This is a genomic window from Salinibacterium sp. ZJ450 (assembly GCF_011751885.2).
Classification (GTDB): Bacteria; Actinomycetota; Actinomycetes; order Actinomycetales; family Microbacteriaceae; genus Ruicaihuangia.
In genome coordinates this window covers 2,906,041-2,961,682 of sequence record NZ_CP061771.1, presented here as the reverse complement: position 1 = coordinate 2,961,682, position 55,642 = coordinate 2,906,041, and the positions used below count along the sequence as shown (strand labels likewise).

The 55,642-nt window shown below is 67.2% G+C and carries 59 protein-coding genes, 1 tRNA gene and 1 riboswitch (2 of these 61 running past the window's edge); of the genes, 25 read left to right on the top strand and 35 right to left on the bottom strand.

All coding sequences use genetic code 11. The annotated features are described in order from the left end of the window. Positions 1–395, top strand: partial view of a bifunctional phosphoribosylaminoimidazolecarboxamide formyltransferase/IMP cyclohydrolase gene (purH, locus tag HCT51_RS14380; RefSeq protein ID WP_166877298.1) — the 3' end only. Its footprint begins 1,249 nt before the window's first position; only the last 395 of its 1,644 coding nucleotides appear in the window; its start codon lies beyond the left edge, outside the window; its stop codon occupies positions 393–395. Between the two features lie 61 nt (positions 396–456). Here the strand turns inward: purH and HCT51_RS14375 are convergent, their stop codons facing one another. The 10 genes from HCT51_RS14375 to HCT51_RS14330 all read right to left on the bottom strand — a co-directional run bounded on the left by HCT51_RS14375 (position 457) and on the right by HCT51_RS14330 (position 8,572). After that, the gene (locus HCT51_RS14375; protein ID WP_166877301.1) at positions 457–1,845 is read right to left on the bottom strand and encodes an HNH endonuclease; all 1,389 of its coding nucleotides are present in this window, start codon (positions 1,843–1,845) and stop codon (positions 457–459) included. A 177-nt stretch (positions 1,846–2,022) separates the two neighbouring features. Then, positions 2,023–2,469 (bottom strand): hypothetical protein, encoded by a 447-nt coding sequence (locus HCT51_RS14370; protein ID WP_191413642.1) that lies wholly within the window; start codon positions 2,467–2,469, stop codon positions 2,023–2,025. A gap of 117 nt (positions 2,470–2,586) precedes the next feature. Further along, on the bottom strand, positions 2,587–3,135 hold the full coding sequence (locus HCT51_RS14365; RefSeq protein ID WP_166877304.1) for a PadR family transcriptional regulator: 549 nt from the start codon (positions 3,133–3,135) through the stop codon (positions 2,587–2,589). Between the two features lie 39 nt (positions 3,136–3,174). After that, a complete protein-coding gene (locus tag HCT51_RS14360) occupies positions 3,175–4,485 on the bottom strand; it encodes an ABC transporter permease (protein WP_224760518.1) in 1,311 nt (436 codons plus the stop codon). Continuing rightward, positions 4,482–5,186 carry an ABC transporter ATP-binding protein gene (locus HCT51_RS14355; RefSeq protein WP_166877307.1) on the bottom strand — a complete coding sequence of 235 codons (705 nt, stop codon included), beginning with the start codon at positions 5,184–5,186 and terminating at the stop codon, positions 4,482–4,484. Before HCT51_RS14355 ends, HCT51_RS14360 begins: the two co-directional genes overlap by 4 nt. Continuing rightward, positions 5,183–6,166, bottom strand: coding sequence for an NAD(P)-dependent alcohol dehydrogenase (locus tag HCT51_RS14350; RefSeq protein ID WP_166877310.1), 984 nt, complete (start codon positions 6,164–6,166; stop codon positions 5,183–5,185). The genes HCT51_RS14355 and HCT51_RS14350 overlap by 4 nt, the downstream gene beginning before the upstream one ends. 15 nt (positions 6,167–6,181) lie before the next feature. Beyond that, positions 6,182–6,403: a helix-turn-helix transcriptional regulator gene (locus HCT51_RS14345; protein WP_166877314.1), complete on the bottom strand. Its 222-nt coding sequence runs from the start codon at positions 6,401–6,403 to the stop codon at positions 6,182–6,184. Next, positions 6,403–6,822, bottom strand: a complete 420-nt coding sequence (locus HCT51_RS14340) for a hypothetical protein (RefSeq protein ID WP_166877317.1) — start codon at positions 6,820–6,822, stop codon at positions 6,403–6,405. The genes HCT51_RS14345 and HCT51_RS14340 overlap by 1 nt, the downstream gene beginning before the upstream one ends. Before the next feature lie 107 nt (positions 6,823–6,929). Further along, positions 6,930–7,964, bottom strand: a complete 1,035-nt coding sequence (locus HCT51_RS14335; RefSeq protein ID WP_166877320.1) for an SDR family oxidoreductase — start codon at positions 7,962–7,964, stop codon at positions 6,930–6,932. Continuing rightward, positions 7,961–8,572, bottom strand: coding sequence for a TetR/AcrR family transcriptional regulator (locus tag HCT51_RS14330; RefSeq protein ID WP_224760517.1), 612 nt, complete (start codon positions 8,570–8,572; stop codon positions 7,961–7,963). Before HCT51_RS14330 ends, HCT51_RS14335 begins: the two co-directional genes overlap by 4 nt. 257 nt (positions 8,573–8,829) lie before the next feature. Between HCT51_RS14330 and HCT51_RS14325 the strand changes: the two genes are divergently transcribed. Further along, positions 8,830–10,131: an MFS transporter gene (locus tag HCT51_RS14325; RefSeq protein WP_166877926.1), complete on the top strand. Its 1,302-nt coding sequence runs from the start codon at positions 8,830–8,832 to the stop codon at positions 10,129–10,131. Positions 10,132–10,200: 69 nt separating this feature from the next. Here HCT51_RS14325 and HCT51_RS14320 read toward each other — a convergent pair whose 3' ends face one another. Next, a complete protein-coding gene (locus HCT51_RS14320) occupies positions 10,201–11,106 on the bottom strand; it encodes a LysR family transcriptional regulator (protein WP_224760516.1) in 906 nt (301 codons plus the stop codon). A 140-nt stretch (positions 11,107–11,246) separates the two neighbouring features. Between HCT51_RS14320 and mmsB the strand changes: the two genes are divergently transcribed. The 4 genes from mmsB to HCT51_RS14300 all read left to right on the top strand — a co-directional run bounded on the left by mmsB (position 11,247) and on the right by HCT51_RS14300 (position 17,608). Continuing rightward, positions 11,247–12,161, top strand: a complete 915-nt coding sequence (gene mmsB, locus HCT51_RS14315; RefSeq protein WP_166877326.1) for a 3-hydroxyisobutyrate dehydrogenase — start codon at positions 11,247–11,249, stop codon at positions 12,159–12,161. Between the two features lie 3 nt (positions 12,162–12,164). Then, entirely contained in the window at positions 12,165–13,682 is a 1,518-nt protein-coding gene (locus HCT51_RS14310; RefSeq protein WP_166877329.1) for a CoA-acylating methylmalonate-semialdehyde dehydrogenase, read from the top strand. Between the two features lie 342 nt (positions 13,683–14,024). Next, a complete protein-coding gene (locus HCT51_RS14305) occupies positions 14,025–15,806 on the top strand; it encodes an ABC transporter ATP-binding protein (RefSeq protein ID WP_166877332.1) in 1,782 nt (593 codons plus the stop codon). Next, a complete protein-coding gene (locus HCT51_RS14300; protein ID WP_166877334.1) occupies positions 15,803–17,608 on the top strand; it encodes an ABC transporter ATP-binding protein in 1,806 nt (601 codons plus the stop codon). The genes HCT51_RS14305 and HCT51_RS14300 overlap by 4 nt, the downstream gene beginning before the upstream one ends. A gap of 715 nt (positions 17,609–18,323) precedes the next feature. Here the strand turns inward: HCT51_RS14300 and HCT51_RS14295 are convergent. The 3 genes from HCT51_RS14295 to HCT51_RS14285 are packed head-to-tail and all read right to left on the bottom strand — an operon-like array spanning position 18,324 to position 19,651. Continuing rightward, the gene (locus tag HCT51_RS14295) at positions 18,324–18,632 is read right to left on the bottom strand and encodes an MGMT family protein (protein ID WP_166877337.1); all 309 of its coding nucleotides are present in this window, start codon (positions 18,630–18,632) and stop codon (positions 18,324–18,326) included. Continuing rightward, positions 18,629–19,189, bottom strand: a complete 561-nt coding sequence (locus tag HCT51_RS14290; protein WP_166877340.1) for an MGMT family protein — start codon at positions 19,187–19,189, stop codon at positions 18,629–18,631. Before HCT51_RS14290 ends, HCT51_RS14295 begins: the two co-directional genes overlap by 4 nt. A gap of 9 nt (positions 19,190–19,198) precedes the next feature. Further along, a complete protein-coding gene (locus HCT51_RS14285) occupies positions 19,199–19,651 on the bottom strand; it encodes a GNAT family N-acetyltransferase (RefSeq protein ID WP_166877342.1) in 453 nt (150 codons plus the stop codon). A 125-nt stretch (positions 19,652–19,776) separates the two neighbouring features. On the opposite strand from HCT51_RS14285, the gene HCT51_RS14280 reads away from it, so the two are divergent. Together HCT51_RS14280 and HCT51_RS14275 are read left to right on the top strand one after the other, a co-directional pair. Continuing rightward, positions 19,777–20,991 (top strand): NADP-dependent isocitrate dehydrogenase, encoded by a 1,215-nt coding sequence (locus HCT51_RS14280; RefSeq protein ID WP_166877345.1) that lies wholly within the window; start codon positions 19,777–19,779, stop codon positions 20,989–20,991. Positions 20,992–21,126: 135 nt separating this feature from the next. After that, the gene (locus HCT51_RS14275) at positions 21,127–23,073 is read left to right on the top strand and encodes a heavy metal translocating P-type ATPase (protein WP_166877350.1); all 1,947 of its coding nucleotides are present in this window, start codon (positions 21,127–21,129) and stop codon (positions 23,071–23,073) included. Here the strand turns inward: HCT51_RS14275 and HCT51_RS14270 are convergent. The 7 genes from HCT51_RS14270 to HCT51_RS14240 all read right to left on the bottom strand — a co-directional run bounded on the left by HCT51_RS14270 (position 23,051) and on the right by HCT51_RS14240 (position 29,815). After that, on the bottom strand, positions 23,051–23,488 hold the full coding sequence (locus HCT51_RS14270; RefSeq protein ID WP_166877353.1) for an Hsp20/alpha crystallin family protein: 438 nt from the start codon (positions 23,486–23,488) through the stop codon (positions 23,051–23,053). The two genes, HCT51_RS14275 and HCT51_RS14270, sit on opposite strands and share 23 nt — an antisense overlap. 123 nt (positions 23,489–23,611) lie before the next feature. Then, entirely contained in the window at positions 23,612–25,114 is a 1,503-nt protein-coding gene (locus tag HCT51_RS14265; RefSeq protein WP_166877356.1) for an FAD-dependent oxidoreductase, read from the bottom strand. Further along, positions 25,111–25,971 (bottom strand): FAD:protein FMN transferase, encoded by an 861-nt coding sequence (locus HCT51_RS14260; RefSeq protein WP_166877359.1) that lies wholly within the window; start codon positions 25,969–25,971, stop codon positions 25,111–25,113. Before HCT51_RS14260 ends, HCT51_RS14265 begins: the two co-directional genes overlap by 4 nt. After that, positions 25,958–26,368: an FMN-binding protein gene (locus tag HCT51_RS14255; RefSeq protein WP_166877362.1), complete on the bottom strand. Its 411-nt coding sequence runs from the start codon at positions 26,366–26,368 to the stop codon at positions 25,958–25,960. The genes HCT51_RS14260 and HCT51_RS14255 overlap by 14 nt, the downstream gene beginning before the upstream one ends. Positions 26,369–26,428: 60 nt before the next feature. After that, complete coding sequence (gene nagA, locus HCT51_RS14250; RefSeq protein ID WP_166877364.1) at positions 26,429–27,568, bottom strand: N-acetylglucosamine-6-phosphate deacetylase; 1,140 nt, start codon at positions 27,566–27,568, stop codon at positions 26,429–26,431. 55 nt (positions 27,569–27,623) lie between these two features. Continuing rightward, positions 27,624–28,484 carry a formyltetrahydrofolate deformylase gene (gene purU, locus HCT51_RS14245; RefSeq protein ID WP_166877367.1) on the bottom strand — a complete coding sequence of 287 codons (861 nt, stop codon included), beginning with the start codon at positions 28,482–28,484 and terminating at the stop codon, positions 27,624–27,626. Then, positions 28,481–29,815, bottom strand: a complete 1,335-nt coding sequence (locus HCT51_RS14240; protein ID WP_224760515.1) for an MFS transporter — start codon at positions 29,813–29,815, stop codon at positions 28,481–28,483. The genes purU and HCT51_RS14240 overlap by 4 nt, the downstream gene beginning before the upstream one ends. A gap of 127 nt (positions 29,816–29,942) precedes the next feature. On the opposite strand from HCT51_RS14240, the gene HCT51_RS14235 reads away from it, so the two are divergent. From HCT51_RS14235 to HCT51_RS14210, 6 genes are all read left to right on the top strand, one after another. After that, the gene (locus HCT51_RS14235; RefSeq protein WP_166877370.1) at positions 29,943–30,632 is read left to right on the top strand and encodes a DUF4397 domain-containing protein; all 690 of its coding nucleotides are present in this window, start codon (positions 29,943–29,945) and stop codon (positions 30,630–30,632) included. A gap of 114 nt (positions 30,633–30,746) precedes the next feature. After that, positions 30,747–31,373, top strand: a complete 627-nt coding sequence (locus HCT51_RS14230) for an RNA polymerase sigma factor (protein WP_224760514.1) — start codon at positions 30,747–30,749, stop codon at positions 31,371–31,373. Beyond that, positions 31,360–32,112 (top strand): anti-sigma factor, encoded by a 753-nt coding sequence (locus HCT51_RS14225; RefSeq protein WP_166877373.1) that lies wholly within the window; start codon positions 31,360–31,362, stop codon positions 32,110–32,112. Before HCT51_RS14230 ends, HCT51_RS14225 begins: the two co-directional genes overlap by 14 nt. Positions 32,113–32,301: 189 nt before the next feature. Continuing rightward, entirely contained in the window at positions 32,302–34,326 is a 2,025-nt protein-coding gene (locus HCT51_RS14220; RefSeq protein ID WP_224760513.1) for a PhoX family protein, read from the top strand. Positions 34,327–34,433: 107 nt separating this feature from the next. Further along, positions 34,434–35,633, top strand: a complete 1,200-nt coding sequence (locus HCT51_RS14215) for an MFS transporter (protein ID WP_166877379.1) — start codon at positions 34,434–34,436, stop codon at positions 35,631–35,633. Between the two features lie 132 nt (positions 35,634–35,765). Further along, positions 35,766–36,602 carry a class II glutamine amidotransferase gene (locus HCT51_RS14210; RefSeq protein WP_166877382.1) on the top strand — a complete coding sequence of 279 codons (837 nt, stop codon included), beginning with the start codon at positions 35,766–35,768 and terminating at the stop codon, positions 36,600–36,602. A 168-nt stretch (positions 36,603–36,770) separates the two neighbouring features. Here the strand turns inward: HCT51_RS14210 and HCT51_RS14205 are convergent, their stop codons facing one another. After that, complete coding sequence (locus HCT51_RS14205; protein ID WP_166877384.1) at positions 36,771–37,604, bottom strand: endonuclease domain-containing protein; 834 nt, start codon at positions 37,602–37,604, stop codon at positions 36,771–36,773. 218 nt (positions 37,605–37,822) lie between these two features. After that, positions 37,823–37,905, top strand: a riboswitch (ZMP/ZTP riboswitch). A 56-nt stretch (positions 37,906–37,961) separates the two neighbouring features. Between HCT51_RS14205 and glyA the strand changes: the two genes are divergently transcribed. Further along, positions 37,962–39,239, top strand: coding sequence for a serine hydroxymethyltransferase (glyA, locus tag HCT51_RS14200; RefSeq protein WP_166877389.1), 1,278 nt, complete (start codon positions 37,962–37,964; stop codon positions 39,237–39,239). 169 nt (positions 39,240–39,408) lie between these two features. After that, positions 39,409–40,287 (top strand): bifunctional methylenetetrahydrofolate dehydrogenase/methenyltetrahydrofolate cyclohydrolase, encoded by an 879-nt coding sequence (locus HCT51_RS14195; protein WP_166877392.1) that lies wholly within the window; start codon positions 39,409–39,411, stop codon positions 40,285–40,287. Between the two features lie 19 nt (positions 40,288–40,306). Here the strand turns inward: HCT51_RS14195 and HCT51_RS14190 are convergent, their stop codons facing one another. Beyond that, positions 40,307–40,672, bottom strand: coding sequence for a VOC family protein (locus tag HCT51_RS14190; protein ID WP_166877395.1), 366 nt, complete (start codon positions 40,670–40,672; stop codon positions 40,307–40,309). A gap of 90 nt (positions 40,673–40,762) precedes the next feature. Here HCT51_RS14190 and HCT51_RS14185 point away from each other — a divergent pair, with 90 nt between their 5' ends. Genes HCT51_RS14185 through HCT51_RS14170 form a run of 4 tightly spaced genes read left to right on the top strand, consistent with a single transcriptional unit; the run spans position 40,763 to position 43,549 of the window. Next, on the top strand, positions 40,763–41,668 hold the full coding sequence (locus tag HCT51_RS14185; protein WP_166877398.1) for an aldose 1-epimerase family protein: 906 nt from the start codon (positions 40,763–40,765) through the stop codon (positions 41,666–41,668). 37 nt (positions 41,669–41,705) lie between these two features. Beyond that, a complete protein-coding gene (locus HCT51_RS14180; RefSeq protein WP_166877401.1) occupies positions 41,706–42,050 on the top strand; it encodes an A1S_2505 family phage non-structural protein in 345 nt (114 codons plus the stop codon). Between the two features lie 15 nt (positions 42,051–42,065). Beyond that, entirely contained in the window at positions 42,066–42,674 is a 609-nt protein-coding gene (locus HCT51_RS14175) for a putative glycolipid-binding domain-containing protein (protein WP_166877404.1), read from the top strand. 38 nt (positions 42,675–42,712) lie between these two features. Further along, positions 42,713–43,549 carry a hypothetical protein gene (locus tag HCT51_RS14170; RefSeq protein WP_166877409.1) on the top strand — a complete coding sequence of 279 codons (837 nt, stop codon included), beginning with the start codon at positions 42,713–42,715 and terminating at the stop codon, positions 43,547–43,549. Between the two features lie 36 nt (positions 43,550–43,585). Here the strand turns inward: HCT51_RS14170 and HCT51_RS14165 are convergent, their stop codons facing one another. Genes HCT51_RS14165 through HCT51_RS14150 form a run of 4 tightly spaced genes read right to left on the bottom strand, consistent with a single transcriptional unit; the run spans position 43,586 to position 45,994 of the window. Continuing rightward, on the bottom strand, positions 43,586–44,215 hold the full coding sequence (locus HCT51_RS14165; protein ID WP_166877416.1) for a LysE family translocator: 630 nt from the start codon (positions 44,213–44,215) through the stop codon (positions 43,586–43,588). A 59-nt stretch (positions 44,216–44,274) separates the two neighbouring features. Beyond that, on the bottom strand, positions 44,275–44,868 hold the full coding sequence (locus tag HCT51_RS14160) for a DNA-3-methyladenine glycosylase I (RefSeq protein ID WP_166877419.1): 594 nt from the start codon (positions 44,866–44,868) through the stop codon (positions 44,275–44,277). Then, complete coding sequence (locus HCT51_RS14155; protein ID WP_166877422.1) at positions 44,865–45,491, bottom strand: methylated-DNA--[protein]-cysteine S-methyltransferase; 627 nt, start codon at positions 45,489–45,491, stop codon at positions 44,865–44,867. The genes HCT51_RS14160 and HCT51_RS14155 overlap by 4 nt, the downstream gene beginning before the upstream one ends. Continuing rightward, entirely contained in the window at positions 45,488–45,994 is a 507-nt protein-coding gene (locus tag HCT51_RS14150; RefSeq protein ID WP_166877940.1) for an RNA polymerase sigma factor, read from the bottom strand. The genes HCT51_RS14155 and HCT51_RS14150 overlap by 4 nt, the downstream gene beginning before the upstream one ends. 99 nt (positions 45,995–46,093) lie before the next feature. Here HCT51_RS14150 and HCT51_RS14145 point away from each other — a divergent pair, with 99 nt between their 5' ends. Then, positions 46,094–46,513, top strand: coding sequence for a hypothetical protein (locus tag HCT51_RS14145; RefSeq protein ID WP_166877425.1), 420 nt, complete (start codon positions 46,094–46,096; stop codon positions 46,511–46,513). A 1-nt stretch (position 46,514) separates the two neighbouring features. Here HCT51_RS14145 and HCT51_RS14140 read toward each other — a convergent pair whose 3' ends face one another. Beyond that, positions 46,515–47,480, bottom strand: a complete 966-nt coding sequence (locus HCT51_RS14140; protein WP_166877428.1) for a hypothetical protein — start codon at positions 47,478–47,480, stop codon at positions 46,515–46,517. Further along, entirely contained in the window at positions 47,477–48,124 is a 648-nt protein-coding gene (locus HCT51_RS14135) for a MerR family transcriptional regulator (protein WP_166877431.1), read from the bottom strand. The genes HCT51_RS14140 and HCT51_RS14135 overlap by 4 nt, the downstream gene beginning before the upstream one ends. 120 nt (positions 48,125–48,244) lie before the next feature. Here HCT51_RS14135 and lipB point away from each other — a divergent pair, with 120 nt between their 5' ends. Together lipB and lipA are read left to right on the top strand one after the other, a co-directional pair. Beyond that, complete coding sequence (gene lipB / locus HCT51_RS14130; protein WP_166877434.1) at positions 48,245–48,880, top strand: lipoyl(octanoyl) transferase LipB; 636 nt, start codon at positions 48,245–48,247, stop codon at positions 48,878–48,880. After that, the gene (lipA, locus tag HCT51_RS14125) at positions 48,877–49,863 is read left to right on the top strand and encodes a lipoyl synthase (protein ID WP_191413639.1); all 987 of its coding nucleotides are present in this window, start codon (positions 48,877–48,879) and stop codon (positions 49,861–49,863) included. Before lipB ends, lipA begins: the two co-directional genes overlap by 4 nt. A 22-nt stretch (positions 49,864–49,885) precedes the next feature. On the opposite strand, the gene HCT51_RS14120 is transcribed toward lipA, so the two are convergent. Further along, a tRNA-Lys gene (locus HCT51_RS14120) sits at positions 49,886–49,958 on the bottom strand. Between the two features lie 58 nt (positions 49,959–50,016). Between HCT51_RS14120 and HCT51_RS14115 the strand changes: the two genes are divergently transcribed. Then, on the top strand, positions 50,017–50,646 hold the full coding sequence (locus HCT51_RS14115; protein WP_166877439.1) for a DNA-directed RNA polymerase subunit beta: 630 nt from the start codon (positions 50,017–50,019) through the stop codon (positions 50,644–50,646). Between the two features lie 325 nt (positions 50,647–50,971). Continuing rightward, on the top strand, positions 50,972–51,292 hold the full coding sequence (locus tag HCT51_RS14110; RefSeq protein ID WP_166877442.1) for a GYD domain-containing protein: 321 nt from the start codon (positions 50,972–50,974) through the stop codon (positions 51,290–51,292). Positions 51,293–51,369: 77 nt separating this feature from the next. On the opposite strand, the gene pstB is transcribed toward HCT51_RS14110, so the two are convergent. From pstB to HCT51_RS14085, 5 genes are all read right to left on the bottom strand, one after another. After that, a complete protein-coding gene (gene pstB, locus HCT51_RS14105; RefSeq protein ID WP_166877445.1) occupies positions 51,370–52,149 on the bottom strand; it encodes a phosphate ABC transporter ATP-binding protein PstB in 780 nt (259 codons plus the stop codon). Positions 52,150–52,163: 14 nt separating this feature from the next. After that, positions 52,164–53,246, bottom strand: a complete 1,083-nt coding sequence (gene pstA, locus HCT51_RS14100) for a phosphate ABC transporter permease PstA (RefSeq protein WP_166877449.1) — start codon at positions 53,244–53,246, stop codon at positions 52,164–52,166. After that, on the bottom strand, positions 53,246–54,202 hold the full coding sequence (pstC, locus tag HCT51_RS14095) for a phosphate ABC transporter permease subunit PstC (protein ID WP_166877452.1): 957 nt from the start codon (positions 54,200–54,202) through the stop codon (positions 53,246–53,248). Before pstC ends, pstA begins: the two co-directional genes overlap by 1 nt. Positions 54,203–54,338: 136 nt before the next feature. Next, positions 54,339–55,430, bottom strand: coding sequence for a phosphate ABC transporter substrate-binding protein PstS (locus HCT51_RS14090; RefSeq protein WP_370626839.1), 1,092 nt, complete (start codon positions 55,428–55,430; stop codon positions 54,339–54,341). A 202-nt stretch (positions 55,431–55,632) separates the two neighbouring features. Beyond that, positions 55,633–55,642, bottom strand: partial view of an NUDIX hydrolase gene (locus tag HCT51_RS14085; RefSeq protein ID WP_224760512.1) — the end only. 896 nt of this gene lie beyond the right edge of the window; only the last 10 of its 906 coding nucleotides appear in the window; the start codon falls outside the window, past its right edge — the gene reads right to left on this strand; it ends in the stop codon at positions 55,633–55,635.

The window sequence follows — 55,642 nt, the reverse complement described above, 5'->3', positions numbered from 1 at the left end:
CGCCCGCCAGCGAGTGGACGCTTGCCGCCGGGAAGCCAGCGGATGACGCAACGCTCGCCGACCTCGAATTCGCCTGGCGCGCGGTGCGCGCCGTGAAGTCCAACGCCATCCTGCTCGCCTCCGGCGGTGCGTCGGTGGGCGTCGGAATGGGTCAGGTGAACCGGGTGGACTCCTGCCACCTCGCGGTGAACCGCGCCGGTGAGCGCGCGGCCGGAAGCGTCGCGGCATCCGACGCCTTCTTCCCCTTCGCCGACGGCCTGCAGGTCCTGCTCGACGCCGGAGTGGCGGCGGTCGTGCAGCCCGGCGGCTCGGTGCGTGACCCCGAGGTCATCGCCGCGGCGGAAGCGGCCGGCGTGACCATGTACTTCACGGGCGAGCGCCACTTCTTCCACTAGGAGCGGTGGCCCGCGTGGCCGGTAGGGGTGGAAGCGAGGACTCGCTTCCACCCCTACCGTTTTATGCGGCCGGGTTGATCTGATTGCGGTTGCCGCCGGCTCGGCGCCACCGGCGTTGAGGGTCGATCTCGGCGGGTGCCCGCAGGTACGGGAGGCCGTCGACCATCTTCACTTCGAAGCCGAGCTGGTGCAGGAGCACGTGGTGCGCTCGACAGAGCAGACAGCCGTTGTCGATGTCGGTGGGGCCGTCGCGGTCGTGTTCGAGGGCGTGGTGAGCTTCGGTCCAGCTGGGTGGGGCGGGACAGCCCCACCAGATGCAGCCGCCGTCCCGGGCAGCCAGCGCCGTCTTCTGCGCCGGGGTGAACTTGCGTTTCGAGCGGCCGAGCCACAGCGCTTCTCCGTCGCTGCCCTCGACGAGTAGGCGGGTGCTGCCGGTGCAGAGTTCGGCGGTCACGGTGGGGATGGAGGCCGGTTCCAGTACGTCGTCGAGCCAGCCTGTGCCGATTCCGCTGTGCAAGTCTTCGGCCTTGACGGTGATCACCACGGTGCCGCCTGGGCCGGGGCGTTGCTGGTCGGCGGTGGCGCCGGCGCGAAGCAGGCCGAGCAGGATGTCGAAGTTGCATTGGTCGCGGGTTCGGTCATCGGCCAGCGGTTCGGCTGTTCCCGCGTCGTCGCTGCCACCATCACCCTCACCGTCGCATCCGCTGGCGGCGCGCTCGTCGAGGAACGCGGGCAGGGTGCGTGGGTTGGTGTATCGAGCGAGGATGGCGCGCAGCTCGGCCAGTTCGATGCCGCCGCAGGCGCCGGAGAACCGGGCGATGCCGTCGATCTCCCGGCCGATCCGGAAACCGCGTTTCGCGCGGATCTCAGCATCCCTGGGTGGCACCCCGTCGGGATCGAGGGCGTCGCGCCAGAGTCGGGCCTGCACCGCGACCAGGTCGACCGAATACTCGCCGGCGTTCTGCACCAGCGCCGCCTCGGCCTTCGCCAGGTGGTCGGGCGGGCAGCGGTCGGCGGCCTGCGTGAGGATTCGGCAGATGAGGTCAGCTGCCTCGACCCCGATTGCCCCTGCCGTCAGGGCAGCGCCGACAATCGGAAAGGCGGCCGGCAGTTCCGAACCGTCGAGGGCGTACTGCGGGGTGAGCTGCCCGCCGAGCCGCAGCCGGGCGTTCACCTCCTTGCCGGATGCCCGGGTGACCTGCTCGAGTAGGTGCGCCGTGCGCAGGTGCCCGAACCGTTTCGCCAGGCCCTCCGCGCCGAGCTCGTAACGGGAGCGGTGGTCAATCTCGGCCGCCGCGCCCACCCGCAGCCCGTCAATCAGCCGGCCGGCGTCTTCGACCAACCGGGCGGTATCGACCAGTTCGGCGTCGGACAGGAGCGACAGCGGCCGCGCCGCGACGGAGGCCAGCGACGTCCGTGCCGCTTCGAGAACCTCCGTCGTTCCGTCCATACTCAACACATTGCCAGTCACCACCGACATTCTGTTTTCCCTGATCAAACCGGGAATTGTCCTGTGGATGAGTGTCCACCGTTGAGCCTGTGGAGGACTGGACCGCAGAGATTTATGACGATGAGCGGCCATCGGGAGCTATCCCAGGCGAGTTCCCTGCAAACGCCAGCGTGATCGCTACGCGCCCTGCGCGGCAGCCCTACTCAGCCGTGAAGCGGGCGCCAGCGACTCGTGGCGCGCAGCATGCCACAGCGCAACCACGAGCGCCACGGTGACGGGTGCCCAGATAATTCGCTCGATGAACGACGGGGACGCGATGTTCGCCAGCGATCCAGCCACCATGAGGACGGCGGTTCCGTAGAGCACGCGCCGACGAAAATTCGCGCCGGTCCAGCTCGTGCCAGCGACAGCGGCAAGAAGGAGGTACACAACCAGTGCCACCGCACTGCTGACCCGGAGCGAGTCAGGAAGGACTCCGGGGTTTGCTCCGCCGAAGGCTGCCTCGCCCCAGGGCGCGCCCAAAGCCAGTGCGCCTTGGAACAGTGTCACAGCCAACAGGAGCGCGGCCGCGACCTTTCCGGCGGCGCTCGGGGAGGTTCGATGGGTGCGCGATTGCCTGGTCATTGTGCTCCTTCGTTGTTCGTGTGTATCTAACAGATATGCTACGGGAATCGCGACAATATATCTACTAGATATGGAACGCAATGCAAGTGCGGGGCCAACGGAAATCCGCTGGGAGGGTCAGGCCGTGGAGCCCAATTCGGCCAACTCTGCCAGCGCCTCATTCGCCCAGGCGATGGTGGCGCGAGCGGAGTGCTCGCCGGCCGAGATGGTGAGGGCGATGTACGGAGCGGCCTCCGCGAGCGCGGCATCTGTGATCAGGTCCTGACGCGTGGCTTCCAGCTCGGCAAGTTGTGCCTCCGCCTGCTCGAGGGCGTCGAGCACAAGATCCCTGCACGCGTCAGGGCCAAGCTGAGCGCCAAAGAAGAGTCGAAGCATGAGACCGTTCCGAGGTTTGGGCTCTTGCGGGGGCTCAGCAAGGAGTTCACGGAGGCGAGTGATGCCGGCGGCTGTAATGCCGAACGTGGTCGAGCGGGACCCATCGGATGGTTGACGCTCCACCAGGTTCTGCTGTTCCAGTTGCGCAAGCGTCGGGTAGATCTGTCCGAAGCTCTCGTTCCAGAAGTGGCCCAGAGTGTCGCGTATCTGCTCCCGCAGGGCATACCCCGTCATCGGCATGATGCTGAGGGCTCCCAGAATGGCAGTTTGGGACTGATCAGAACGCGGCACGTGCCCTCCTAATATCTGCTAGATACTAGGCTACCGCGGTCACTCGTACCGGAGGGCGTCGATCGAGTTCTGTCGCGCAGCCCGCCTGGCCGGGAGCGTGCCGGCGAGGAACGCAATGAGCATGACCACGGCGATGATGCCTCCAACGGATGCCGGCGTGAACTGCATCACCTGCAGTCCTTCCAGATCGGCAAGCACCGTGCTGGAAAGCGCGTTGCTGATGAGGACCCCGGTCACGATGGCAACGAGCGCCCCGATTGCGCTGCCGAGCATCCCGATAAAGATCGCCTCCACGCTGAACAGCGCGTAGACCTTGCCGCCGCTCATCCCCATTGCCTTCATGAGTCCGATTTCGCGGGTTCGCTCCTGCACGCTCATGACAAGCGTATTGATGATGCCGAAACCGGCGGCAATGAGCGCGATAACGGCAAACCCGTTCAACACACCGACAATGCCGGTCAGGATGCTCTGATAGACGCCGATGAGATCGGCCACGGTCTGCGCGGTGTAGCCCTGATCTGCCAGGTCGGCCTTGATCGCGCTGATCTGCTCCTGGCTCGCGCTCTCGTCAAAATGGGCAGTGGCGAGCAGGTACCCCCGGTCGGAACCGGCGGGCATGCCGCTGTTCTGCACGAGGTCTAACCCATAGGTCAACGCCTGGTTGAACCGGCCACCGACGCCGAGCAGCGTCAGGTTCTGCACCCCGACGACCGTGGCTACCACCTCATGCATCGTCCCGTCATGGTCGGTGATGCCGATCATGACCGATTCGCCGATCGCGCTCGCCGCGTCCTCGAATCCGAGGTTGTCCAGATACGCCGCGGGAAGGAGAATCTGGTTTTCGTCGTTCGTGTCGCTCAGCTGTTCTCCGGCGGCGAGGTCTGCGCGCGTCATCGCGGTGGCGGTGCCCTCGCTCACGACCAGCTGGTATTTCCCGTTGTTGTCGTACTCGATGTATCGCGGCTGGACGGTGACCACCGCGCTCACCGAGCGCAGCCCGTCGGTGGCGGCGATCGCATCAAGGTCGTCGCGGGTGAGCACGCTCACCTCGGGACTCGCCATGCCGGCCGCGGTTGCCTGGGCTGGATCGTATGGTGCCGGACCATCGCCAAGGGCAGCGGCGTTCTCCGCCGTCTTGGACACCGTGAGCACGTCCGCGGCACCGACCGACGCGAGTTGCACATCGAGGTAGCTGGAGACGCCGGTGCCGATCGCGCTGGTGAGCGTGAGGGTGAACGCTCCGATGAAGATGGCGACGACCGTCATTGTCGTGCGGAGCTTGTTGCGAAAACTGTTGCCGACGGCGGTCTTGACGATGTCGAAGCTGCTCATGCCGTTCATGCCGTTCATGCCGCGTCCTGTTCCAGTGCTATTGCGTGGACTTCGCGTCCATCGCGAACGAACATTTGCCGGTCGCAGCTGGCCGCCAGATCCTCATCGTGGGTAACGATCACGAGGGTGATCCCGTGGTGCTTGTTGAGCGAGAACAGGATGTCTTCGACCAGACGGCCGGTCACGGTGTCGAGGTTGCCGGTCGGCTCGTCGGCGAAGATCACTCTCGGGTTGTTGACGAGCGCGCGAGCGATGACCGCGCGTTGCTTCTGCCCTCCGGAGAGGTTGATCGCCTTGTTCTTTGCCTTATCGGCGAGTTCCAGCTGCTCGAGCACGGCCATGCCCCTGGTGGTGCGCTCTCGCGCGCCGACTCCGGCGATCTTCAACGGCAGAACGACGTTTTCGAGCACCGAGGCATTCGGCGTGAGGAAGAACTGCTGGAACACGAAGCCGAAGTCCTCGTTGCGCAGCCGGTTGAGCTGCTTCACGCTGAGCTGGGATGAGTCCGCGCCGTTGATCGCAAGCTCGCCGGAGTCGGGGCTGTCGAGCAGGGCAAGCAAGTGCATCAGCGTCGACTTTCCCGACCCGCTCTTGCCCACAATGGCGATCGACTCTCCGGCCTGAACCTGAATCGAGACGCCCGTGAGAGCATCGAAGCGCGCGGTGCCGGTTCCATAGGACTTGCGGATGTCGCGTGCCTCGAGCAGCGCGGTATTCATGCTGCATCCGCCAGGGAGATTACGACGCTTCCCTTTTTCCGTCCGGTTTCCACGTGAGCGTGCGCGGCCGCCGCTTGCGTCAGGGTGTAGTGCTTGTCGATGACCGGCACATATTTCCCTGTGGTCGTGAGCTCGCCCATGAACGCCACGTCTTTCGCCATCGCGGGCGCTTTCCGCAGTCCCGTGAACGCGATGGCCGCCCTCGTCTTGCCCATCTTCGAGGTCCACAGCATCTGAACCAGGATGGGCAGCGACGGAACGGTGGTGAGGTAGATCCCTCCTGGCTTCAGTAGCGCGCGGCTGCGCCGGTAGGAGCTCTTGCCCACCGCATCAAAGACCACATCGTAGGTCTGGCCGTTTCGCGTGAAATCTCCGGCCGTGTAGTCGATCACGTGGTCGGCGCCGAGCGACTTCACGAGTTCCAGATTCGGCGTGCTGGTGACCGCGGTCACCACTGCGCCGAAGTGCTTGGCGAGCTGAACGGCCGCCGATCCGACAGCGCCCGAGGCGCCGTTGATGAGAATGGACTGCCCGCTCTGCAATCGGGCGGCGTCCCTCAGAAAGGGCAGCGCGGTCAATGCGCCATCGAAGATGGCGACCGCGTCCGCCCACGGCAGGCCCGCCGGCTTGGCGGTGATGATGCCGTCATCCGATGTGCGGACGAGTTCCGCGTGCGCGCCCAGGGTCGGTCCAACCGACCCCATGAGCTGGTCGCCGACTCGGTATCTGGTCACCGCGCTGCCCACCGAGTGCACTTCGCCGGCGAAGCTCGTACCGAGCACCGGGAAGCGCGGCCGAAACAGGCCGAAGTAGAGGCGGGCGGAGGGGTCTTTGCCTCCGCGCGCGGTGCATTCGGCTGCCGACACCACGGTGGCGTGATTGCGGATCAGGATCTCATGGTCTTTCAGGACAGGGACGGCAACTTCTTCGATGCGCACGACATCCGGCGAACCGTAGGTGCGACTGACAATTGCTCTCATGACGTTTTCCTTGTGCTAGCTGTCGCTTGGATATTGGAAGACGGCGTCCAGCGGAACGTTGAACACTTTCGCGATCTGGAACGCGACCTCCAGTGACGGGGAGTACCGACCTTGTTCGATGGCGATCACGGTCTGACGGGTGACATCTAGGCGCTGCGCGAGCTCGGCTTGGGTCATTTCCCCGTTCGCGAACCGCAACCGACGAATGTCGTTGGTCACTCGGGTTGGCTTGCCCACTAGAACCCCCGGCGGTAGGCGACGATCTTGAGCACGGAGTACAAGAAGGCGGTGAGCGCGAACGCGAGGTAGATGGTGTTCGCGATCCAGAAGTGGGGTACTTCGGCCATGGCCATCACCAGCGGCGCCACCATCAGGATGCTGAAGACGAAGAAGCCGAGGATGAAACCGCGGTGGCCGATCTCCTGGTCCCGCTCGTCCTTTCGTCCCGCCTCCTTCGAGGAGGAGATGCCGATGAACATGCCCGCGACGATCGACGCCAGAATGGCGCCGCCGATGGCAATGAGCATGGCACCGACGTAGTCGATATCGGTGACCGGGGTGCTGGCGACCTTCCCCAGAATGTAGGTGACGTAGACGGCAGGGGCGGCAATTGCCACCACCGCATAGATCCACGTGCGTTTCTCTTCGTACGACATGTAGTTCCTTCGCTCGACGGGTGAATTGTCTGGTTTTCTTTACATCCCCGAATGTATAGAAAGCTAGTCACCATGTAAAGCTTTTTTTACAACATGTCCGAAAAAACTTACGCCGAGCGGCCCACCAGGTAGTCAGCCCACAGATGGAGCGAGGTGCGCACGTCGGGGAAGTGGAGCCCGTGGCGGGCGGCGAGTGCCGCAGCCGGACCCGTCGGATACCGATCCGACGAGAGGAAGGACAGCGTCTCGGGGTCTGCCTGTGTGATGCTCCGCGGGAGCGCACGAATCAGCCACACCGGTACGCGCCATCGGGGCGCAGGAACACCCAAATGGCGCCCGATCGAGGCAAGCAGGGCGGGCAAGGGTGGGGTCGCGTCATCCAGAACCCAGTAAGAACACCCGGAGGTTTCCGGTATCCGCGGCAGGATCGTCATGAACTGCGCCAGGTAATCGACGGTGACGACCGGCACGAATGTGGTCGAGTTCCCCGGCACCGCCGGCAGGGTGCGGCGGGAGAGCGAGAGAACCGTGTCGGCGAGACCGATGAGCTGCTCGCTCTCTCCTCGAACGCTGTCGCCGATCACCGTGGCCGGATTGACGATGGTCAGCGGCACACCGAGGCGGCGGGCTTCGGCCTGGACGACGGCGTCGCTCTCGACCTTCGAGCCCTCGTACGCCCCCAATCGCCGGTACTCTCGGGCTCGCTTGGTGTCGCTCCACGGGACAGCACTCGGGTCTTGGCCGCCGACGCGATAGCCAGACAGGTGCACCAGGCGTCGAAGGTGCGGCACCTGCGAGGCAGTTGCCACCACCGCTCGGGAAACCTCGACATTCGCGGCGAACGCCTCGGAATGCGACATCCCGAAGGCAAAGCCGCCTGCGACGTTGAAGACGTCACGAACCGCGTGGAGGCCGGATGTCGCGACGGACTGCGGCGTCTGGAAGTCGACGATGACGGTGCGCAAGCGCGAGGTCTCGGTGTCGTGTTCGTGAAGCCAGTGCCGCAGGGCAGTGGCTCCGGATGCCGTGCGCGTTGCCGCTACGACGGCTTCTCCCTCGAGGAGAAGTTGCCGCACGAGCCATCTTCCGATGAATCCGGTTGCCCCGAATACGAGTGACTCGGTAGCGGCCTGCGCTGTCATGAGGCTTCGCCATTTGCGGCGAGCAGCATCCCCAACATGAGCTGGGCGTCCCGCAGCGGGGCCGTGTCTCGACGGGCGCGGCTGGTGACCATCGCCCCCTCGACCAGGCTCACGATGGTCGAGGCCAGCGGTGCTGCCGTCTCGGCGGGAAAGCCGTGGCTCGCAAGCATCTCGCGCACCGGCTCAACCCAGGAATCGTAGGCGCGGACGCACGCGTCGCGAAGCCGCTCGTTCGAGCCGCCGGACTCGATGGTCACCACCGCCACAGGGCAGCCGGTCGTGAAATCACTCGCGATCAGGTCGGCGGCCAAGGCCTCCAGAACGGTCGCGATGGCATCCACCAGCGTGGTCGCAGATGCCGCGGCCGACCGGAGCAGGTGACTGATGTCTGCCTCGGCAAGGTCGATCGCGGCGACCGCCAGCTGGTCCTTGCCGTCGGGGTAGTGGAAGAACAAGGAGCCCTTCGACACGCCCGAGGATGCCGCAACCTCGGCGACTCCGGTTCCGTGATATCCCTGCGCCTGGATCAAGCGAAGCGTTGCTCGCGCTAACGCCTCTCTCGCGGCTAGGCCCTTGGGGCCCACTTTTCGATCCGCCTGAATGGTCATGACGCAAAACTAGACCAGTCGGTCGAGTTTTGTAAAGGACGCCATGACGCGCTGCTGATGTGTAAGGATGTCAGACGTGACAGCCGATTCAGGTTGTAGGTCACGACGCACAGAAGGGGCAGAGGCGCCCCGCGCAACCCGACAGGGAAGCGCACACTACAAGGAGGTAGTCCGTGAGTTCGTCCGTAAAATCGTCACCCCGAGGTGGAGATACCCCAGCGGCAAGGCGAGGCTTGCGCCGCGTCGTCACCGCATCAATGGCCGGAACCGTCGTGGAATGGTACGAGTTCTTCTTGTACGCCACGGCCGCGACGCTGGTGTTCAACAAGATCTTCTTCCCCGAGAGTGCGGATCCACTTGACAACATCATCAAGGCGTTCCTGACCTACGCGGTGGGCTTCATTGCCCGTCCGATCGGTGGCATCGTCTTCGGACACTTCGGTGACAAGTACGGCCGAAAGGGCCTGCTGCAGGTCGCGATCATCCTGGTCGGTGTCACCACCTTCCTGATGGGCTGCCTGCCGACCTTTGACCAGATCGGTTACGCCGCTCCGATCCTGCTGATCGTGCTGCGTTTCTTCCAGGGCTTCGCCGTCGGTGGTGAGTGGGGCGGCGCCGTGCTGCTGGTCGCCGAGCACGCGCCGGACAAGGAACGCGGTTTCTGGGCGAGCTGGCCACAGGCCGCGGTTCCGGCCGGTAACCTGCTGGCCACCGTCGTGCTGCTGACGTTGTCGGCCCTGTTGAGCGATGAAGCCTTCCTCGCCTGGGGTTGGCGTGTGGGCTTCTGGCTGTCGGTCGTGATCGTGGCCATCGGCTACTACATTCGCACCAAGATCAGCGATGCGCCGATCTTCATCGAGGCCAAGGCAGAACTCGAGCAGAACGCGGCGGCCGGCTACGGCGTGGTCGAGGTGTTCAAGCGCTACCCGCGTGGCGTCTTCACCGCGATGGGACTGCGCTTCGGCGAGAACATCCTGTACTACATGGTGGTCACCTTCTCGATCACCTACCTCGCCACCCAGGTGGGCATTGAGACCACGGAGATCCTTGGCCTGATGCTGCTCGCGCACGTTGCGCACTTGATCGTGGTGCCGCTGGTGGGCGGTCTCACCGACCGCTTCGGACGACGCCCGGTCTACGCGACCGGTGCGACGCTGATGATCGTGTGGCCGTTCGCGGCATTCCCGATGTTCGACACCGGCCAGGCGCCGATCATCCTGGCCGCAGTGATCCTCGGCCTGATGGTGCACGCCCTGATGTACGCGGGTCAGCCGTCGATCATGGCCGAGATGTTCCCGACTCGGATGCGCTACTCCGGCGTCTCGCTCGGCTACCAGGTGACGTCGATCGTGGCCGGCTCGATGGCTCCGATCATCGCCGCGGCGCTGCTGAGGGAGTTCGAGTCGTGGATCCCGGTCGCGATCTACATCGTGATCGCCGCCGTGGTCACCCTGATCGCTGTGGCTGCGCTGCGCGAGACCCGCGGCTCGTCGCTGCACGACCTCGACGACATGGATCGCGCCCGCACCGCGGAACTGAACGCCGCCGGTCGCAAGTAACCGACAGCACGACGAAGGGAGGCCTGCGCGAGCGGGCCTCCCTTTCCGTTGTGGCAGACCACCGCGGGCTCAGCCGCGCACGACGGGTGCCGCGTTCGCCCCGGCCTCGCGCAGCGCCGCAAACACGGCGGTCACCACCGGGCTGCGCATCGCCTCCTCGCGCACCACCGCCCAGTAGGACAGCTCATGGTTGTAGCCGTCAGGGAGCACCCGCACGAGGTCGTCGCGGCCCTCGACGAGGAAGGTCGGCAGCAGACCGATCCCGGCACCGGCCACGGTTGCCGCCACCTGCGCGAACACGCTGGTCGAGAAGATTCCGCGGCGCATCGGCGGCAGGCTGTCGGTCGCCCGGTCAAGGTCATCCACACGCAATGCGGACTCGATGTAGTAGTTGAGTCGATGATCCGCGAGGTCGTCGAGCGTGCGCGGATGCCCGACCCGTTCCAAGTACTCCGGGCTCGCGTACAGCCCCAACGCGTAGTCGAGCACGTGCGCGGCGACCGCCTTGTGCACGAAGGGTTTGCCGATCACGATCTCCAGATCGACTCCCGACCGGTTCTGCCGCACGCGCTGGGTGGCGCTGATCACCTCGACGACCAGCCCCGGGTGTTCCCGCTGCAGCGCGGCGAGTGCCGGAGTGGCCATATATGTCGAGAAGGCGTCCGGCGCGGCGAGGCGCACCATGCCCGAGATCTCGCCGCCGTCGGCGTGCTGGCTGAGGCCGGCCAGGGCGCGCTCCACCTCCTCGGCGCTGGCCAGTGCCCGCTGCCCGAGTTCGGTGACTTCCCAGCCCGCCGGTGTGCGCGCCAGCACCCGCCCGCCCATCACAGCCTCGAGGCCCCGGATGCGGCGCGACACCGTGGAGTGGTTCACGCCCAGCGACTCACCGGCCGCCGTGTAACGCCCGAGCCGCGCGACGGCCAGGAATGTCATCAGGCTTTCGAGGTGATGGTGGTAGTCGGCGGCGGCTCGCATGCAGTCAGTGTGCATGAATGCGCATCCGAAGTGCAATTGTCGTGGCGCGCTGTGCATTGATAAGCAGACGGATGCCGCATACGGTGGGCATCACCGCTCGAAGCCGCGCGGTAAAGCGACAAGTGGACAAGGAGGTCCCGTTGGCTCAATACGGATGGATCGGCCTGGGCAACATGGGTGGCCCGATGACAGCGAACCTGGTGAAGGCCGGGCACACGGTGCGAGGCTTTGACCTGAACCCGGACGCGAATGCCGCCGCCGCCGAGAACGGCGTCGAGATCGTCGGCAGCATTGCCGAGGCTGTAACGGGTGCGGATGTCGTATTCACCATGCTGCCCAAGGGCGAGCATGTGCGCAGCGTCTTCGAGGCACCGGACGGCATCTGGGCCACGGCCAGCACCGAAACGCTGCTCGCCGACAGCTCCACGGTCGACGTGGAAACCTCGCGCTTCTGCCACGAGGAGTCGGCCAGGCGCGGCTTCCGGTTTGTCGACGCCCCGGTCTCCGGCGGCATCAGCGGCGCCTCCGCCGCCACCCTGGCATTCATGGTGGGTGGCGAACCCGAGGCCGTCGACGACGCGGTCGCCTTCATCACGCCGATGTCGGGTAAGACCATCGTCGCCGGGGCGGCGACCATGGGCATCGCGGCCAAGATCTGCAACAACATGATGCTGTTCATCGACCTGATGGCGGCCGCCGAGGGCTCCCAACTGGCCGAGAACCTCGGCCTGGATCCGAAGGTGTTCTGGGAGATCGCGTCGGTGTCATCCGGCCGCTCCTGGGCCCAGCAGACCTGGTATCCGGTGCCCGGCATCGTCGACAGCGCCGCCGCGAACCGCAACTTCGACGCCACCTTCCGCGTCGACCTGGCCCGCAAGGACGTCGGGCTGGCGCTCGACGCCGGCGCGCTCACCGGGGTCAAGCTCCCCGCCGCCAGCCTCGCCCGCGACCACTTCGACGCGCTGATCGCCGACGGCCTCGCCGACAAGGACTGTTCCCTCATCGTCAAGCAGATTTCGCCGGACGGCTCCGTCCGCGGCTACCAGGAGGCATAAGCCATGACCGACACTCTCGTCCCCACCACCACCGCCGACGTTCAGACCATCGGCCACCTGATCGGCGCCGAATCGGTGACAGACTCCGCCCGTTACGGCCGCGTGTTCAACCCGGCAACCGGTCAGCAGACCGGGCAGGTGGCGCTCGCGTCAGCTGACACCGTGCGCCACGCCGTCGAGGTGGCGGCCGCCGCGCAGCCCGGCTGGCGCAAGACCGGACTGGCCAAGCGCTCGCAGGTGCTGTTCCGGGTGCGTCAGCTGATCGAGGAACGCCAGAACGACCTGGCGGCGATCATCACCGCCGAACACGGCAAGGTGCTCTCCGACGCCAGCGGCGAGATCGCCCGAGGCCTGGAGAACGTGGACTTCTGCACCGGCCTGCTGCACCACCTCAAGGGGGATTACTCCGAGCAGGTCGCCACCGGCATCGACGTGCACCAGACGCGCCAGCCGCTCGGCGTGGTCGCCTGCATCACCCCGTTCAACTTCCCCGCGATGGTGCCGCTCTGGATGGTCACCACCGCGATCGCGGCCGGCAACGCCGTCATCCTGAAGCCGAGTGAGCGTGACCCGTCCGCGGCCGTGTGGCTGGCGCAGGTATTCCGGGATGCCGGGCTGCCTGACGGCATCCTGAACGTCGTGCACGGCGACAAGGAAGCGGTCGACGAGATTTTGGTGAACCCGACCATCAAGGCGGTGTCCTTCGTCGGCTCCACCCCGATCGCCAAGTACGTGTACACGTCGGCGGCGCAGGCGGGCAAGCGCGTGCAGGCCCTCGGTGGCGCCAAGAATCACATGGTCGTCATGCCGGATGCCGACCTGGACTCGGCAGCGGATGCCGCGATCTCGGCCGCGTACGGATCGGCGGGGGAGCGCTGCATGGCCGTGTCTGTCGTGGTGGCGGTCGGCCCGATCGCCGACGACCTCGTCGACCGGATCAAGCAGCGCACCACCGGCCTGGTGATCGGCGATGGCACCGACCCCGCGTCGGAGATGGGTCCGCTGATCACCGCGGACGCCCGTGACCGGGTTGCCAGCTACGTGGACAGCGCCGTGACCGACGGCGCAACCGTCGTCGTCGACGGCCGCGAGCAGGCCTTCGACTCCGACGGATACTTCATCGGCGTCTCCTTGGTCGACAACGTGAAGCCCGGCATGAAGGTCTACGACGACGAGATCTTCGGCCCGGTGCTCTCCGTGGTGCGGGTCAACAGCTACCTGGAGGCGGTTGACCTGATCAACTCCAACCGGTTCGCGAACGGCACCGCCGTGTTCACCAGGGACGGCAAGACCGCCCGGCAGTTCGAGTTCGACATCGAGGTCGGCATGGTCGGCGTCAACGTGCCGATCCCGGTGCCGATCGGCGCGTTCTCGTTCGGCGGCTGGAAGGACTCGCTGTTCGGCGACACCCACATGTACGGGCCGGAGTCGTTCAACTTCTACACGCGCCGCAAGGTCGTGACCACCCGCTGGCCGGAACCGAATGAAAGCCAGATCAGCCTGGGCTTCCCCACGCACTAGTTCCGCGACATCCGAACCGCCACGAATCATGCCTCAGGTGTGGTTCGTGGCGGTTTCTTGTTGCGCGAGATTTTCCTTGCAGACTGAGCGAGGCTGGCCCTAAGCTGAAAGGCTGCTCGGCGCCGTTTTGCCGGGGGCATGATGACGACGGCCTGGAGGGCGACATGACGAAGACAATCGCAACCGGATACTCGGTCTTTGCGGGTGCCGTTCGCTCCGCCCGGCGCGGCCTCTGGGCGCAGGTCTAACCCCTCCCGCCTCCGAACCCCGGACGTCACCGCGTCCGGTGGCGCGCTATCACCCGCGCCACGACGCCGAGCTCTGCAAGCAAGGAAACGACCCATGCCGAAGAAACCTTCCACCGCGCGCGCCATCGCGCGGATCTACACGTACGCGCGTCCGGCGATGCCCCGCATCGTGCTCGGAATGATCGCCGCGCTCGCCGGCGCCCTGGTCTCGCTGGTCATCCCGCAGGTGCTGCGCGCGCTGGTGGACGGGTCGCTCAGCGCGGGTGACGTCACGGCGATCGGTCCGGCCGTCGTGCTGGTGCTCGCCCTCGGCGTGCTGGAGGCGGTGATGGTGGCGCTCCGCCGCTGGCTGGTGCTCACCCCCGGAACTCACGTCGAAGCCCGGATGCGCAACGACTTCTACGCCAAGCTGCAGGACCTGCCGGTCGCGTTCCACGACCGCTGGCCGAGCGGGCAGCTGCTGTCGAGGATGACGGCCGACCTCGGCCTCATCCGACGGTGGCTGGCGTTCGGCATCGTGCTGCTCGTCGTCAACATCGTCACCATCGGTGTGGGATTCGTGTTCCTGGTGAACATCAGCTGGATGCTCGGCGTTCTGTTCATGGTGTGCTCGATTCCGCTGTGGATCTACGGATTCGTGTTCGAGAGCAAGTACTCCACGGTGGCGCGGCGCAGCCAGGATCAGGCCGGCGACCTGGCCACGACGGTGGAGGAGTCGGTGCACGGCATCCGGGTGCTCAAGGCATTCGGTCGCGGCAAGCACGCCCTCGAGAACTTCACCAAGCAGGCCGAGCAGCTGCGCGGCACCGAGATCGAGAAGGCCAAGGCGATCGCCGGCATCTGGCTCTGGCTGCTGCTGGTGCCAGACATCACCTTCGCGCTGTCGCTGTTCGGTGGGGTGGTGCTGGCCGCGAACGGTGTGCTGTCGGTCGGCGACCTGGTGGCGTTCTTCGCCACCGCGACCGTGCTGCGCTGGCCGGTGGAGTCGATCGGGTTCCTGCTGTCGATGACCTTCGACACGCGCACCGCCGCCGACCGGTTCTTCGACGTGATGGACGAGGAGAACACCATCACCGATCCGCAGACGCCGTCGACTGTTGAGCGCCCGCAGGGGCGGCTGACCTTCGACGCCGTGCACTTCCGCTATCAGGATTCGCCGGCGCGGGTGCCCGACCTGATCGATGGCGTCGACCTCACGCTGGAGCCGGGCGAGACCATGGCTCTGGTCGGATTGACCGGGTCGGGCAAGACCACCCTCACCGCGCTGGCCACCCGCCTGTATGACGTGACCGGCGGCCGCATCCTGCTCGACGGGGTCGACATCCGTGACCTCAGCAGGCAGGAGCTGCGCACGCACATCGCGATGGCGTTCGAAGACGCCACCCTGTTCTCGGCGTCGGTGCGCGACAACGTGATGATGGGGCGTCCGCACGGCACTGAGCAGGAGCTGGCCGAGGCGCTCGAGATCGCGCAGGCGCACTTTGTCTACGACCTGCCGAACGGGCTCGACACCACCATCGGCGAGGAAGGCCTCAGCCTGTCCGGCGGGCAGCGGCAGCGCCTCGCGCTGGCGCGGGCGGTCGCCGCGAAACCCTCGGTGCTCGTGCTCGACGACCCTTTGTCGGCGCTCGACGTCGACACCGAAGCGCTGGTCGAGGCGGCGCTTCGCACAGTGCTCGCCTCCACCACCGCGCTGATCGTGGCGCATCGCCCGTCGACCGTGCAGCTCGCCGACCGGGTGGCGCTCATGCAGGACGGCCGGGTCTCCCTGGTCGGTACCCACTCCGAACTGCTCGCCACCAGCGAGCACTACCGCTTCGTCATCTCGTCGCTGGACGACGAACAGGATGCGCCGAAACTGGAGGTCACCGCATGAGCGTCACCGGCGTAGAAGGAGAAGAGCGGGACGACTTCACCGCGGCCGAGAGCAACCAGGTGCGTCAGCGCTCGCTGCGGCTGCTCGGGTCACTGTTGCATCCGTTGCGCGGCACCGTGGCGCTCACCGCTGGCGTCATCCTGATCAGCACCATCGCCCAGGTCGCTGGACCTGCGCTCGTCGCGATCGGCATCGACCGCGGCCTGCCCGCGCTCCTCGAACAGGACTGGTTCCCGCTGACCGCCACGGTCGCCGCCTACCTGCTCACCGGGCTGATCGGCGCGGTGCTGATCGCCTGGTACACCGTGCTGACCGCCCGCATCAGCCAGGCGATGCTGATCGACCTGCGCAAGCGGGTGTTCCTGCACACCCAACGGTTGAGCCTCGAATTCCACGAGAGCTACACGTCGGGGCGGATCATCTCCCGTCAGACCAGCGACCTGGAGTCGATCAAGGAGCTGCTGGCGAACGGCATCAACCAGTTGGTGCAGGGCGGCCTGTACATGGTGTTCGTCGCCATCGCGATGTTCATCGTCGACTGGGTGTCAGGGCTGGTGCTGGTCGGCGCGCTCGTGCCGCTGCTGATCCTCACGCGCTGGTTCCAGGTGCGCTCGCAGAAGCTGTTCCGCCGCACCCGGGTCGCGTCGGCGCGAATGATTGTGCAATTCGTGGAGACGATGACCGGCATCCGGGCGGTGAAGGCGTTCCGCAAGGAGACGCGCAACGAGCGGGAGTTCGGCGAGCTGGTTGAGGACAACCGGGATGTCAACGCCCGCGTCATCCAACTGTTCGGAATCTACGATCCCGGCCTGATCCTGATCGGCAACGTCACCCTCGCCGTGGTGCTGCTCGTCGGCGGCCTGCGGGTGGCCGACGGCAGCCTGGCCATCGGCGTGCTGCTCGCGGTGCTTCTATACACCCGCAACTTCTTCGCCCCCGCCGAGGACATGGCGATGTTCTACAACTCGTACCAGTCGGCCGCGGCGGCGCTGGAGAAGATCTCCGGCGTGCTCGAGGAGCTGCCCGGCGTGCCCGATCCGGTGAAGCCGGTCGACCTGTGGCAGGCGAAGGGTGCCGTCTCGTTCGACACCGTGGCCTTCGCCTACACCGCGGACCGCCCGGTGCTGCCATCGTTCGACCTGGAGATCCCCGCCGGGCAGACCATCGCGCTGGTCGGGACCACCGGAGCCGGCAAGTCGACCCTCGCCAAGCTGATCTCGCGGTTCTACGACCCGACCGAGGGCGCCGTGCGCCTCGACGGGGTGGACCTGCGCCAGCTGCATCCGAAAGACCTGCGCCGGGCGATCGTGATGGTCACCCAGGAGGCCTACCTGTTCAGCGGATCGGTGGCCGACAACATCGCGCTCGGCAAGCCGGATGCCACATTCGAGCAGATTCAGGATGCCGCGCGCGCCGTGGGCGCGCATGAGTTCATCGAGGCGATGCCCGACGGGTATGACACCGACGTGAACAAGCGCGGTGGTCGGGTCTCGGCCGGGCAGCGGCAGTTGCTCTCCTTCGCGCGGGCATTCCTCGCCGACCCGAGCGTGCTGATCCTCGACGAGGCGACGGCGTCCCTCGACATCCCGAGCGAACGGCTGGTGCAGGAGGGTCTGCAGACGCTGCTGGCGGATCGCACGGCGGTGATCATCGCGCACCGCTTGTCGACCGTGTCTATCGCCGACCGAGTACTTGTGATGGAGCACGGCCGGATCATCGAGGACGGCACGCCAGAGGAGCTGATCGCCGGCGACGGCAAGTTTGCGCAGCTGCATGCGGCGTGGCGGGAGTCGCTGGTGTAGCTGGGTCGGCAGCGAGCGCGGGTGCGGGTGCGGGTGCGGGTGCGGGCGCAGGTGCACCAGAAGCACGCTCGACGCACCACAAACAAGCTCGCCGCACCAGCAATAACGGGTGCGGGGAGCTGCGAAGGGGTGCGGCGACCTGCGCAGTGGTGCGGTGATGCAGTGCGGCGCCTTGGGCATGTGCTCGTGCGCGGCGGTCGGGGGCAATCGCGGGGATCCGTGGGTCTGCGCCCTGAGTTCGACCGCAAGGTCTCGGGCTCGGGCGTGCGCCGTGGGCACGGCCGCAGCGTCTCGGGCTCGCGCCTGCGCCGTGTGCTCGGCCCCAGGGAAGGTAAAAGCGCCGACGGAAGGCCGTGATGGTGGGATTGTGGCCTTCGGAGCTCGCGATCTCCTGTTGCGGGAGCCACCTCGGCTGAGCAACTTCGCTGGTTGCGGCGCCCACGTGGCGTGGGGCCGCGCGGCGCGGGCGCGGTGTGGTGTGGTGTGGTGCGAGCTTGCGAGCCCCGTGAGCTCGAAAGCAGCCGTCCCGACGGTGTCGGTGGAGGCGCTTGAGCCAGCTTGTCGTGGTTGAGCCACCGCGCGGTGGCTCAAGCGCGACAACATGGCTCAAATACAATGCCGCGCGGAGACCACGGCACGACGCGGGGGTGGGTGCGGGCGACGCAGGTACCGCCGCCCGGGGTGGCGGCGCGAGGGTGGCGGCGCGAGGCGGGGGCTACGGCAGGTAGCGCGCCATCCGCAGGTTCACCCGGTAGCCGGCGGATGTCTCCATGATCGGGGTGCCCTCGGCTCGGAAGTGCTCGAGGGCACGGTCTTCGTGCCCGGGGGCGACGTGCCCGGAGGCGCGCACCACCCGCCACCACGGCACCTGGTGCCCGTGATAGGCCATCACCTGGCCGACGGTACGGGCCGCCCGTGAACCGAGCACGGCCGCGACATCACCGTAGGTCATGACGCGGCCGGAAGGGATGCTGTCGACGACTTCCAACACCTGGGTGGCGAAGTCGGCGCGCGGCTGGGTCATCCCTGACGGTGGGGCGTGGCCTCGGTGTCGTTGCCAGCGTCGTTGCCGCGCAGCAGCTCGTCGAACGGGCTGCTGCCCGCTGCACGGTTGCCGGAGCGGTTCTCGTTGCCGTCAGCGGGACGCGGCTGGGCCGGCTGAACCTGCTGGCCCGGCTGCGCGGTCACGTCAAACGCGGACACGGCTTCGGCGGGAACGTCTGCTGCGGGGTCGGCGAGCGCCTGCTCGAGTTCGACAACCGCCGCGTCGTCCGGGGCCGCGGTGTCGAGCGCGATCGCGTAACCGAGGTCTGATGGCGACGGGCGAAGCGGAGTTCCCTCGGTGAGGTACTGCTCGAGCGCCCGAGCACCGAACTCGTTGCCGAAGATCGGGGTGCCCTCATCGTCGATGATGCGCCACCACGGCACACCCGAGTCCTTGTACTCACGCAGTACTGCGCTCACTGCCTTACGGTCGCTTTCGACGAGCTCGGCGACCTTGGAAATGTTCAGTGCTCGCCCGGCCGGGATAGACACGGTGATTTCGATCACCCGAATCGTGAAGCCTGTTGATTCAGTCATTAGCCCAGACTAGAGGGCCAGCGCCCCAATTTTCTCGCCATACGCCGTTTCGCCGATAACTTGGAACCCGACGTTCTTAAAGAATTCCTCTGGACCGTACTCTCCGGGCTCCCAAATCGCGGTCAGTTGTGTGAAGCCGCGTTTCCTGGCCTCGTCGGCCAGCGCGAGCACCGCGAACTTGCCGATGCCGGCTCCCTGCGACTCGGCAGCGACATGCACGCGCCACACACAACTGCGGAAGTAATCGTGCTCGGCATCCGGATCGAAATTGCCACGGATGAAGCCCACGACCTCGTCGCCATCGAGCACGACCCGCGGCCACGACGTGGTGGGGTCGATCCAGGCGTCGGCAATCGCGTACGACGGAGGCGCGACAAACTGCTCCTGGCCCGGTCGCAACGTGAGGCTGTTGGCCGCCACGATTGTCCTCGCCGACAGTTCTTCCAGTCTCAGCTCGCCCATGGCAACAGGCTAGCCGTCGGCCGGGGGAGCGGATAGTGCGGATTCGCGACGCCGAATATATCTCTACGTCGAGATAGTTTGCGAAGCCTTGTAAGATTGGTGCGGCTCAACGAGAGGAAGCACCAGTGGCAAAGATCAAGGTCGAAGGCACCGTCGTCGAACTCGACGGCGACGAGATGACTCGCATCATCTGGCAGAAGATCAAGGACAGCCTGATTCACCCGTACCTCGACATCAACCTCGAGTACTACGACCTCGGCATCCAGAAGCGTGATGAGACGAACGACCAGATCACGATCGATGCCGCTCACGCGATTCAGAAGCACGGCGTCGGCGTCAAGTGCGCCACCATCACCCCCGACGAGGCTCGCGTCGAGGAGTTCGGCCTGAAGAAGATGTGGAAGTCGCCCAACGGCACGATCCGCAACATTCTCGGCGGCGTGATCTTCCGCGAGCCGATCATCATCTCGAACATTCCGCGCCTGGTTCCCGGCTGGAACAAGCCGATCATCATCGGTCGCCACGCGTTCGGTGACCAGTACCGCGCCACGGACTTCGCGTTCAAGGGCAAGGGCACGCTCACGGTGGAGTTCACGCCCGAGGACGGCTCGGAGCCGATGAAGTTCGAGGTCTACCAGGCCCCGGGCGACGGCATCGCGCAGGTTCAGTACAACCTGGATTCCTCGATCCGCGACTTCGCACGCGCCTCGCTGAACTACGGCCTGACCCGCAACTACCCGGTGTACCTGTCGACGAAGAACACCATCCTGAAGGCCTACGACGGTCGCTTCAAGGACATCTTCCAGGAGATCTTCGACGCAGAGTTCAAGGAGCAGTTCGACGCCGCCGGCCTCACCTACGAGCACCGCCTGATCGACGACATGGTCGCATCGGCGATGAAGTGGGAGGGCGGCTACGTCTGGGCCTGCAAGAACTACGACGGCGACGTGCAGTCGGACACTGTGGCGCAGGGCTTCGGCTCGCTCGGGCTCATGACCAGCGTTCTGGCCACGCCAGACGGCAAGGTCGTTGAGGCCGAGGCGGCTCACGGCACGGTGACGCGTCACTACCGTCAGCACCAGCAGGGCAAGCCCACCTCGACGAACCCGATCGCGTCGATCTTCGCGTGGACCCGTGGCCTCAACCACCGCGGCAAGCTCGACGGCAACCAGGAGCTCATCGACTTCGCGTCGACGCTCGAGGACGTCGTCATCAAGACGGTGGAATCCGGCGCGATGACGAAGGACCTGGCGCTGCTGGTTGGACCCGACCAGGCGTACCAGACCACCGAAGAGTTCCTCAACACGCTGGACGAGAACCTCAAGGCGCGCCTGGCGTAAGCCACGCACCGCAACGAAGGGCTGGAGCGGATGCTCCGGCCCTTCGTCGTTTCCGTCAGGGCGCGGGCGACCAGCGGCCGGGCCGTAAGCCCGGCCTCACTGGAACCGGCGTGCGCCGAGGCGTGAGAATGAAGCATGGCCACCGCCCGCACAGTGCTGCGTCGCTACCCGATCGTGGCACTGACCGTCGTCGTGGGCGTCGTCGGGCTGGTGCTGTCGATGACGGATGCCGCGGCCTTCGTGCCGTGGATGATCAGCCTGTTCGCGCTCGCCGTCGCCGCCCAGCAGGCCGTCCGGATGCTGCGCTCCCTGGCCCGCGGCGAGATCGGGCTCGACATCCTGGCGGTCACCGCGATCCTGGCCACGGTCGCGGTCGGCGAGTACTGGGCCAGCCTGGTGATCGTGCTGATGCTCTCCGGTGGCGAGGCGCTCGAGGATTACGCCGCCGGCCGCGCCAAACGCGAGCTGAACGCGCTGCTGTCGCGAGTGCCGCAGCAGGCACACCGCATGCTTGGCGACACCCAGACCGAGGACATCCCGGCCGAGGAGGTGGAACCAGGCGATCTGCTGCTCATCCGGCCGGCCGAGATCGTGCCGGTCGACGGGCAACTGGAGAGCGCGGCCGCGACGGTCGACGAGTCGTCGCTGACCGGGGAGAGCCTTCCCGTCGACCGGCACCGCGGCGACCTGCTGCTCAGCGGGTCGGTGAACGGGCCCTCCGCCGTGCGGATTCGCGCCACCGCCCGCGCCGCAGACAGCCAGTACCAGCGCATCGTCGCGCTCGTGCAGGAGGCGTCGTCGAGCAAGGCGCCGATCGTGCGCCTCGCCGACCGCTACGCGCTTCCGTTCACCCTGCTGGCATACGCGCTCGCCGGGGTGGCCTGGTGGGTGTCCGGTGACCCTCATCGATTCGCCGAGGTCTTAGTGGTGGCCACCCCGTGCCCGCTGCTGATCGCGGCGCCGGTGGCGTTCATGGCCGGCATGAGCCGATCGGCGAAGGCCGGCATCGTGGTGAAGAACGCCGGAACGCTCGAGAAGCTGGCGCGCGCCCGTACCGTGGCCTTCGACAAGACCGGAACCCTCACGCACGGCACCCCCACCGTGCTGCGGGTGACCCCGGCAAACGGGTACAACGTCGACGAACTGCTCACCCTGGTGGCATCCGCCGAGCAGTATTCGTCGCACGTGGTCGCGGCGTCGCTCACCGAGGCGGCGGTGCAACGCGGGCTGGTACTGAGGTCCGCGACATCCGCCCGCGAAGTCGCGACCAACGGCGTCGACGCCGTCATCGACGGCACCGATGTGGTGGTGGGCAAGCCTGCCTTCGTCGCCGCCCGCACCGTTCCGTTCGCGCGGGTCGCGCTCGGCGCCGGCGAGATGGCCGTCTACGTCGGAATCGGCGACCGGTACGCCGGCTCGATCGTGCTGCGCGACATCCTGCGCGCCGAGGCCGGACCCACCCTCGCCGCGCTCGCCACACAGGGCGTGCGCAAGACCATGATGCTGACCGGGGATGTCGCGTCGACCGCCCAGCACATCGCCGATGAGATCGGCATCACCGATGTTCAGGCGGAATGCCTACCCGAAGACAAGGTGCGGATCGTGAAGGCCGCCCAGCCGCGGCCGGTGATCATGGTCGGCGACGGGGTGAACGATGCGCCGGTGCTCGCGGTGGCCGATGTCGGCATCGCAATGGGGGCGAAGGGGTCGACGGCGGCGAGCGAGTCGGCCGACGTGGTGATCCTGCTCGACGACCTGTCGCGGGCGGCGCGGGCGGTGGACATCGGCCAGCGCACCGTATTGATCGCCCTGCAGAGCATCTGGATCGGCATCGCGCTGAGCGTGGTGCTGATGGTGATCGCCGCGTTCGGGCTGCTGCCGGCCATTGTCGGGGCGTCGCTGCAGGAGGTCGTCGACCTGGTGACCATCCTGAACGCGCTGCGGGCGCTGACGCCGGGCCGCAAGTCGCGGACCGTGCTCGGTGGGATCGCTCCGCGCGGAACGCAAAACGGCCGAAGCCCGCAGGCTTCGGCCGTTTCGGTGATCAACGATCGGCCGGCTACTCGGAAGCCTCGACCGTGATCTCCTTCTGCTGTTCGGACATGTTCGGTGCCGTTACCTCGATCTTGCGCGGCTTGGCCTTCTCGCTGACCGGAATCATCACGCTCAGCACGCCGTTGTCGTAGTGCGCGCTGATCTTATCTCGGTCGATGCCGTCACCCAGGGTGAGCTGGCGCAGGAACGATCCGCCCATGCGCTCGCGGGTGATCCACTTGACGCCCTCCTGGCCGCGGACGGTGCGCTCGGCGCGGATCGTCAGCAGCTGGCCATCGACGTCCACATCAACCGAGCCCGGGTCGATGCCCGGCAGATCAGCGGTGAGCACGTAGTGGTCGCCTTCGCGGTAGAGGTCCATCGGCATCACACGCGGACTGCGGTCGAGCAGCGTGCTGGTGACGCGGTCCAGGTCGCGGAATGGGTCAAAGTACATGGCCATTGTTCACAACTCCTTCTGTACGCCAGAGTTGAGTCCCTTCGACTCAACTAATTCGAATATTAGCACTCGGGTCAGGTGACTGCTAAGTCGCAGAAGCTCAGAATTTGCTGAAATTTGGGCCGCTCAGTACCCGGAAAACAGGTCGGTGCGGATGCGCTGCACCCGGGCCGCCCGGAGTGTGGCACGCACGCCGTTGACGAAGTTCGGAGACCCGGAGACGTAGGCGGTCCGCTCCGCGGCATCCGGAACCGCCGCCAGCAAGCGCTCGGCGGTGAGATGACCGGAATCGAGGTATTCCCAGCCGTCCGGCAGCGCCGGGAACGTCTCGGGCGCGACCACCAGCACGCGGGCACCGGATGCCGCCAGCCTTGGCGCGAAAGCCAACTCATCGGGCGAGGACACCGAGTAGACCAGCACCGCGTCGCGCCCGCTGCTGCCGGCCAGCTGGCCGACGAACGGGGTGATGCCGATGCCGCCGGCCAGTAGCAGCAGCTTCGTCGACGGGTCGTGCGGCAGTACGAAGTCGCCGCCGATCGAGGTGGCCCGCACCGTCTGGCCCGGCACCAGATCGAGCAGCGCCAGCTTGAAGCTGCTCGACGGCTGCGAGAAGCGAACCCCAATGGTCAGCCGATCCGGCGTCGCCGAGGTGATGCTGAACGGGCGCCGGGAGCCGCGCAGATCGGCACGGTGCGGCAGGGTGAGCTCGACGTACTGCCCGGGCAGGAACCGCGCGGGCCGACCGGGTGCGAACGAGAACTCCCACGCGGTGGGGGTGAGCTGCTGGCGGCCGAGGTATTCCAGCGGCAGCCCGCGGCGCTGCCCGAACCCGAAGGCGATCAGGTTGCCGATCACGAGGGCGAGCTCCGGGGTGGAATACATCGACCCGATCTGGAACGGAATGCTGAACAGCAGGGCGGTGACCACCGCCACCAGCAGTTGCTGCCAGCGGCGCGGCGGCAGGGTGAGCGGCTCGCTCAGCATGAACCCGGCGAGGAACACCACCGGGAACGAGGTGAACGCGCTGCCGATCGCGCTGACAGGGTCGAGACCGAAGGCCACCAACCGGATGACGATGACCGCCACGGCCACCACCACGAAGACGACGCCGACCGTGACCTTGCGAGTACGCCACAGAATGAGGAACGCGCCGATCGCCGTCACCGGCAGCAGCCACGGCGTCGCCACCCACCAGACGCTCGCGTTCAGCTCGGTCAGCGTTACCACCAGGGCGCCGATCGCAGCCGGATTCACGATGTGCCGTCCACGCCAGGCCAGCACGAACTTCGAGGCGCTGGCGATCACGCCGGCGAGGGCGAGGGAGCCCAGCTGGTCGGGCGAGGTGGACGGGAAGAACAGGAAGAACAACAGCAGGGCGGTGATCGCCGAGGACAGCAGGTGCGCGCGGGCGCGGAACAGCCGGGCGAACAGCCAGCCGGATGCCACCGTCGCGGCGAGCGACACGACGACACTGGTGAGCAGCGAGACGGGCTCGAAGCCGAGCTGGCCGGTCAGCGCCAGCAGCATCGCCGCGAGCACCAGCACCGTGAGCGCCGCGGTAATCAGCACGTACATGCTCACCCGGCCCAGCTGCCGGTCAAGCCACGCCACCAGCCCGGTACCGTTCACGCGAACACCTCTCCTGTCAGGTTCTGCGACCACTCCACATGCCCGTCAGAGAACATCCGAACGTGCTCGAACTCGAACGAGCGCAACCGGTCGGCGTCTCGGAAGAATAACGCCGTGGCCACGCCGTCGGCGACCAACGCGCTGTCGGCAATGGCCCAGGTGGCGATCACCCGCCGGGTCGGCAACCCGGTGGTGGCATCCAGCACGTGGTGCAGCCCATCGCCCCAGGCACGCCGGTTGCTGGCCGACGCGCAGATCGCCCGGCCGCTGAGCGTCACCACGCCGATCGCCTTGCTCGGATCCAGCGGATGCTCGAGCGCGACGCGAATCGAGTCTGAACCGGTGTGCCGGATGTCGCCGCCCGCGTCGACCAGATGTTCGGGTATCCCGGCCGCCGTGAGCAGCCGCCCGACGATGTCGACCAGGTAGCCCTTCCCGGCGGCGCCGATGTCCACGCTGACCGGGCGCACCGTAGTGAGGTGCGTGCCGTCCCAGGCGATGGCGTCTTCCCAGCGCGGGGCGGGCACCGGCGGCCCCGACGGGCGGAGGCTGTAGTCGCGGTCGTAGCCGAGGGTCTCCAGGGAACGACCGATCAGCGGCGACACCGCGCCATCCGTCGCCTCGTACAGATCGCGGTAGAGCTCGAGCAGCGGCGTGGCGTCATCCGGCAACTGCCAGCGCCCGGGCGTCTGGGCCATCCGGGCCACCAGGGAGTCGGTGCGGAACCGGGACCAGTCGCGGTCGAAGCGGTCGATGCGATCGTGCAGCGCGGTGATGACGGCCGGCGGCAGCGGATCGGGGGTGTCGATCTGCCACCGGGTGCCGATGGCCTCGAAGCTGAGGCTACCCGCGGGCATCGGCCTTGATCTGCTCGATGGCGTCGTTGAAGCCGCCACTGGTGAGGCTCGAACCGGACACCTTGGTCACCGACAGCTCATCGAGGTTCTTGCCGACCACGTGATCGGCGATGCCCTGCACGAACCGGCCCTGGAACTGCTCGGTGTTCGGGTTCGTCGGGTGCGAGGTCACCGCCACGTCGGCAACGACGCCGCCCTCGAGGGTCACCGACACATCGATCGTCTCGGTGCCGTTCGGTGACACGTACGAGCCGGTGGCCGAATACTCGCCGTCGGCGTAGTCGTTCTGGGGGGCCGGATCTTCGGCCATCGCGCTGCCGTCTGCTGCGCATCCCGTGAGGGCGCCGACGAGGCCGACTCCGGCGAGAGCGGTGATCAGGGTACGCGAGGGTCGCATGCAGGGTTCCTTCCGACGGGGTTCCGTGAGTAAAGCTTCACAGCGCTTCCTTGGAGAACCCTATGCGGGGGAGAGCAGTACGCCGTTCGCCCAGACCTGCTGCACCTGCCAGCTCGCATCCAGCAGCACCGCGTCGGCGGCGTAGCCGGGGGCGAGGATGCCGAACCGGTCGTCGACCCCGATCGCGCGGGCTGGTGTGCGGGTGAGCGCCTCGACCGCGGCGCGGGGGTCGACGCCCACCCGGTTGACGGCGGTGCGCAGCGCGGCGTCCTGGGTGAGGGTCGAGCCCGCCATGGTGTCGGTGCCGGAGAGCACGGCGAGGCCGTCGCGAACCGTCACGTTGAGCGATCCCAGCCGGTAGTGCCCGTCTTCAGCGCCGGCGGCGGCCATCGCGTCGGTGACCAGGGCCACCCGGCCCGCCGCCGACAGGAACGCCAGGGACGCGACATCCGGATGCACATGCAGTCCATCGAGGATCAGCTCGATGATCACCCGGTCGTCCTCGAACGCGGCGACCACCGGCCCCGGCGACCGGTGGTGGATGCCGGGCATGGCGTTGAAGGCGTGGGTGAGCATGCGGGCGCCATGATCGAACGCCGCGCGGGCCTCGGCCGCGGTGGCTTCGGTGTGCCCGATCGCGACCGTGATGCCCGCCTCGACGAACAGGTCGATCACGTCGAGTGCGCCGGGAAGTTCCGGGGCGACGGTGGTTTGCCGGATGCTGCCGTCGCCGGCGGCGATCAACTCCCGGGTCACCTCCACGCTGGGGCTCAGCAGGAAGTGCGGGTTGTGCGCGCCGCGCCGCGACGGGGTGAGGAACGGACCCTCCAGATGCGCGCCGAGCACCAGGGGGTCGGCGGCGGCGATCTCGGTGATGGTGCGGAGGCTGGTCTCCACCGCGGGCAGCGGGTTGGCGACCAGGCTGATCAGCGAGCGGGTGGTGCCGCGGATGCGGTGGGCGGCCAGGGCGGCGCGGATCTCGTCCGGGCCGTTGTCGAAGCCATGCCCTCCGCCGCCGTGCCCATGCAGGTCGATGAACCCCGGTACCAGCCACAGCCCGGCGGCGTCGATGCGTTCGGTCGCGGGTGGTGGGGTGCCCTGACCGGTGGCGGCGATCGTGTCACCGTCGAAGAGAAGCCAGAAGTCCTCGGCCTCGCCCTCGGCATCGAGTTTGCGGGCTCCGCTGATCAGGGTGCTCATGGCGTCAGCTTAAGCCCGCTCCCGCGCGCCACTGGAGCGCCCGGCCGCCGCGCCGCTACTTGAAAATGATGGTGCGGGCGCCATCCAGCAGCACCCGGTCTTCGGCGAACCACTTGACCGCCTGGGTGAGGGTGCGCGACTCCTCGTCCTGGCCGATCGCCATCAGCTGCGACGGGGTGCGCGAGTGGTCGACCCGCACCACGTTCTGCTCGATGATCGGCCCCTCGTCGAGGTCGCTGGTCACGAAGTGCGCGGTGGCCCCGATGAGCTTCACCCCACGGGCGTGCGCCTGCCGGTACGGGCTCGCCCCCTTGAACCCTGGCAGGAAGGAGTGGTGGATGTTGATCGCCTTGCCCTCGAGGGCCGCGCACAGTTCGGGGGAGAGGATCTGCATGTACCGGGCCAGCACCACCAGTTCGATGTCGTTCTCGGTCACCACTTCGAGCACCCTCTGCTCGAAGGCGGCCTTCTGCTCCGTACCCTTCACCGGCGCCGACTCGAACGGCACCCCGTAGAAGGAGGCCAGCTCCTGCAGATCGGGGTGGTTGCTCATCACCAGCGGGATGTCGACGGCCAGCTGCCCGGCGCGCTGCCGGAACAGCAGGTCGTTCAGGCAGTGCCCGGCGGTCGACACCAAAACCAGGGTGCGCAGCGGGCGGCCCACCACGTCGAGCTTCCAGGTCATGTCGTAGCGTTCGGTCACCGGCACGAGCGCCGCCTCGAACTCGCCACGGCTCGCCGCCGACTCGACCTGCAGTCGCATGAAGAAGCGGCCGGTGTCGTCGCTCGAGAACTGCTGCGACTCGGTGATGTTGCCGCGGGCCTCAACGACGGCGCCACTGATGGCATGCACGATTCCGGGCCGGTCATCGCAGACGAGAGTGAGGATCCAGTGGGAGTGGGAAGCGTCGGTCACGGCTCAAGCGTATTGGCAGCCGACGGGTCGCCGTGCCGCGGGTGGGCGGCGGCGCGGCGGGCGATCAGCCAGACGCCGAACGCGGATGCCGCGAACACCGCGGCCAGCACGGCCCAGCCCCACGGCCCGTTGCTGACCGCGACGATGAGCGCGAATGGCGCGATCAGCGAGCTGACCGAGAACGCCATCGTGAACACGCCCTGGTACGCGCCGGCCCGGCGGACATCCGCCAGCTCAAAGCTGAGCCCCCAGCTGCCCGCGGTCGACAGCACCTCGGCGAAGGAGTGCCCGATCATCGCGACCACCAGCAGCGCGATGGCGAACGCGACCGGTCCCGCGCCGGAGAGCGCGTAGGCGCCGCAGGCGGCGACCATCAGCGCGCCGGCGATGGCCATCGCGCGGCCGGCCTTGCGCACGTCGTGCGTGCCACGACTGAGCGGAATCTGGAACGCGATCACGATCACCGTGTTCAGTATCAGCAGCGCGGCCACCAGCGCGGCCGGCGCGTCGGTGCTGCCGACGATCCAGAGCGGCAGGCCGATGTCGGCCAGGCCGAACTGCAGGCCGAACAGCGCCGACAGCGCGGTGAGCGCCAGGTAGCGGCGGTCTCGGTATGGCGAGACGCCGGTGGATGCGGCATCCGCTCGCTCACTGGATGGCTCGATTTTCGGCGCGTCCACCCGCTCCGGCAGCCGCAGCAACGGCAGCGACCCGAGCGCCGCGGTCAGCCCGGCGAGCGCGAGGGTGATCCGGAACGCGGCATCCGTGCCGATCAGCAGCGGCACCGCGGCGATAGCCGAGCCGACCGCGATGGAGATGTTCGTGGCGGTGTGCATCGCGGCCCGGCCGCCGACCCTGGCCCTACCGACCAGGCCGCGGGCGATGACCGCCGAGCGGGTGGCGGAGCCGGCCTGGCTGGCCGCGGTGACCAGGCACGCCACCAGCAGCACCGAGACGAAGTCGGAGGTGAACGCGTACGCGCCGAGGGCGAGCCCCTCCACGATGCCGAAGGCGAGGGTCAGTCGGCGGGCGCTCATCCGGTCGGCGAGATGACCGCCGAGAGCGGATGTCGCGACCCCGACGCCGCCGGAGATGGTGAGCACCAGCGCGATCTGCACCGCGGACAGCCCCAGGATCAGGGTGAAGAACAGCACGGTGACGGCGAGGAACACGCCCCGGCCGAGCTTGGAGATGAACGTCGACGCCAGCAGCGCCCGCAGCACCGGGTCGGATGTCGCGACCGACAGGCGGGCGCGGAATGAGGTCTGCTGTGACTCGAGCGGAAGGGGGATCGAATCCGTATCGGGCGATCCGGAGGGCGCGGCAGTCACCGGTCCAGTATTCCGTACCGGCGATCTCCGAAATTTTTGCCGGTCGGTGCATCCGAATCGCAGGTCAGGCGGGAAGAGGTTGTGTAAGCAAATTCCGCCCGATCCCGGGCACTCTCAGGAGGTAATCATGCGCAAGACCCTCGCGTTCGGCATCGCAGCCGGCGCACTGGTAGCACTCGCAGGCACGTCGCCCGCATTCGCGTCCCACAAGGATGACGCGCAGCTGTCCGTGCTGCACGGAATCCCCGGCGTCACCGTCGACGTCTACGTCGACGGTGCGCTCACGCTCGACAACTTCGAGCCCGGCACCCTCGCCGGACCCCTCGACCTGGAGCGCGGCAGCTACACCGTCGCCATTACCGCTGCGGATGCCGCGGACGACAGCTCCCCGATCATCCCCGCCTTCGACCTGAAGCTGAAGGGAGGCAAGAACTACACGGCGGTCGCCCACCTCACGGAATCCGGTGACCCGACCGCGACCCTGTTCCGGAACAACACCAACCCGGTCAAGGCCGACAATGGCCGGCTCACGGTCCGTCATGTGGCGGCCGCCCCCGCCGTTGACGTGCTGGCCGGAGGGGACGCCGTCATCAGTGACCTGGCCAACCCCGACCAGGCGAAACTGACCGTGCCCGCCGGCACCATCTCGGCGGCCGTCGCGGCAGCCGGCACCACCCAGCCGGTGATCGGACCGGCCGACGTCACGGTTTCCGAGGGCGTGAACAGCATCGTGTACGCCTGGGGCAGCCTCGACGACGGCACGCTCGCGCTCGCGGTGCAGACCATCGACGTGGGAATCAAGGGAGACAAGGGATAGCCATCGGTTACCAGCCGATGCCTCGGCCGGCCGCAGCGGGGTGGACCGTCGCCCCGCTGCGGTCCTGGCCGTGCCTCGACCCCGGTTCGGAAAACGGAAGAAATCAGTAGTCTGATGGAAACGACAGCGGTGATGGCCGAGGCCGAAAGGCACCACAGCGACGTGACCCGATCCGGCGACGCGAGCGGACCCACGGACGACGATGACGACGCCCGTCTCGTTGCGGCGTTCCGCGCGGGGGATGAACGCGCGCTCGCCGAGGCCTACGCCCGGTGGTCGGCCCTCGTCTATACGCTGGCACTGCGCTCGCTTGGCGACGCGACCGACGCCGAGGACGTCACCCAGAAGGTGTTCATCGCCGCCTGGCGTGGCCGGTCTGGCTTCGACCCGTCCCGGTCCAGGCTGCCCGGCTGGCTCGTCGGCATCACCCGACACACGGTGGCCGACACGCATGAGGCCCGCAGCAGGCAGCGCCGGCTGGACGAGGCGTACGCCGTCGAGGTGCCCAGCGCCCAGGACGATGACACCGTGCAGATCGCCGACCGGGTGATGATCGCGGCCGAGCTGGAACAGCTGGAGCCGGTGCCCCAGCGAGTGATGCAGCTGGCGTTCTTCGACGACCTCACCCACGCTCAGATCGCCGATACCCTCGGACTGCCGCTCGGCACCGTGAAGAGCCACATCCGCCGGAGCCTGTTCCGGTTGCGCAGCCGATTGGAGGTGAACGATGGAGCATCTTGACGACGACACGCTTGCGCTGATCGCCATGGCAGAACTCGAACCCGCCGACCACGAGCGGGAGCACCTGGCCGCGTGTCCGACCTGCTCCGAGACGCTCGCCGAACTTCGGCAGACCGCCGTGCTCGGACGCGCCGCACGAACCGTTGAGCTGATCGAACCGGCCGACGCGGTCTGGGCGAATATTCACGCCGACCTCGGCCTGTCGCCGCAGGTGGCCGCGGTGCCGCGGGCGGCTGACTTCGCTTCGAAAACCTCCACTCTCGCGCCGGTCACCCCGATCACGGATCGCCCCGGTCGCCGAGCGTTCGCCTGGTGGCCGATCGCCGCCGCGGCCGCCGTCGTCGGACTGATCGGGGGAGTGGGCGTCGGAATCTGGTGGCAGTCCGGGCAGCAGGACACCGCGGCCGTGGTGGCGGAGGCGCAACTCGACCCGTTCCCCGGCTGGGACGCCTCCGGCATCGCCCGGGTGGAGGAACGGCCCGACGGCAGCCGCGTCGTCGTTGTCGATCTGGAGACCCCCACCGATACGACCGGGCTGCGTGAGGTATGGCTGATCAAACCGGATGCCTCGGGGCTGGTGAGCATCGGATTCCTCGACGGCGCATCCGGCAGTTTCGTGATCCCCGCCGGTATCGACCTCACCCAGTACCCGCTGGTCGATGTCTCCGCCGAACCCGACAACGGTGACCCGGCGCACTCCGGCGATTCCATCGTGCGCGGCGAGCTGCGCGCCAGCTGAGCTGCGCCCCGGGTATGAACTTGCGCCCCGGGAGGGTGGCACCCGTCTGAGGGACATGTCCCGGTTCCCGGGCGTTCACCCGGGCGCCACCGGATGGCCACCGGCATCCCGTTGCCTTGACTCTGTCTACATCAGGCGTCGGAGGGGACCACAACAATGCCGCAGCACGAAACTCGAATGCTTCTTCCCATGGCGGGCCACACCAAGGGCAAGCGCAGCGCGGTGACGTGCGCGCTGAAGTGCGGCAACGCCTGTGCGATGGGTGTCTGCAACCAGAGCGATAACGACTACTTCAAGGACATTGTCGGAGCTGCCCTGTCCCGCCGGTCGGTGCTGCTCGGCGCGGGCGCCGGCGCGCTGGCTCTGACGTTCGCGACATCCGCGACTCCACTCGGCGGCGCAACCGCCGCCCAGGCCGCCATGCGCGGTCTGCAGTTCGCTCCGATCCCGCCGATCGACGCCTCCGTCGACGACTTCGTGGTGCCCGCCGGCTACCAGTGGGGTGCGATCATCCGCTGGGGCGACCCGATCCTGCCCGGCGCCCCCGAGTTCGACATCAACAACCAGACGCCTGAGGCGCAGGCGCTGCAGTACGGCTACAACAACGACTACCTCGACATCATCGAGCTGCAGGGCCGCGGCGGACGCCACGGTCTGCTGATCACCAACCACGAGTACACCAACCCCGGCATCATGTTCCCGCCGGCCGCGAACGAGGCCGAGCGGCTGCAGCAGCTGCGCATCACGATGGCCGCGCACGGCATGGCCATCGTCGAGCTGGAGCGTGAGAAGAAGGGGCGGCCGTGGACTTACCTGCGTTCCTCCGACTACAACCGTCGCGTCACGGCGTCCACTCCGTTCCGTCTCACCGGACCGGCCGCGGGCCACGACCTGATGAAGACGCAGGATGACCCCACCGGTCTGACCGCGCTCGGCACCTTCGGCAACTGCGCCGGCGGCACCACCCCGTGGGGCACCGTGCTCTCCGGCGAGGAGAACTTCAACAACTACTTCCGCTCGCCCGGCACCACGGCGGGCCAGAAGCGCTACGGCCTGTCGACCTCGGCATCCACCTACGGCTGGGAGGCCCTCGAGCCGCGCTTTGACGCGGTGGCCAACCCCGGCTACGTCAACGAGCCGAACCGGTTCGGCTACATCGTGGAGATCGACCCGCTCGACCCCACCTCGACCCCGGTCAAGCACACCGCCATGGGTCGGATGAAGCACGAGGGCGCCAACGTCACCGTCGCCCCCGACGGCCGCGTCGTGGCGTACATGGGCGACGACGAACGCTTCGACTACCTGTACAAGTTCGTCTCGCACAAGAGCTTCCGCAAGGGCAACAGCGAGAAGGCCCGCGCGCACAACAAGACGATCCTCGAAACCGGTGACCTGTTCGTTGCCCGATTCAGCGGCAACTCGCCCGCCGCGGAGATCACCGGCAACGGCGCACTGCCCACCGACGGTGCCTTCGACGGCGGCGGCCAGTGGATCCCGCTCACGCTCAACGGGGCCAGCGCTGTCCCCGGCTTCACCGTCGAGGAAGTGCTCGTGCACACCCGCCTCGCCGCCGACGCCGTCGGCGCCACCAAGATGGACCGCCCGGAAGACGTCGAGCCGCACCCCACCAGCGGCAAGGTGTACGTCGCCTGCACCAACAACACGCAGCGCGGCACCCTCGGCAAGGCCGGCGTCGACGAGGTCAACCCGAAGACGGTCAACCGCGACGGCCACGTGATCGAGATCACCGAGGCCCGGAACGACGCCACCGCGACGAGCTTCGGTTGGAGCATCCTGCTGGTCTGCGGCGACCCCGCCGTCTCCAGCTCGGCATACTTCGCCGGCTTCCCGGTCGACCAGGTGTCGCCGATCTCCTGCCCGGACAACGTCGCCTTCGACAAGGCCGGCAACCTGTGGATCTCCACCGACGGCCAGCCCGGCACGATCGGCTACAACGACGGCCTGTTCCGGGTCGGCCTCGAGGGCGCCAACCGCGGCCGGGTCGACCAGTTCCTCGCCGTGCCGCGTGAGGCGGAGACCTGCGGCCCGATCATCCGCGACGACGAGAACATGGTCTACGTGGCCGTGCAGCACCCGGGCGAGGACGGCAGCTTCGCCAACCAGCACTCCTACTTCCCCGACTACACCGCGGTGAACGGCAACGGCCTGGTGGCCGCCCCGCGTCCGTCGGTCGTGCAGGTCTGGCAGGGCTGATCCGCGGGCTTCGGCCCGCCACCCCTGTATCCTTGACGGGATGTCGCACCACGACGGCATCCCGTCGGGCGGCGTGACGCTCCATCCTGATCGCTGAAGGCAACCGCATGCCTGACCAACCGTCCGAGTCCCGCGCCTTTCCCTGGTTCGGGCTGATCGTGCTCGCCGCCGCCGTGTTCATGTCGGTGACCAACGAGATGCTGCCGACCGGGCTGTTACAGCCGATGAGCCGCGAGCTCGGGGTCAGCGAACCGCAGATCGGCCTGCTGCTCAGCGTCTTCGCGGGCACCGTCGTGCTCAGCTCGATCCCGCTGGCCGGACTCACCAGGCGGCTGCCGCGGCACGGGCTGCTCGTCACGGTGCTGATCGCCCTCGCCGCCAGCAACCTGCTCTCGGCGGTGGCGCCGACCTATGAGCTGCTCGTGGCCGCGCGGGTGTTCGGCGGTCTCACGCACGCGATGTTCTGGATCATCGTCGCCGCCTATGCCGGACACCTCGTGCCGCGCCACCAGTTGGGCCGGGCGGTCGCGATCACGGCCTCCGGTGGGACGCTGGCCTACATCTTCGGGGTGCCGCTCGGCACCATGCTCGGCCAGTGGCTGGGCTGGCGGCTCACCTGGGTGACCCTGGCGGTACTGACCGCGCTCGCCGCGGTGCTGGTGCTGAAGTTCCTGCCGCCGGTTGCGCGGGAGACCGAGACGCACGCAACGAGGGTGCCGCTCCGCCGGGACGCGACCCTGCCCGCCGTGGTGATCGTGTGTCTGGTGACCGGTCTCATCATGACCGGGCACTACGCGTTCTACACGTACATCGCCCCGTTCATCACCGACGTGCTGGCGCTGCCGGAGTCGATGATCGGCGTCATGCTCGGAGTGTTCGGCGCCGGCGGCGCCATCGGCATCGTGCTGGTGGGCACCGTGTTGGGCCGACGCCCGACGGGTGCCGTGATCGGGCTGCTGGTGTCGGTGGGCATCGCCGTGGCCGTGCTTGCGGTCAGTACCGAGTCGCTGCCGATCGCGATCACCGCGTTCGCTGTGTGGGGCATCGCCTTCGGGGCACTGCCGTCGCTGCTGAACACCCGGCTGCTGCAGGTGGCGTCCGCGCGGGCCAGGGACGTGGCATCCGCGTTCTACAACTCCGCCTTCAACCTCGGGATCGGCGGCGGCGCTCTGCTCGGCGCCGTGCTGTTCGACTCGGTGGGCGTCGCCCAGCTGCCCTGGCTGTACATCGGCACGCTGCTGCTGGCGCTCGCGGTGCTCGGCGGCACGGTGTGGTGGCGTCGGTCGCGCGCGGGGCTGCCGGGGTAGGAGCGGTCAGCCCTGCAGGGGCCGGATGGCGGATGCAGGGGGGTAGCAACGCCCTGTCCGGAGCCTTACGCTGACCTCAGTGCGCCCGCTCGGCGCGGGCGCTCCGTGGCGACGAGGTTCGGGAGGCGCACGATGTGCCGTTGGCTGGCTTACACCGGAGAGCCGCTGCGGCCCTCCATCCTCATCCTCGACACCCAGCATTCGGTCGTCGCGATGTCGTTGAACTCCCCGCTCGGGGCGGAGACCGTCAACGGGGACGGTTTCGGGTTCGGCTGGTACCCCGAGGATGCGGGCCCGGGATCGATGCCCGCGACCTTCCGCAGCATCGAGCCTGCTTGGAACGACCAGAACCTGCGCGAGATCAGTCATGCCGTTCGGAGCCCGCTGTTCTTCACGCACGTGCGCGCTGCCGCCGGTCCGCCGATCCAACAGACGAACTGCCATCCGTTCCGATACGAGAACTGGCTGTTCATGCACAACGGCTACATCTCGGAGTTCGGCCTTATCAAGCGCGATCTGACCTACGCGGTCGACCCGTCGCTGTATGCCCACATCCATGGCACGACCGACTCGGAGGTGCTCTTCCACCTCGCGCTCACGCTCGGACTGGCCGACGACCCGATCAAGGCGATGCGAGACGCGATCCGGATGGTCGAGTCTGCGGGGAATAAAGCCGGCAACCAGTTCCCGATGCAGGGGACCATCGCGGTATCTGACGGCGAGACCCTCTGGGCATTCCGCTACTCGTCGCAGGGGAGGTCGCGGAGCCTGTTCCACTCCGCCGACATCCCGACGCTCAGGGGGATGTACCCCGACGCGGAGCGGCTTTCGGCCTTCGGCGAGCACGCGCAGGTCGTCGTATCGGAGCCTCTCAGCGATCTGCCGGGTGTGTTCCTTGAGGTGCCAGAGTCCACGGTCGCGGTCCTTGACCGGGAAGGCTATCGGCACGAGCCGTTTCTGGAGGCCTGAGGCGGGGTGGGGCGGGGTCTCTGGGTGCCGGCGCTCTGGGCAACGGGCGTTCTGGGTGCCGGCGCGCCTGCCAGGGTTCCGCTCCGCATCGCTCGGACGGAGATCGGCGGCTCCGTAGGATGATTTTCCCGGATACCGTCCTTCCGAGCCGCCGAACTCCGTCCGAGATCAGGCCGCGAGGTGCAGACCCTGCGCGATGGCGCCGAGAATCGTCCGCTCCACGTAGTCCCAGTCGAACAGGATCTGCTTGTAGTCGAACCGCAGCACGCTGTAGCCCATCAGTGTCAACCGGCCATCCGCCGCAATGTCGCGGCGACGGGTCGCGGCATCCGAATGAAACTCGTAGCCGTCGATCTGGTAGACGAGGCGTTCCCCGATCAGCCCGTCAACGGGGTGGCCGTCGATCACAACCTGCTGCCGCACGGCGAGCCCGAGCAGTCTCAGGCGCGCCACCGGGATGCTCTCGATGCCCGAGTCGAAGAGCAGCGACGCCCCCAGCCGCACTCGCCGAGCGCTTTCGGTGCGCAGCGGCAGTCGTTCGAGGTACGCCGGAGCGACCAGCTGCTTGCGAATCGCGGACTCCCACACAACGAGGGCATTCTCGAAGGGCTGGCAGTCGGCGAGGTGCACCATCGCGTTCTCGAGCGGCTCCATCAACCGGTACGGGCTGACCTCGATCGGCCCCCGGCTCCAATGCACGACCTGACTGCCGGATGCCACGTGCGCAGCGTTCGGCGACACAGCCACGTGCAACCGGCCATCGTCGAAATGCCACAGATCAAGGCGCTTCGCAACGCTCAGGCACGCCACTCGGCCGCCGATCTTCGCTGCCGCCGCGAGGTCAGGCTGCGCGTGCGGCGTCGCCAGCCAGTATCTCCGGATGCGTCGCAACGCGTTGCCATCGACTGCTTTCTTGATGTCGTACCGGGTGAAACCGGCCCGCAGCGCCTCGTGCACGTGAGCGATTCCGCCCCGGGTGTTGAGCCAGGTTGTGAGATCCATGGGGAGAGTGTTGTCCGCGGCATCCGCTGTCCAGTGAAGGCGCTGGCGGGTGGGGAATCCCGCTGGGTGTTGAGGGGTGGTGCAGCAGCCGCACCAGCCCGCGTGCGCAGCGCCGCTCGGACGGCAAACGGCGGCTCGGGAGGACGTTTTCGCGGATAACGTCCTCCCGAGCCGCCGAACTCCGTCCGACACGTCGGGCCGGAGGCCTCCTGCTAAACTGACCCGGTCGCGACTGGCGTTCAGATGGGCAACCATCGGGGAGCGATAGACACTTCAGTGGCCGCGCGCCTGGGCCCGCACTCGACTAGCCTGCCCGGTAGTTTGGTAGTGCCCTGTGTCTGATCCAAGGAGTTGCCAGTGTCCGACCGTCTTCCCTCCACCTTCAACGATTCGCTCGCGACCGTTGACCCCGAAATCGCCGCGGTTCTCGAGCACGAGCTCGGCCGCCAGCGCGACACCCTCGAGATGATCGCCAGCGAGAACTTCGTTCCCGTCGCCGTGCTCGAGGCGCAGGGTTCCGTGCTCACCAACAAGTACGCGGAGGGCTACCCGGGACGCCGCTACTACGGCGGCTGCGAATTCGTGGATGTCGCGGAAAACCTCGCCATCGAGCGGGCGAAGAGCCTGTTCGGCGCGAACTTCGCCAACGTGCAGCCGCACTCCGGTGCGCAGGCCAACGCTGCCGTGCTGCACGCCATCGCCACCCCCGGCGACCGCATCCTCGGCCTCGAACTCTCCCACGGCGGCCACCTCACCCACGGGATGAGGCTCAACTTCTCGGGCAAGCTGTACGAGGCGCACGCCTACGGTGTGAACCCCGAGACCATGCGCATCGACATGGACACCGTGCGCGAGAAGGCCCTCGAGGCCAAGCCGTCGGTGATTATCGCCGGCTGGTCGGCGTACCCGCGCCAGCTCGACTTCGAGGCGTTCCGCGCCATCGCCGACGAGGTCGGCGCCAAGCTCTGGGTGGACATGGCGCACTTCGCCGGACTGGTCGCCGCCGGCCTGCACCCGTCGCCGGTGCCCTACGCCGACGTGGTCTCCTCCACTGTGCACAAGACCATCGGCGGACCCCGCTCCGGCTTCATTCTCAGCAATGATGCGGATGTCGCGAAGAAGCTGAACTCCGCGGTATTCCCTGGCCAGCAGGGTGGCCCGCTGATGCACGTGATCGCGGCAAAGGCCGTGGCATTCAAGCTCGCCGCCGAGGAAGAGTTCAAGGACCGCCAGGAGCGCACCATCCGCGGCGCCCAGCTGCTCGCCGAGGCGCTCACCACCGACTCCTCCCGTGAGGCCGGCATCGACGTGCTCACCGGAGGCACCGACGTGCACCTCGTGCTCGCCGACCTGCGCAACTCCGCGATCGACGGCAAGCAGGCCGAAGACGTGCTGCACTCGGTCGGCATCACCGTGAACCGCAACTCGGTGCCGTTCGACCCGCGCCCGCCGATGGTCACCTCCGGCGTGCGCATCGGCACCCCGGCGCTCGCCACCCGCGGCTTCGCCGACGAGGAGTTCGCCCAGGTCGCCGAGATCATCGCCAGCGCGCTGAAGCCGAATCCGGATGTCGCGAACCTCCGTGCCCAGGTGAAGACCCTGGCCGACGCGTTCCCGCTTTACCCGGGCCTGTAGGCAGCCGCGCGCACCCACCACCGCTCCAACTCCACACGGAAATTCAGGAATCTGCGTCGACGGGATGCCGCGCAACCCCGTGTTCGCGCGGCAGAGGTCGCGACATCCGACGCAGATTTCTGAATTTCCAGCGCTGCCAGTCGGCAAACACTGAACCACAGGGAACACCATGACCGCACAGATCCTCGACGGCAAGGCCACCGCCGCCGCCATCAAACGCGAACTCACCGAACGGGTCACCGCCCTGGGCGAGCGCGGCATCGTCCCGGGCCTTGCCACCGTGCTCGTCGGCGAAGACCCGGGCTCACAGTGGTACGTCGCCGGCAAACACCGGGACTGCGCCGAGGTGGGCATCGCGTCCATCCGCCGCGACCTGCCCGCCACGGTCACCCAGGAGGAACTCGAGGCGGTGCTCGACGAGCTGAACGTCGACCCCGAGATCACCGGCTACATCGTGCAACTGCCGCTGCCAAAGCACATCGACACCGACGCCATCCTCGAGCGCATCGACCCCGAGAAGGACGCCGACGGACTGCACCCGACCAACCTCGGCCGCCTGGTGCTGAACGTCAACCGGCCGATCGACACGGCGCTTCCGTGCACCCCGCGCGGCGTGATTGAACTGGTCGAGCGGCACGGCATCTCCTGGGCGGGCAAGAACGTGGTCGTCGTCGGTCGCGGCGTCACCGTCGGCCGCGCGATCGGCCCGCTGCTCACCCGCCGCGAGTACAACGCCACCGTCACCCTCACCCACACCGGTACGACCAACCTCGGCGACCACCTGCGCGAGGCCGACGTCATTATCGCCGCTGCGGGCGTGCCCGGCATCGTCAAGGCCTCCGACGTGAAGCCGGGCGCAGTCGTGCTCGACGTCGGAGTCAGCCGCATCGTCGAACCCGAAACCGGCAAGAGCAAGATCGCCGGAGACGTGGCGGCGGATGTCGCGGACGTCGCCGCCTGGATTTCACCGAACCCCGGTGGGGTCGGCCCGATGACCCGAGCCCTGCTGCTGAAGAACGTGGTCGACGCGGCCGAGCGCACGCTGTAGGCACGCGGCATCCGCCGGACTACGCGCTCGGCGGCTGGTGCAGCCCGAACGGCGAGCCCTGGCTGTCGGTGCACATCGTGAACCGACCGTATTTCGCCGCCTGCTCGTCGGTGCCGTCCATGTCGAGTTCCAGCACGGTGCCGCCAAGGTCGAGCACCTGGGCGGCCGCGGCATCCAGGTCGTCGACCTTGAAGAAGACGTAGGGGGATGCCGCGGGGTCGCCGCCGTGGATCCCGGCCGCCGTGCCGAGCCCGGCGATGTCGTAGCCGGCGCCCTCGCCGGAGGCGCCGGGCGAGAATGTCCAGCCGAACAGCGCCTCGTAGAACTGCCTGGACTTGCCGGGATCGTCCGATCCGAGTTCGATGAATGACAGCTCTCCGGCCATGGCGCCTCCTCGTTGATGGGCGTTCCCACGCTAGGGCGGCGACCGAGGGCGGGCAACCCCCGATTTACCGACCCGCGATACCCTGTGCGGGTGCGACCACTCACCGGAGACCAGTTCCCCCTCGCCCGCGGCCCCTGGCGGGCGGTGATCACCCAACTGGCGGCAGGTCTGCGCAGTCTGTCGGTGGACGGCGTCGAGCTCACGCCCTCCTACCCCGAGACGACCATCGCACCGCTCGGCGCCGGCATCGTGCTGGTGCCCTGGCCCAACCGGGTGCGCGACGGCGTGTGGCAGCTGAACGGCGCACCCCAGCAGCTCGACATCACCGAGGTGCGTTACGGCAACGCCAGTCACGGACTGCTGCGCAACACCGCCTACCAGGTAGCCGCGCAGGACGCGGCATCCGTCACTCTGACCGCGGCGGTGCATCCGCAGCATGGCTATCCGTTCCTGCTCGACACCAGCGTGCGGTACGAGCTGGTCGACGACGGCCTGCAGGTGACGCATCAGATCACCAATCAGACGGATGTCGCGGCTCCGGTGGCGCTCGGCACCCACCCGTTCCTGCAGATCGGCGATGTGCCCAGCGAGCAGCTGACGCTGACCGTGCACGCCGCGTCCCGCTACGAGGTGGACGAGCGCAAGATCCCCACCGGCCAGGTGCCGGTGGACGACGACTATGACCTGCGCTCCGGCCGGCTGGTCGGCGAGCTGAACCTGGACGCCACCTTCGGTGACGTAACCACCCGAGACGGTGTCGCCGCCACGCTGGCCGCGCCCGACGGCCGCACGGTGTCGCTGCTGATGGACGACAGCTTCCCGTACGTTCAGGTGTTCACGCCGCGCGAATACCCGCTGCCGTCCGGCGCGGGCCTGGCCGTGGCGGTGGAGCCGATGACGGCGCCCGGCAACGCGTTCAACTCCGGCGACGGGCTGCGCTGGCTGGCACCGGGGGAGACCTGGACCGCCGTGTGGGGCATCCGGTACGCCGAATAGCTTCCCCTCGCCGCTGGCGCCCGGTAGCGTCGGCGGCATGCGCATCGACCGGCTCGAGCCGAACGAGGTGTTCGTGTTCGGCTCCAACGCGGCCGGCATGCACGCCGGTGGCGCGGCGCGCACCGCCCACCAGAAGTTCGGCGCGGTCTGGGGCGAGGGTCACGGGCTGCACGGGCAGTCCTACGCCATCGACACGATGAGCGGGCTCAATGAGATCGGCCGCGAGGTCGCCACGTTCCTCGACTTCGCCCGACAGCATCCGGAACTCCGGTTCCTGGTCACCGAAATCGGCTGCGGCATCGCTGGCTACACGCCCGCCCAGATCGGCCCGCTGTTCACCGACGTGCCACAGAACGTGATCTTGCCCGAGAGTTTTCTGTAACGAAGGGATGCCGCGATGGCCGCACTGTTCGTCTGGGAGGGAACCGATGGCTGGCGGGCCGAGGCGGCCAGTGTCCAGCTGGGATCGTCAGGGTTGACGGCATCCGGAACCCAGATCGGGGTGGATCCGCTGCCATACCGGCTGGACTACACACTGCGCACCCGCGACGACTTCGTCACGGAACTGCTGGATGTCACCGCCGTCGGTACCGGCTGGCAGCGACGGCTGATCCTTGGCCGGGACGAGAGCGGTCTGTGGTCGTGCACGGTGCAGCAGGACGGGGCGGGTCCGGATGACGTCGACCTGGCGCCGCCCGGTGGCGACATGTCCGCGCTGCACGACGTGCTCGACTGCGACCTCGGCCTGTCGCCGCTCACCAACACGATGCCGGTGCTGCGGCATCGGCTGCATACCGAGCCTGGTACCGCCGAGCTGCGGATGGCGTGGATCGCGGTGCCCTCGCTGGCGGTGGTGTCGGACCGGCAGAAGTACCAGACCGTGCGGGCGGATGTCGCGGGACCATCGGTCGTGCGCTACTCAAGTCATCGCTTCTCGGCGGAGCTCGAATTCGACTCGGACGGCTTCGTACTGACCTACCCAGGGCTGGCGCGACGCGTTGGCTGAGGGTGACTCACGGACCCGCTGACGAGTTGGAGAGTGCGGTGGCATTTCTGCGCAAACCGAAACCGAAACCCCGATCGACCGGCAGAACCCGTGCGTCGCAGCTCGCTGACGACAGCGCGGAGCCCACCCAGACGCCGCACGCCGAACCTGCGCCGACCGGGCGCCGAACGCGCGCCGCGCTCGGGGGAGTGGCAGGAGCCGCCGTCGTTGGCGCCATCGCAACCGCTGTCATCACGTCGGATCGGGTCGACAGCCTGTTCAGTTGGGTCGGCAACTTGTTCGCTCCCGCAGCGGTGTCGAGTGACGCCGAATCGGTCGCGACCAAGACGGTGACCAGCGCTGACAGGGTCTTCACCGTCGACATCCCCGAGCGCTGGTCGGTTCGGAACGCTCCTTTCGATGTGTTCGCCGACGATTCGTTGAATGTCGGCGCCGCGATGTTCGTCGGCATCGATATCGACCGCGCCCTCTCGTACGACACCGCTGGGGCGTATATCGGGGCGTCCACGCACGCGGCGGAGCAGCTCGGTCTCGTCGGGGCCACCGAGACGGAGCTGGCCCGGTGGGCGCAGTCCGAATTGGAACGGTTCGATTGGACCGTCGACGGATGCGTGCCGACCAACGATCCCGTACCCGACCGCGACGGCTGGGTTGTGCGCGGCACGGTCTGGAACGATTGTGCCGCCAACCAGGGCATGCGCCTCATCGAGCTGTATGCCCTCCCGCTCGGCGGGGACCTGACGATCCACGTGCAGATAAGCCTGATGAGCGACGATCCGGACGAGGTCGCGGAGACGCTCGTGAGATCGCTCGCCATCGTCGACTCGCGGATCGAATCGGGCGATCCGAGCGTAGGGGACCAGGTCATCCCATAAGGACCCCGACCCCACCGGGCTCTGGGCCGAGACCTCTCAGGCCTGGGCGGCCGACGCGATCGTGCCCACGCCGAGGGCGGCGAGGATTCCGCCGGAGGTGCGCTCAAGCGTCAGACTGACCCGCGGCCGGTTCAGCCACGCGTTCGCCTTCGCCGCGACGAGAGCGAGCAGCACCAGGTAGAGGCCGCCGATTACGGTCAGGGTAGCGCCGAGCAGCATCGTCATCCAGAATGCGGATGCCCCCTGCGGCAGGAACTGCGGCACGACGGCGAGAAAGAACAGTCCCACCTTCGGATTGGTCAGGTTGGAGAGCAGTCCGGCTGCGAAGGCCCGCCAGGCCGACGCCGCCGGGACGGGAGCCGCGGCATCCGCCCCGCCCTTCGCACGGTGGCTGCGGAAGGCCTGGATGCCGAGGAAGATCAGGTACAAACCGCCGATGACCTTGATGACTTGGTACACCTCCGCGGACTGCTCGATGATCGCCGCGAGGCCGACGCCGACGAGCAGGGCCCAGCCGAGTTGGCCGATCGCGGCGCCGACTCCGGCGGCGATGCCCGGCCGGAGGCCGCGCAGGCTGTAACGCAGGGTGAGGAAACTGTCCGGCCCGGGCGTCAGGGCGAGCACCAGGCCGAGTCCGCAAAAGGCGAGGAACGCGGCGGTTGTCATGCCGCGATTCTGGCATGACGGAGTACCCGCATGTCGTTAATGGCGACCAGCAGGGTAAGTCAGCGCGGCCAGACCCCTGAACTGCCGCGGCGGTGGCTGTCGACGAGGTGAGTGTCGATCATGCCGATGGCCTCCATCAGCGCGTGCATCGTGGTCGGGCCGACGAACGCGAAGCCCTTCTTGCGCAGCGCTTTCGAGAGCGCGATCGACTCGGCAGAGCTGGTGGGGATCTCGTCGAGGGACCGGGGTTCGGGGGTGCTGTCGGGTTGGAACGACCAGACGAAGTCGACGAGACCGCCCTCGGCGCGGAGGGCGACGGTGGCGTTCGCGTTGGTGATCGTGGCGCGGATCTTCGCCCGATTGCGCACGATTCCGGCGTCACCGAGGAGTCGCTCGACATCCTGTTCGGTGAAATTGGCGACGGTGTCTGGATCAAAATCCGCGAATGCGGCGCGGAACGCCGGGCGCTTGCGCAGGATGGTCACCCAAGACAGGCCAGCCTGGAATGCCTCGAGGCTGATCCGCTCGTAGAGTCCTTGCTCGTCGCGCACCGGCATGCCCCATTCGGTGTCGTAGTACTCACGCAGCAGCGGGTCGACGGAGGCCCAGGATGGGCGCACTAGTCCGTCGTCGCCGGGCACGGGGCCGGTCATGCGGCTGCCTCCAGGGTGAGCAGGGCGGTTTTCGCCTCCAGTCCGCCAAGATACCCGCCGAGGGAGCCGTCGGTGCGCAGCACCCGATGGCAGGGCACCACGACGGGCAGCGGATTCGTGGCGCACGCGCTGCCGACCGCCCGCACGGCCTTCGGGTTGCCGACGATCTCGGCGACCTCCTTGTATGTTTCGGTTGTGCCATAAGCGATGTCCGATAGGTGGCGCTGCACCGTCTGACGGAACCCGCTGGAGAGCGAATAGTCCAACGGCAGATCGAAGCCGGTGCGTCGACCGGCGAAGTACTCGTCGAGCTCCCGGGCGGCCGCGTCGAGTCTGGTCGGTGCGCGCAGGATGCGGGGGCTGATCCTGCTCGCAAGCGAGTCGAGCACACGGTCGAAGTCCTCCCGCTCGAAGCCGACCCGCACAAGGCCCTTGTCGGTGGCGGCCAGCAGCAGCGGGCCGACGGGAGAGTCGATCACGGTGTAGGCGATGTCAAGGAGGCCGGCGGCATCCGACCGCTTCTCGAGCGTGCGGTGCAGGTCGGCCAGCTTGGCGGCGTCGGGGGTGGTGAGGGTCATCAGATCGCGTGCATCTGGGTCGGTGGTGGGGTCGAGGGTGGTCATCGGGATGCTCCTGTCGATAGGTCGCCCGCTGAGCGATAGTGCGTTCGCAAATTCTTGATGCCGTCGGCGGCGGCGCGGCGGGCGGCGTCCGCGGTGCCGCCGAGGAGGTCTGCGATCTCTTGATAGGGAAGGCCGCCGAGGTGGTGCAAGGCAACGGCATGGCGTTGGCGGTCTGGTAGCTGTTTCACGGCGTTCCAGAGGTCGATGTCGTGGCCCTCCGGACTGCCGCGCGTGGTCGGCAGCTCGGCGAGCGACTCGACCGGCACCGCGTGTCGTTGCCGGGCGCGGGTGATGTCGATTGCCTTGCGGTGCGCGATGGTGACGAGCCAGGCCTGAACGTTCGCGTCGGCCGGGAGGCTGGGGTATGCGCCGAGCGCCGCCAGGAAGGTCTCCGACCAGGCGTCGTCGGCATCCGTGTGCGGCCCGAGCACGGCACGGCACACGCGCAACACCGTTGCGGCGTGCTCGGTCACGACCCGTTCGAATGGCTGCTTCGTGTTCATCATCCGGTAGACGCTCGGGGCACCCGAAACGTGAGATCGGAGCCTGAAACTACAGTCTTTCAGCTGACGGGAGCGATGACCGGCACTAGGGTTCGGAGTGTGAAGAGGAATCGCTTCTGCACTCTCGCCACCGCTGCCGGCGTGCTGGCCGCTCTCACCGCCTGCTCTGGCGCGAATTACCCGGACTTCGACCGCGAGAAGACCTCTGAGGATGACCTGCCCGCCGTCTTCTCCGACGAGTTCGACCTCGATCAGTACGACCTGTCAACGTCGCGGTTCGAGGCCACACATGAAGGCCTGGACTATTACCTAATCCGCACCAGGGGAACGTCGCCGTCGGGCGTGCTGGAGTGTGTGGCGGTCGCGCATCCCGTGCTGCCGAGCATCAGCTGCGGAGCCGGGGGTGTCACCGTGGCCGCACCCGGCTTCGGTGAGGTGCAGCTGATGTCGGCGCTCTCCCCAGACCACGACGAGTGGACGAAGATCAGCGACAACCTGAGAGTGCCGTCGGAGCGATGAGTTAGGCGACGGGTTGTCGACGCCTACCGATCATCAGCACCCCGACCACGGCACCGGCGAATCCGACCGCCGTGCCGATCCCGGCGAACAGCACGCCGCCGGCGGGGGCGACGATTGACTGGCTGATCAGCGCCTGCCAGGTGAGGATGCCGATCATCGCCGCGAACGCGAGGCTGCCGACGACCATGAGCTGAAGCCTGACGCGCGGGTTGCGCAGCACGGCGATCCGGCGAGACAGGATCTCGAGCAGCAGCAGCGCGAGCGGGATTGCCTGCAGCGCGTGCATGCCGACGAAGTGCGGGACGCGCAGGTCGCCGGCATCCGTGCTCCATCCAAGGAATGGCAGACCGGGCCCGCCATCCGGGATGCCGACCGCGTGCGCGCCGGCGATGCCCTGGAAGTCTTGCAGCTGCTCCGGCCTCGGGCCGGTCATCAGGAAGGCGAGCGCCATGCCGACCAGGCCGAGGAGTACCCCCGCCCGGATCGCGACGGCGCGCGCGGCATCCGCTCCTGGGTTGAACAGCACGGCGATGCCGACCAGCACCGTCATCAGCCAGACCACCACGATCGAGATCGCCATGAAGGACCACAGCGTGGTGTTGAGCGGTGTCGCGACGTTGAAGTGGCTGGTGGTGTGCGCCGCGGCGGCGCCCACGATGACAACGATTTCGATGACGAGGCCGATCACGGTGACCGTGCCCGCGATGTTCCCAAGGCGCCGGAAGCGACGCAGCTGTCCGATCAACCAGGCGAGCGTGATGGCATAGATGCCGATCGAGATGGCAAACTTCATCGGTTTGAACCAGGCGTTCTGCCCGAGAATCTGGTGCGGGTCGATGACCGCCAAAGCGGCGGTCACGAGGGTCAGCGCGGCCATCGCCACGGCGAGGACGACGAGCGGTCGGTGCCAGTGATCCGGTCGGGGAAGCGCCAGGGTCGAAGGCTGGCGCTGGAGGGTGGAGGTCATGAGCGGGTTTCCTTCTGTTCTGGCGGTGGCGGAGCACCGAATCGGTTGTGGGACGCGTTTTCCTGGGCAATCCGTCGCAGCCCGGCGATGAGGGCGTCGCCAAGCACCGTGCCGACCACGACGGTCTCGGCCATCCGGTCGCGGCTTCCGCTGTCGGCGACGAGCCTGAGGTCGGCATCGGCGATCAGATCGGCGGCCTCGGCATAGCGCGTGATGGCCGCCCCGAGGTCGTCCCGGCCGATCTGCGCGTAGCCGTCGAGCACGCTCGCGGCCTGCGCGATGCCGGGATTCTCCGGGTACACCCGCCAGCCGCGCTCGACCATCACCTCGTGCACCCGGGCGAGTGCCACATCCGACGGGGGAGTCGCGCCTTTCGGAATGGCCTGCTGCGCGATGCCCAGCGTTGAATCGAGCGGAAGCTGGGGGTCATCGATCGCGGCAAGGACACGGTGCGTGTCGGCGACCGAGAGCCCGCCGGTGTCGATGAGTGCGCGGATCAGGCGGAGGCGCGCGACGTGGTCGTCGCCGTATTCAGTCTGGTTGTAGCCGGTTCGATCGCCTTCGGGCAGCAGGTGCTCCCGGGCGTAGTACTTGATCGTGGCGGGACTGACCCCGCTCTGGCGGCTGAGTTCGGAGATGCGCATATCGATAGTGTGACTATCGATAGTGCAACTGTCAATAGATTCCAGCGACGACGAAGAACGAGTCCCCGCCCGTCCTCATGAATTGTTGTACTGAGTCCAAAAACTCGCTATGTTCGTTCGGTGATCGATATCCGCATTGACGGCGTCGGCAGCCGGCTGGTGCCGTACGCCGATGGTCTGGCCCAGCAGTATGACCTGCATCGAGCAGTAAGCGAAGGGTCGGCCCCAGACACAGTGCTGTTGCTCGAGCACGAAGCGGTCTACACCGCAGGCAAACGTACCGAGGCGCACGAGCGACCCGTTGGCCGAATTCCGGTTGTGGATGTCGACCGCGGGGGCAAGATCACGTGGCACGGTCCGGGTCAGCTGGTCGGATACCCGATTCTGCGGCTTCCTCAACCCCGCGATGTCGTGGCGTACGTGCGTTCCCTCGAAGGGATGCTGATCGACGTGGTGCGCGAGTTCGGCGTTGACGGGGTGCGGATCGGCGGGCGCTCCGGTGTCTGGGTGCGCACGGGGTTTCGCGACGCGAAGCTCGCGGCGGTCGGCATCCGCGTTGCCGCCGACACCACCATGCACGGCTTCGCCCTGAACTGCAGCAACGACCTCGCTCCGTTCTCAGCGATCGTCCCCTGCGGAATCAGCGACGCCGATGTGACGACTCTCTCGCAACTGCTCGGCCGCCGAATCGACCCGGTCGACGTCGTTGAGCACGTCGCTGCCCGTGTCGACATGCTGCAGGGGGCGACCGCATGAGCGTCGTACCGGGCGAACGCCGGATGCTGCGCATCGAGGCTCGCAACGCCGCGACGCCGCGAGAACAGAAGCCGGAGTGGATCAAGACTCGAGCGCGGATGGGGCCAGAGTACACCGCTGTCCACGAGCTGGTTGCGGCCAGTCAACTGCATACCGTCTGCCAGGAAGCGGCGTGCCCGAACATCTTCGAATGCTGGGAAGACCGCGAGGCGACGTTCCTGATCGGCGGTTCGCAGTGCACACGGCGGTGCGACTTCTGTCAGATCGATACGGGTAAGCCCGCCGACTATGACACGGACGAGCCGCGGCGGGTCGCGGCATCCGTTCGCACGATGGCGCTGCGATATGCGACCGTCACCGGGGTGGCCCGGGATGACTTGCGCGACGAAGGAGCATGGCTGCACGCCGAAACCGTGCGGCAGATCCACGAGCAGAACCCCGGCACCGGAGTGGAAATCCTGGCAACGGACTTCTCGGGCAACCCCGATCTGCTGGGTGAGGTGTTCGCGTCGCGTCCCGAAGTGTTCGCACACAATGTGGAAACGGTGCCCAGACTATTCAAACGAATTCGTCCAGCCTTTCAATACGAACGCTCGCTTGGAGTCCTCAGCCAGGCCCGTGACGCTGGCCTCATCACCAAGTCCAATCTCATCCTCGGCATGGGCGAAACGACCGCCGAAGTCCACGATGCGCTCAAGGACTTGTTCGCCGCCGGATGCCACATCGTCACCCTCACGCAGTACCTTCGGCCCAGTCCGCGTCACCTGCCGGTGGCACGATGGGTGCATCCCGAGGAGTTCGTCGCATTGAAGCAGGAAGCCGAGAGCATCGGGTTCCTCGGCGTTCTCGCTGGCCCACTGGTGCGCTCGTCGTATCGCGCCGGGCGGCTCTGGGCTCAATCGATGCAGCGGGCGGGGCGCCCCATTCCCGACCGGCTGGCTGCGCTTGCCGAAGACCGGGGTTTCGCGCAAGCGGTCGGCTGAGCCAGCCGCCCGCAACAGCCGGTGGGCCCGGTGGGGCTCGAACCCACGACCCGCGGATTAAAAGTCCGATGCTCTACCAACTGAGCTACAGGCCCTACTGCTACAAATCTACCGCCCCGGCGCGGGGTCCGATGACACGCTTAGGCTGGGAGGGTGACTGAGGACTTCCACCGGCCGACGCGGTTTCCCACCGAGCGGTTCGAGGCGTACCAGGGCGGCGACGACCCTGCCGAGATCATGCGCGTCGCACACGACTCGGCGCGGGCCTTGATTGACCGGGCCAAGCACGAGAGTGATGACGCGGTGATCGAACGACTGATCGCATATACCGACACCAATGGGGTCGACGCGCTCGCCGAACTATGGGCGCGGTCCAGCCCGACCACGTTGCCCGGCGCTCTGTGGCGGATCTACCTGGTGCGGGCTCTGATCCGGCAGGACGCCGCCGGGGTCAGCCAGCTGTTCCAGCGCGGTACCGAGGTGCTGCGCACCATCGACGCAGCCGTGGCGGGGGCGGCGATCCCGACCGGACCGGCCGAAATCGTGGCGCTAGCCGATGAGATCCTGCGTGGGGCGTTCCGCGGCGACTTCGCGATCGCGCTCGACCGCGCTGCCGCGTTCTGTCGAGTGACCGGTGCCGGCGCGACGAGCGTCGCGGACGACCAGGAAGGGCACAACCCGGAGCGCTCGAGCGAACTCACCCGCCGAGCCCTGCGGTTGTCGACCACCGCGCAGGAACTCACCGCCTGTGCGCGACTGTGGCGGAGCGACTCGCTCGAGTAGTGCGGCGGGCGAACCTCCGTATGCCCTGAGTCGGTTTGGCCTTGCTCGCAGCGCCACGTAAACTCGTAGTCGCTCGGCCGCAGTAACCCCGGGCTCCATCTTTAGCCGCTCCGAGCGGCCTCACGCCGAGAGGCGTTCTGCGGCCGGGTACAAACTCTCTCGCGGCCGCCTTTCCCACGGCCGCCCGACCCCCGTTGTCCGGGCGCTGGCACGCGGCTAGAGTCGGCCACAGCCCCTGCCGGGGACAAACTCCAGACACGTTCCTCGGACGGCTGTCTCGCCCGGTTCGGATTCGCGTTCTGGACTGAGAGAACGGGAAAGCGTCATGACCAAGTACTTTTTCCAGGGGAAATACGTGGGTCAGGGGATCAAGGGCCTGTTGCAGGAGGGCGGCTCCAAGCGACGGGACGCCGTCGTCGAGGCGCTCAAGTCCGTCGGCGGAACACTGGACTGGATCTACTACGCCTTCGGCGAGACGGACGTGCTCGGCGTGATGGACATCCCCGACCAGGCCAGCGCCGCAGCACTGTCGCTGATGATCAATTCCACTGGTGCGGTATCGGTGCACCTCATGCCGCTCATGACACCTGAGGACATCGACGCGGCCACGACCAAGACGCCGGCGTACCGGGCACCCGGGGCTTAGAACGGCCTAAACGGCTCCAGCGCCCGCAACGACAACAGCCCCCAGCGAATCGCTGAGGGCTGTTGTTGTGTGGCTGGTTATCCGAACTTACCGGAGACGTAGTCCTCGGTGGCCTGCACGGCCGGGTTCGAGAACATCTTGGCCGTCTCGTCGTACTCGATCAGCTTGCCGGGCTTGCCGGTGCCGGCGATGTTGAAGAACGCGGTCTTGTCCGACACACGCGAGGCCTGCTGCATGTTGTGGGTCACGATCACGATCGTGTACTCGGTCTTCATCTCTTCGATGAGGTCCTCGATCGCCAGCGTGGAGATCGGGTCGAGGGCGGAGCAGGGCTCATCCATCAGGATCACCTCAGGCTGCACGGCGATGGCGCGCGCGATGCAGAGACGCTGCTGCTGTCCACCGGAGATACCGGAACCCGGCTTCTCGAGGCGGTCCTTGACCTCGTTCCAGAGGTTCGCGCCGCGCAGTGCCTTCTCCACCAGGTCGTCGGCGTCTGGCTTAGACATCCGATGGTTGTTGAGCTTCACGCCGGCCAGCACGTTCTCACGGATCGACATCGTGGGGAACGGGTTCGGGCGCTGGAACACCATGCCCACCTGGCGGCGCACGAGCACAGGGTCGACACCCGAGTCGTACAGGTTGTTGCCGTCGATCAGCACCTCACCGTCGACGTATGCGCCGGGGATGACCTCGTGCATGCGGTTCAGCGTGCGCAGGAACGTCGACTTGCCGCAGCCCGACGGGCCGATGAACGCGGTGACGCTGCGCGGCTCGATGTTGAGGGTGACCCCTTCGACGGCTTTGAACTTGCTGTAGTAGACGTCAAGGTCGTTGACTTCGATGCGTTTTGACACGGTTTCTATAGCTCCTAGCGGCCCGTCTTGGGGGCGAAGATCTTGGCGATGAGGCGGCCGCCAAGGTTGAGAATCATCACGATCAGGATGAGGGTCAGGGCTCCTGCCCAGGCACGATCGAGGTAGGCCTGAGCGTCGGTTCCCTGCGAAACGTACTGGTTGTACACCATGACCGGCAGCGACTGCATCCGGCCTTCGAACATGTTGTAGTTGAGGTTGTTGGTGAATCCGGCAGCCACCAGCAGCGGGGCGGTCTCGCCGATGACGCGAGCGACGGCGAGCATGATTCCCGTGGTGATACCGGCGATCGAGGTCGGCAGCACCACCTTGAGGATGGTGAGCCACTTCGGCACGCCGAGGGCGAATGCGGCTTCGCGCAGTTCGTTCGGAACCAGTCGCAGCATGTCCTCGGAGGAGCGCACCACGACGGGGATCATCAGCACCGACAGGGCGACGGCACCGGCGATCCCGAGACGGGTGCCCGGGCCGAAGATGAGCGCGAAGATCGAGTAGGCGAACAGGCCGGCAACGATCGAGGGGATGCCGGTCATCACGTCAACGAAGAAGGTGATGGCCCGGGCGAGCGGTCCGCGACCGTACTCGACCAGGTAGATCGAGGTAAGTAAGCCGATCGGTACCGAGATCAAAGTGGCCGTCCCGGTCATCAGCAGCGTGCCGACGATGGCGTGGACGGCTCCACCGCCCTCGCCGACGACGTTGCGCATCGAGTTCGTGAAGAACTCGATGTCGAACCGGGCGAGGCCGTTGGTCAGCACCGTGAACACCAGCGAGATCAGCGGTAGCAGCGCGACGATGAACGCGCCGGTGACAAGGGCGGTGACCAGCCGGTCCTTAGCCTTGCGTCTGCTCTCCACCAGCATCGAGATGACGTAGATCGCGATGATGTACAGCACGGCGCCGACGAACACGGCGCCGACGATGTTGAAGTCCTCAGTGGCGCCGCCCTGTTGGAGCAACCAGAAGGCGATGAAGGACAACACCAGCGCGGCCCCGAGCACCATCCAGGTGGTGCCGCGTGGCAGCTGACCGGAGGCGAAGGCGTTCTGAGTGGGAGCGGCGACGGATGTCTGGGTCATTAGTTCGCTCCGGAGAATTCTTTGCGGCGGCTGAGGATCCAGCGCGCGATCGTGTTCACCACAAGGGTGATGGCGAACAGGATCAGGCCGGTGGCGATCAGCAGGTTGATGTTGGTGCCGAACGCCTCGGGGAAGCGCAGCGCGATGTTCGCGGCGATGGTTCCCGGGTTCGACGACGTGAGCAGCGCGAAGGTGATTCCGCCGGATGCGGACAGCACCATGGCGACGGCCATCGTCTCGCCGAGGGCGCGGCCGAGGCCGAGCAGCGACGCGGACACGATTCCGGGGCGGCCGAAGGGCAGCACCGCGGTGCGGATCATTTCCCAGCGCGTTGCACCGAGGGCCAGTGCGGCCTCCTCGTGCAGCACCGGAGTCTGCAGGAACACTTCGCGGCAGAGCGCGGTAATGATTGGCAACACCATCACGGCGAGCACGATGGCGGCGGTGAGGATCGTGCGACCGGTGCCGGATGCCGGCGGGGCGAACAACGGAATCCAGCCGAGGTTCTCGGTCAGCCAGGTGTAGAGGGGCTGCACGGCAGGTGCCAGGACGCTGCCGCCCCACAGGCCGAAGACGACCGAAGGAACGGCTGCGAGCAGGTCGACGATGTAGCCGAGGCCCTGGGCCAGCCGACGCGGTGCGTAGTGCGAGATGAAGAGGGCAATACCGATTGACACCGGGATGGCCATCAGCAGCGCGAGGGCCGACGACCAGAGGGTGCCGAAGATGAGAGGGACAACGTACGACCAGAAGGGTTCACCCGCGAGGATGTCGATGTCTTCGGGGTCGGTGGTGAAGGCGGGGATGCTCTCGAGGAGCAGGAAGCCGGCGACACCGGCGAGGATCGCGAGGATCAGAGCGCCGGCGGTGAGGGCTGAACCAGAGAAGATGCGGTCGCCGGGCCGTTGCTTCGCCCGATTTCGAGTTGTAGTGGGCGGTGCCGTAGGCGAGGTCATCAGCGAGGGTTCCCCTGGGAATTCGTTCGGGATGGTGGTGGGGGCGGGGCTGAGACTGCGGTCACAACCCAAGTCTGCCCGGCGCCATATCCTCGCACAACAAGGCGAGGGGCACCGGGCAGACTTTGAAAGGGTGTTACTTGATCGCGCTCACTGCGGCAGAGGCTGCGTCGAACAGCGTGGAGGAGATCGGCGCGATGCCGGCGGCTTCCTCAGCGGTGGCCTGGCCGTCTTCGCTGATGACGTACTCGAAGTACGCCTTCACGAGCTCAGCGTTGGCAGCGTCTTCGTACTCGGCGCAGCCGATCAGGTAGCTGACCAGAACGATCGGGTAGACGCCAGCCTCGGTGGTGGTGCGGTCCAGCTCGATGGCCAGGTCGGTCTCGCCACGGCCTTCGACGAACGGCGATGCGTCGACGATGGCAGCAGCAGCCTCAGAAGAGTACGGGACGTACTCTTCGCCGACCTTGACTGCAACGGTGCCCAGGTCACCGGCGCGCGAAGCGTCGGCGTAACCGATGGTGCCGTTTCCGTTGGTCACTGCGTCAACGACACCGGAGGTGCCCTGTGCAGCTTCGCCACCGGGGTATGCCCAGTCGCCAGAAACCTCTGCGTCCCAGACCTCGGGGGTCACAGCGGAGAGGTACTCGACGAAGTTCTCGGTGGTGCCCGACTCGTCAGAGCGGTGCACGGCCGTGATTGCCTCGGCGGGCAGCTCAGCGTCAGGGTTCTGGGACGCGATGGCCTCGTCGTTCCAGGTGGTGATCTCGCCCTTGAAGATCTTCGCGATGGTCGGCGCGTCGAGGTTCAGGGTGTCGACGCCTTCAAGGTTGAAGATGACGGCGATGGGGGAGATGTATGCCGGGATCTCGACCAGCGGGGTGCCGGGCACGCAGCCGGCGAAGTTGTCCGCGGCGAGTTCCTCGTCCTTGAACGCACGGTCGGAGCCGGTGAAGGCGTTCGCGCCAGCGATGAAGTTGTCACGGCCAGTGCCGGAACCGGTGGGGTCGTACTCGACGGTCACGCCCTCATTGAGGCCCTGGAAGCCGGCAACCCAGGCTTCCTGAGCGGCCTGCTGCGACGAGGCGCCGCCGCCGACGAGGGTGCCGGTGAGGTCGGACGCGGCAGGCGCGTCCGCGCCGTTGCCTTCGTTCGCCGCGCACGAGGCGAGGAGCATGGTGCCTGCGACAGCAATGGCAGCGATGCTGCCATAACGCTTGATGTTCACAGAGTTCCTTTCGGGAATGTGATTTCAGATGTGGGGCCGGTGCCGACCCTCGGAAGACCCTACGGAGGCTCGGTTAACTACTGTCGCCCGTAATGGTAAACGGGAGGTAAACGAGCGCTGAACAGGAGGGCCCGCTCCCGCGTTGCAGCTCTATTCAGAATGACAGGGTGCGCTATTTGCAGACTGTGCATTCGCTGGATTACTAGAGGGCA

Coding starts and splice junctions, on each gene's coding strand:
- HCT51_RS14375 (WP_166877301.1), bottom strand. CDS start 1,845: ATGGACGGAACGACGGAGGTTCTCGAAGCGGCACGGACGTCGCTGGCC.
- HCT51_RS14370 (WP_191413642.1), bottom strand. CDS start 2,469: ATGACCAGGCAATCGCGCACCCATCGAACCTCCCCGAGCGCCGCCGGA.
- HCT51_RS14360 (WP_224760518.1), bottom strand. CDS start 4,485: ATGAACGGCATGAACGGCATGAGCAGCTTCGACATCGTCAAGACCGCC.
- HCT51_RS14355 (WP_166877307.1), bottom strand. CDS start 5,186: ATGAATACCGCGCTGCTCGAGGCACGCGACATCCGCAAGTCCTATGGA.
- HCT51_RS14350 (WP_166877310.1), bottom strand. CDS start 6,166: ATGAGAGCAATTGTCAGTCGCACCTACGGTTCGCCGGATGTCGTGCGC.
- HCT51_RS14340 (WP_166877317.1), bottom strand. CDS start 6,822: ATGTCGTACGAAGAGAAACGCACGTGGATCTATGCGGTGGTGGCAATT.
- HCT51_RS14335 (WP_166877320.1), bottom strand. CDS start 7,964: ATGACAGCGCAGGCCGCTACCGAGTCACTCGTATTCGGGGCAACCGGA.
- HCT51_RS14330 (WP_224760517.1), bottom strand. CDS start 8,572: ATGACCATTCAGGCGGATCGAAAAGTGGGCCCCAAGGGCCTAGCCGCG.
- HCT51_RS14325 (WP_166877926.1), top strand. CDS start 8,830: ATGGCCGGAACCGTCGTGGAATGGTACGAGTTCTTCTTGTACGCCACG.
- HCT51_RS14320 (WP_224760516.1), bottom strand. CDS start 11,106: ATGCGAGCCGCCGCCGACTACCACCATCACCTCGAAAGCCTGATGACA.
- HCT51_RS14310 (WP_166877329.1), top strand. CDS start 12,165: ATGACCGACACTCTCGTCCCCACCACCACCGCCGACGTTCAGACCATC.
- HCT51_RS14305 (WP_166877332.1), top strand. CDS start 14,025: ATGCCGAAGAAACCTTCCACCGCGCGCGCCATCGCGCGGATCTACACG.
- HCT51_RS14300 (WP_166877334.1), top strand. CDS start 15,803: ATGAGCGTCACCGGCGTAGAAGGAGAAGAGCGGGACGACTTCACCGCG.
- HCT51_RS14295 (WP_166877337.1), bottom strand. CDS start 18,632: ATGACCCAGCCGCGCGCCGACTTCGCCACCCAGGTGTTGGAAGTCGTC.
- HCT51_RS14290 (WP_166877340.1), bottom strand. CDS start 19,189: ATGACTGAATCAACAGGCTTCACGATTCGGGTGATCGAAATCACCGTG.
- HCT51_RS14285 (WP_166877342.1), bottom strand. CDS start 19,651: ATGGGCGAGCTGAGACTGGAAGAACTGTCGGCGAGGACAATCGTGGCG.
- HCT51_RS14275 (WP_166877350.1), top strand. CDS start 21,127: ATGGCCACCGCCCGCACAGTGCTGCGTCGCTACCCGATCGTGGCACTG.
- HCT51_RS14270 (WP_166877353.1), bottom strand. CDS start 23,488: ATGGCCATGTACTTTGACCCATTCCGCGACCTGGACCGCGTCACCAGC.
- HCT51_RS14260 (WP_166877359.1), bottom strand. CDS start 25,971: ATGCCCGCGGGTAGCCTCAGCTTCGAGGCCATCGGCACCCGGTGGCAG.
- HCT51_RS14255 (WP_166877362.1), bottom strand. CDS start 26,368: ATGCGACCCTCGCGTACCCTGATCACCGCTCTCGCCGGAGTCGGCCTC.
- nagA (WP_166877364.1), bottom strand. CDS start 27,568: ATGAGCACCCTGATCAGCGGAGCCCGCAAACTCGATGCCGAGGGCGAG.
- HCT51_RS14235 (WP_166877370.1), top strand. CDS start 29,943: ATGCGCAAGACCCTCGCGTTCGGCATCGCAGCCGGCGCACTGGTAGCA.
- HCT51_RS14230 (WP_224760514.1), top strand. CDS start 30,747: ATGGAAACGACAGCGGTGATGGCCGAGGCCGAAAGGCACCACAGCGAC.
- HCT51_RS14225 (WP_166877373.1), top strand. CDS start 31,360: ATGGAGCATCTTGACGACGACACGCTTGCGCTGATCGCCATGGCAGAA.
- HCT51_RS14220 (WP_224760513.1), top strand. CDS start 32,302: ATGGCGGGCCACACCAAGGGCAAGCGCAGCGCGGTGACGTGCGCGCTG.
- HCT51_RS14215 (WP_166877379.1), top strand. CDS start 34,434: ATGCCTGACCAACCGTCCGAGTCCCGCGCCTTTCCCTGGTTCGGGCTG.
- HCT51_RS14210 (WP_166877382.1), top strand. CDS start 35,766: ATGTGCCGTTGGCTGGCTTACACCGGAGAGCCGCTGCGGCCCTCCATC.
- HCT51_RS14205 (WP_166877384.1), bottom strand. CDS start 37,604: ATGGATCTCACAACCTGGCTCAACACCCGGGGCGGAATCGCTCACGTG.
- HCT51_RS14195 (WP_166877392.1), top strand. CDS start 39,409: ATGACCGCACAGATCCTCGACGGCAAGGCCACCGCCGCCGCCATCAAA.
- HCT51_RS14190 (WP_166877395.1), bottom strand. CDS start 40,672: ATGGCCGGAGAGCTGTCATTCATCGAACTCGGATCGGACGATCCCGGC.
- HCT51_RS14180 (WP_166877401.1), top strand. CDS start 41,706: ATGCGCATCGACCGGCTCGAGCCGAACGAGGTGTTCGTGTTCGGCTCC.
- HCT51_RS14175 (WP_166877404.1), top strand. CDS start 42,066: ATGGCCGCACTGTTCGTCTGGGAGGGAACCGATGGCTGGCGGGCCGAG.
- HCT51_RS14165 (WP_166877416.1), bottom strand. CDS start 44,215: ATGACAACCGCCGCGTTCCTCGCCTTTTGCGGACTCGGCCTGGTGCTC.
- HCT51_RS14160 (WP_166877419.1), bottom strand. CDS start 44,868: ATGACCGGCCCCGTGCCCGGCGACGACGGACTAGTGCGCCCATCCTGG.
- HCT51_RS14155 (WP_166877422.1), bottom strand. CDS start 45,491: ATGACCACCCTCGACCCCACCACCGACCCAGATGCACGCGATCTGATG.
- HCT51_RS14150 (WP_166877940.1), bottom strand. CDS start 45,994: ATGAACACGAAGCAGCCATTCGAACGGGTCGTGACCGAGCACGCCGCA.
- HCT51_RS14140 (WP_166877428.1), bottom strand. CDS start 47,480: ATGACCTCCACCCTCCAGCGCCAGCCTTCGACCCTGGCGCTTCCCCGA.
- HCT51_RS14135 (WP_166877431.1), bottom strand. CDS start 48,124: ATGCGCATCTCCGAACTCAGCCGCCAGAGCGGGGTCAGTCCCGCCACG.
- lipA (WP_191413639.1), top strand. CDS start 48,877: ATGAGCGTCGTACCGGGCGAACGCCGGATGCTGCGCATCGAGGCTCGC.
- HCT51_RS14110 (WP_166877442.1), top strand. CDS start 50,972: ATGACCAAGTACTTTTTCCAGGGGAAATACGTGGGTCAGGGGATCAAG.
- pstA (WP_166877449.1), bottom strand. CDS start 53,246: ATGACCCAGACATCCGTCGCCGCTCCCACTCAGAACGCCTTCGCCTCC.
- pstC (WP_166877452.1), bottom strand. CDS start 54,202: ATGACCTCGCCTACGGCACCGCCCACTACAACTCGAAATCGGGCGAAG.